Origin of the sequence: Drancourtella sp. An57 (assembly GCF_002161525.1) — a bacterium.
GTDB classification, from domain to species: domain Bacteria; phylum Bacillota; class Clostridia; order Lachnospirales; family Lachnospiraceae; genus Sellimonas; species Sellimonas catena.
On sequence record NZ_NFHY01000002.1, the window covers coordinates 1 to 57,671 of the forward strand.

At 47.0% G+C, this 57,671-nt stretch carries 59 protein-coding genes and 1 pseudogene; 11 read left to right on the forward strand and 49 right to left on the reverse strand.

Annotation, left to right across the window (positions count from 1 at the left end; translation table 11 throughout):
- Positions 1 to 556: 556 nt before the first annotated feature.
- The 7 genes from B5G11_RS01480 to B5G11_RS01510 all read right to left on the reverse strand — a co-directional run bounded on the left by B5G11_RS01480 (position 557) and on the right by B5G11_RS01510 (position 8,307).
- Positions 557 to 2,008 carry a sugar transferase gene (locus tag B5G11_RS01480; protein ID WP_087252084.1) on the reverse strand — a complete coding sequence of 484 codons (1,452 nt, stop codon included), beginning with the start codon at positions 2,006 to 2,008 and terminating at the stop codon, positions 557 to 559.
- A 59-nt stretch (positions 2,009 to 2,067) separates the two neighbouring features.
- Positions 2,068 to 2,799 (reverse strand): CpsB/CapC family capsule biosynthesis tyrosine phosphatase, encoded by a 732-nt coding sequence (locus B5G11_RS01485; protein ID WP_087251923.1) that lies wholly within the window; start codon positions 2,797 to 2,799, stop codon positions 2,068 to 2,070.
- The gene (locus B5G11_RS01490; protein ID WP_087251924.1) at positions 2,792 to 4,333 is read right to left on the reverse strand and encodes a polysaccharide biosynthesis tyrosine autokinase; all 1,542 of its coding nucleotides are present in this window, start codon (positions 4,331 to 4,333) and stop codon (positions 2,792 to 2,794) included. The genes B5G11_RS01485 and B5G11_RS01490 overlap by 8 nt, the downstream gene beginning before the upstream one ends.
- Before the next feature lie 2 nt (positions 4,334 to 4,335).
- Complete coding sequence (locus tag B5G11_RS01495; RefSeq protein WP_087251925.1) at positions 4,336 to 5,751, reverse strand: polysaccharide biosynthesis tyrosine autokinase; 1,416 nt, start codon at positions 5,749 to 5,751, stop codon at positions 4,336 to 4,338.
- A gap of 16 nt (positions 5,752 to 5,767) precedes the next feature.
- A complete protein-coding gene (locus B5G11_RS01500; RefSeq protein WP_087251926.1) occupies positions 5,768 to 6,586 on the reverse strand; it encodes a hypothetical protein in 819 nt (272 codons plus the stop codon).
- Between the two features lie 137 nt (positions 6,587 to 6,723).
- On the reverse strand, positions 6,724 to 7,170 hold the full coding sequence (locus B5G11_RS01505; RefSeq protein ID WP_087251927.1) for a hypothetical protein: 447 nt from the start codon (positions 7,168 to 7,170) through the stop codon (positions 6,724 to 6,726).
- A gap of 294 nt (positions 7,171 to 7,464) precedes the next feature.
- Positions 7,465 to 8,307: a tyrosine-type recombinase/integrase gene (locus B5G11_RS01510; protein ID WP_087252085.1), complete on the reverse strand. Its 843-nt coding sequence runs from the start codon at positions 8,305 to 8,307 to the stop codon at positions 7,465 to 7,467.
- A gap of 201 nt (positions 8,308 to 8,508) precedes the next feature.
- On the opposite strand from B5G11_RS01510, the gene B5G11_RS01515 reads away from it, so the two are divergent.
- Positions 8,509 to 9,792, forward strand: coding sequence for a DUF1576 domain-containing protein (locus B5G11_RS01515; RefSeq protein WP_087251928.1), 1,284 nt, complete (start codon positions 8,509 to 8,511; stop codon positions 9,790 to 9,792).
- Positions 9,793 to 9,804: 12 nt separating this feature from the next.
- Here B5G11_RS01515 and B5G11_RS01520 read toward each other — a convergent pair whose 3' ends face one another.
- Positions 9,805 to 10,365, reverse strand: coding sequence for a CDP-alcohol phosphatidyltransferase family protein (locus B5G11_RS01520; RefSeq protein WP_087169368.1), 561 nt, complete (start codon positions 10,363 to 10,365; stop codon positions 9,805 to 9,807).
- A gap of 84 nt (positions 10,366 to 10,449) precedes the next feature.
- On the opposite strand from B5G11_RS01520, the gene B5G11_RS01525 reads away from it, so the two are divergent.
- Positions 10,450 to 11,115: a YkgJ family cysteine cluster protein gene (locus B5G11_RS01525; protein ID WP_087251929.1), complete on the forward strand. Its 666-nt coding sequence runs from the start codon at positions 10,450 to 10,452 to the stop codon at positions 11,113 to 11,115.
- 24 nt (positions 11,116 to 11,139) lie between these two features.
- Here the strand turns inward: B5G11_RS01525 and dtd are convergent, their stop codons facing one another.
- Positions 11,140 to 11,586, reverse strand: a complete 447-nt coding sequence (gene dtd, locus B5G11_RS01530; protein ID WP_087169377.1) for a D-aminoacyl-tRNA deacylase — start codon at positions 11,584 to 11,586, stop codon at positions 11,140 to 11,142.
- A gap of 131 nt (positions 11,587 to 11,717) precedes the next feature.
- Here dtd and B5G11_RS01535 point away from each other — a divergent pair, with 131 nt between their 5' ends.
- On the forward strand, positions 11,718 to 12,467 hold the full coding sequence (locus tag B5G11_RS01535) for an ATP-binding protein (protein WP_087251930.1): 750 nt from the start codon (positions 11,718 to 11,720) through the stop codon (positions 12,465 to 12,467).
- Here the strand turns inward: B5G11_RS01535 and B5G11_RS01540 are convergent.
- From B5G11_RS01540 to B5G11_RS01575, 8 genes are all read right to left on the reverse strand, one after another.
- On the reverse strand, positions 12,464 to 13,108 hold the full coding sequence (locus B5G11_RS01540) for a cytidylate kinase-like family protein (RefSeq protein WP_087251931.1): 645 nt from the start codon (positions 13,106 to 13,108) through the stop codon (positions 12,464 to 12,466). The two genes, B5G11_RS01535 and B5G11_RS01540, sit on opposite strands and share 4 nt — an antisense overlap.
- Positions 13,109 to 13,202: 94 nt before the next feature.
- A complete protein-coding gene (locus tag B5G11_RS01545; RefSeq protein WP_087252086.1) occupies positions 13,203 to 14,126 on the reverse strand; it encodes an RluA family pseudouridine synthase in 924 nt (307 codons plus the stop codon).
- Complete coding sequence (gene lspA, locus B5G11_RS01550; RefSeq protein WP_087169364.1) at positions 14,116 to 14,646, reverse strand: signal peptidase II; 531 nt, start codon at positions 14,644 to 14,646, stop codon at positions 14,116 to 14,118. The genes B5G11_RS01545 and lspA overlap by 11 nt, the downstream gene beginning before the upstream one ends.
- Before the next feature lie 22 nt (positions 14,647 to 14,668).
- Complete coding sequence (locus tag B5G11_RS01555) at positions 14,669 to 15,424, reverse strand: YlmH/Sll1252 family protein (RefSeq protein WP_087169363.1); 756 nt, start codon at positions 15,422 to 15,424, stop codon at positions 14,669 to 14,671.
- A 17-nt stretch (positions 15,425 to 15,441) separates the two neighbouring features.
- On the reverse strand, positions 15,442 to 15,996 hold the full coding sequence (locus B5G11_RS01560) for a cell division protein SepF (protein WP_087251932.1): 555 nt from the start codon (positions 15,994 to 15,996) through the stop codon (positions 15,442 to 15,444).
- 14 nt (positions 15,997 to 16,010) lie between these two features.
- Positions 16,011 to 16,742, reverse strand: coding sequence for a YggS family pyridoxal phosphate-dependent enzyme (locus B5G11_RS01565; RefSeq protein WP_087252087.1), 732 nt, complete (start codon positions 16,740 to 16,742; stop codon positions 16,011 to 16,013).
- Between the two features lie 25 nt (positions 16,743 to 16,767).
- A complete protein-coding gene (locus tag B5G11_RS01570; RefSeq protein ID WP_087251933.1) occupies positions 16,768 to 18,153 on the reverse strand; it encodes an HlyD family efflux transporter periplasmic adaptor subunit in 1,386 nt (461 codons plus the stop codon).
- 12 nt (positions 18,154 to 18,165) lie between these two features.
- Positions 18,166 to 19,110, reverse strand: a complete 945-nt coding sequence (locus tag B5G11_RS01575; protein WP_087252088.1) for a TIGR01212 family radical SAM protein — start codon at positions 19,108 to 19,110, stop codon at positions 18,166 to 18,168.
- A gap of 84 nt (positions 19,111 to 19,194) precedes the next feature.
- On the opposite strand from B5G11_RS01575, the gene B5G11_RS01580 reads away from it, so the two are divergent.
- Entirely contained in the window at positions 19,195 to 19,401 is a 207-nt protein-coding gene (locus tag B5G11_RS01580) for a DUF378 domain-containing protein (protein ID WP_087169360.1), read from the forward strand.
- Here B5G11_RS01580 and B5G11_RS01585 read toward each other — a convergent pair.
- The 18 genes from B5G11_RS01585 to B5G11_RS01680 form a co-directional block, all read right to left on the reverse strand.
- Positions 19,398 to 20,489, reverse strand: coding sequence for a serine hydrolase (locus B5G11_RS01585; RefSeq protein WP_087251934.1), 1,092 nt, complete (start codon positions 20,487 to 20,489; stop codon positions 19,398 to 19,400). The genes B5G11_RS01580 and B5G11_RS01585 overlap by 4 nt on opposite strands.
- 39 nt (positions 20,490 to 20,528) lie before the next feature.
- A complete protein-coding gene (locus tag B5G11_RS01590) occupies positions 20,529 to 20,924 on the reverse strand; it encodes a methylglyoxal synthase (protein ID WP_087169359.1) in 396 nt (131 codons plus the stop codon).
- Between the two features lie 12 nt (positions 20,925 to 20,936).
- Entirely contained in the window at positions 20,937 to 22,061 is a 1,125-nt protein-coding gene (locus tag B5G11_RS01595) for an FtsW/RodA/SpoVE family cell cycle protein (RefSeq protein WP_087251935.1), read from the reverse strand.
- The gene (locus B5G11_RS01600; RefSeq protein ID WP_087169357.1) at positions 22,058 to 22,288 is read right to left on the reverse strand and encodes a cell division topological specificity factor MinE; all 231 of its coding nucleotides are present in this window, start codon (positions 22,286 to 22,288) and stop codon (positions 22,058 to 22,060) included. Before B5G11_RS01600 ends, B5G11_RS01595 begins: the two co-directional genes overlap by 4 nt.
- A gap of 14 nt (positions 22,289 to 22,302) precedes the next feature.
- The gene (gene minD / locus B5G11_RS01605) at positions 22,303 to 23,094 is read right to left on the reverse strand and encodes a septum site-determining protein MinD (RefSeq protein ID WP_087251936.1); all 792 of its coding nucleotides are present in this window, start codon (positions 23,092 to 23,094) and stop codon (positions 22,303 to 22,305) included.
- A gap of 100 nt (positions 23,095 to 23,194) precedes the next feature.
- Positions 23,195 to 26,059, reverse strand: coding sequence for a penicillin-binding transpeptidase domain-containing protein (locus tag B5G11_RS01610; protein ID WP_343215454.1), 2,865 nt, complete (start codon positions 26,057 to 26,059; stop codon positions 23,195 to 23,197).
- Positions 26,060 to 26,063: 4 nt separating this feature from the next.
- The gene (gene mreD / locus B5G11_RS01615; protein ID WP_087169355.1) at positions 26,064 to 26,591 is read right to left on the reverse strand and encodes a rod shape-determining protein MreD; all 528 of its coding nucleotides are present in this window, start codon (positions 26,589 to 26,591) and stop codon (positions 26,064 to 26,066) included.
- 14 nt (positions 26,592 to 26,605) lie between these two features.
- Complete coding sequence (gene mreC / locus B5G11_RS01620) at positions 26,606 to 27,493, reverse strand: rod shape-determining protein MreC (protein WP_087169354.1); 888 nt, start codon at positions 27,491 to 27,493, stop codon at positions 26,606 to 26,608.
- 1 nt (position 27,494) lies between these two features.
- Positions 27,495 to 28,520 carry a rod shape-determining protein gene (locus B5G11_RS01625; protein ID WP_087251937.1) on the reverse strand — a complete coding sequence of 342 codons (1,026 nt, stop codon included), beginning with the start codon at positions 28,518 to 28,520 and terminating at the stop codon, positions 27,495 to 27,497.
- A 24-nt stretch (positions 28,521 to 28,544) separates the two neighbouring features.
- Positions 28,545 to 29,222 carry a DNA repair protein RadC gene (gene radC / locus B5G11_RS01630; protein WP_330616933.1) on the reverse strand — a complete coding sequence of 226 codons (678 nt, stop codon included), beginning with the start codon at positions 29,220 to 29,222 and terminating at the stop codon, positions 28,545 to 28,547.
- A gap of 47 nt (positions 29,223 to 29,269) precedes the next feature.
- Positions 29,270 to 29,530, reverse strand: a complete 261-nt coding sequence (locus tag B5G11_RS01635; RefSeq protein WP_087251938.1) for a DUF4321 domain-containing protein — start codon at positions 29,528 to 29,530, stop codon at positions 29,270 to 29,272.
- A gap of 301 nt (positions 29,531 to 29,831) precedes the next feature.
- A complete protein-coding gene (locus tag B5G11_RS01640) occupies positions 29,832 to 30,260 on the reverse strand; it encodes a hypothetical protein (RefSeq protein ID WP_087251939.1) in 429 nt (142 codons plus the stop codon).
- Positions 30,260 to 30,661 carry a helix-turn-helix transcriptional regulator gene (locus tag B5G11_RS01645; RefSeq protein WP_087251940.1) on the reverse strand — a complete coding sequence of 134 codons (402 nt, stop codon included), beginning with the start codon at positions 30,659 to 30,661 and terminating at the stop codon, positions 30,260 to 30,262. Before B5G11_RS01645 ends, B5G11_RS01640 begins: the two co-directional genes overlap by 1 nt.
- Before the next feature lie 28 nt (positions 30,662 to 30,689).
- Positions 30,690 to 31,073: a type II toxin-antitoxin system RelE/ParE family toxin gene (locus B5G11_RS01650; RefSeq protein ID WP_158099179.1), complete on the reverse strand. Its 384-nt coding sequence runs from the start codon at positions 31,071 to 31,073 to the stop codon at positions 30,690 to 30,692.
- Between the two features lie 427 nt (positions 31,074 to 31,500).
- Positions 31,501 to 32,013 (reverse strand): hypothetical protein, encoded by a 513-nt coding sequence (locus B5G11_RS01655; protein ID WP_144289657.1) that lies wholly within the window; start codon positions 32,011 to 32,013, stop codon positions 31,501 to 31,503.
- 306 nt (positions 32,014 to 32,319) lie between these two features.
- A complete protein-coding gene (locus tag B5G11_RS01665; protein WP_087251944.1) occupies positions 32,320 to 32,550 on the reverse strand; it encodes a hypothetical protein in 231 nt (76 codons plus the stop codon).
- Between the two features lie 185 nt (positions 32,551 to 32,735).
- The gene (locus B5G11_RS16855; protein WP_087251946.1) at positions 32,736 to 32,900 is read right to left on the reverse strand and encodes a DUF3990 domain-containing protein; all 165 of its coding nucleotides are present in this window, start codon (positions 32,898 to 32,900) and stop codon (positions 32,736 to 32,738) included.
- Positions 32,897 to 33,115 (reverse strand): DUF3791 domain-containing protein, encoded by a 219-nt coding sequence (locus tag B5G11_RS01680; protein WP_087251947.1) that lies wholly within the window; start codon positions 33,113 to 33,115, stop codon positions 32,897 to 32,899. Before B5G11_RS01680 ends, B5G11_RS16855 begins: the two co-directional genes overlap by 4 nt.
- A gap of 308 nt (positions 33,116 to 33,423) precedes the next feature.
- Between B5G11_RS01680 and B5G11_RS01685 the strand changes: the two genes are divergently transcribed.
- From B5G11_RS01685 to B5G11_RS01705, 5 genes are all read left to right on the forward strand, one after another.
- Entirely contained in the window at positions 33,424 to 34,377 is a 954-nt protein-coding gene (locus B5G11_RS01685) for a MoxR family ATPase (RefSeq protein ID WP_087251948.1), read from the forward strand.
- Between the two features lies 1 nt (position 34,378).
- Positions 34,379 to 35,509: a DUF58 domain-containing protein gene (locus B5G11_RS01690; RefSeq protein ID WP_087251949.1), complete on the forward strand. Its 1,131-nt coding sequence runs from the start codon at positions 34,379 to 34,381 to the stop codon at positions 35,507 to 35,509.
- Complete coding sequence (locus tag B5G11_RS01695; protein ID WP_087251950.1) at positions 35,502 to 36,431, forward strand: DUF4129 domain-containing protein; 930 nt, start codon at positions 35,502 to 35,504, stop codon at positions 36,429 to 36,431. Before B5G11_RS01690 ends, B5G11_RS01695 begins: the two co-directional genes overlap by 8 nt.
- A gap of 132 nt (positions 36,432 to 36,563) precedes the next feature.
- Positions 36,564 to 36,779: a helix-turn-helix transcriptional regulator gene (locus B5G11_RS01700; protein ID WP_087251951.1), complete on the forward strand. Its 216-nt coding sequence runs from the start codon at positions 36,564 to 36,566 to the stop codon at positions 36,777 to 36,779.
- Positions 36,766 to 37,212, forward strand: a complete 447-nt coding sequence (locus tag B5G11_RS01705; RefSeq protein WP_087251952.1) for a hypothetical protein — start codon at positions 36,766 to 36,768, stop codon at positions 37,210 to 37,212. The genes B5G11_RS01700 and B5G11_RS01705 overlap by 14 nt, the downstream gene beginning before the upstream one ends.
- 70 nt (positions 37,213 to 37,282) lie before the next feature.
- Here B5G11_RS01705 and B5G11_RS01710 read toward each other — a convergent pair whose 3' ends face one another.
- The 8 genes from B5G11_RS01710 to miaB form a co-directional block, all read right to left on the reverse strand.
- On the reverse strand, positions 37,283 to 38,911 hold the full coding sequence (locus B5G11_RS01710) for an FAD-dependent protein (RefSeq protein ID WP_087251953.1): 1,629 nt from the start codon (positions 38,909 to 38,911) through the stop codon (positions 37,283 to 37,285).
- The gene (locus B5G11_RS01715) at positions 38,905 to 40,206 is read right to left on the reverse strand and encodes an NAD(P)/FAD-dependent oxidoreductase (RefSeq protein WP_087251954.1); all 1,302 of its coding nucleotides are present in this window, start codon (positions 40,204 to 40,206) and stop codon (positions 38,905 to 38,907) included. Before B5G11_RS01715 ends, B5G11_RS01710 begins: the two co-directional genes overlap by 7 nt.
- A 10-nt stretch (positions 40,207 to 40,216) precedes the next feature.
- On the reverse strand, positions 40,217 to 41,530 hold the full coding sequence (locus tag B5G11_RS01720; protein ID WP_343215455.1) for a methionine gamma-lyase family protein: 1,314 nt from the start codon (positions 41,528 to 41,530) through the stop codon (positions 40,217 to 40,219).
- A complete protein-coding gene (gene miaA, locus B5G11_RS01725) occupies positions 41,508 to 42,476 on the reverse strand; it encodes a tRNA (adenosine(37)-N6)-dimethylallyltransferase MiaA (protein WP_087251955.1) in 969 nt (322 codons plus the stop codon). The genes B5G11_RS01720 and miaA overlap by 23 nt, the downstream gene beginning before the upstream one ends.
- A 15-nt stretch (positions 42,477 to 42,491) precedes the next feature.
- Entirely contained in the window at positions 42,492 to 44,453 is a 1,962-nt protein-coding gene (gene mutL, locus B5G11_RS01730; protein WP_087251956.1) for a DNA mismatch repair endonuclease MutL, read from the reverse strand.
- 9 nt (positions 44,454 to 44,462) lie between these two features.
- Positions 44,463 to 47,114: a DNA mismatch repair protein MutS gene (gene mutS, locus B5G11_RS01735; RefSeq protein WP_330616825.1), complete on the reverse strand. Its 2,652-nt coding sequence runs from the start codon at positions 47,112 to 47,114 to the stop codon at positions 44,463 to 44,465.
- Between the two features lie 134 nt (positions 47,115 to 47,248).
- Positions 47,249 to 47,665 carry a hypothetical protein gene (locus B5G11_RS01740; protein ID WP_087251957.1) on the reverse strand — a complete coding sequence of 139 codons (417 nt, stop codon included), beginning with the start codon at positions 47,663 to 47,665 and terminating at the stop codon, positions 47,249 to 47,251.
- 81 nt (positions 47,666 to 47,746) lie between these two features.
- A complete protein-coding gene (miaB, locus tag B5G11_RS01745; protein WP_087251958.1) occupies positions 47,747 to 49,189 on the reverse strand; it encodes a tRNA (N6-isopentenyl adenosine(37)-C2)-methylthiotransferase MiaB in 1,443 nt (480 codons plus the stop codon).
- A gap of 54 nt (positions 49,190 to 49,243) precedes the next feature.
- On the opposite strand from miaB, the gene B5G11_RS01750 reads away from it, so the two are divergent.
- Positions 49,244 to 49,645, forward strand: a complete 402-nt coding sequence (locus B5G11_RS01750) for an AraC family transcriptional regulator (RefSeq protein WP_158099180.1) — start codon at positions 49,244 to 49,246, stop codon at positions 49,643 to 49,645.
- Between the two features lie 40 nt (positions 49,646 to 49,685).
- On the opposite strand, the gene B5G11_RS01755 is transcribed toward B5G11_RS01750, so the two are convergent.
- From B5G11_RS01755 to B5G11_RS01780, 6 genes are all read right to left on the reverse strand, one after another.
- A complete protein-coding gene (locus B5G11_RS01755) occupies positions 49,686 to 51,029 on the reverse strand; it encodes an MATE family efflux transporter (protein ID WP_087251960.1) in 1,344 nt (447 codons plus the stop codon).
- A complete protein-coding gene (locus tag B5G11_RS01760) occupies positions 51,022 to 51,459 on the reverse strand; it encodes a MarR family transcriptional regulator (RefSeq protein WP_087251961.1) in 438 nt (145 codons plus the stop codon). The genes B5G11_RS01755 and B5G11_RS01760 overlap by 8 nt, the downstream gene beginning before the upstream one ends.
- Positions 51,460 to 51,607: 148 nt before the next feature.
- A complete protein-coding gene (locus tag B5G11_RS01765; protein WP_087251962.1) occupies positions 51,608 to 53,503 on the reverse strand; it encodes an extracellular solute-binding protein in 1,896 nt (631 codons plus the stop codon).
- A complete protein-coding gene (locus B5G11_RS01770) occupies positions 53,500 to 54,342 on the reverse strand; it encodes an ABC transporter permease (RefSeq protein ID WP_087168912.1) in 843 nt (280 codons plus the stop codon). The genes B5G11_RS01765 and B5G11_RS01770 overlap by 4 nt, the downstream gene beginning before the upstream one ends.
- On the reverse strand, positions 54,343 to 55,920 hold the full coding sequence (locus tag B5G11_RS01775) for an ABC transporter ATP-binding protein (protein WP_087251963.1): 1,578 nt from the start codon (positions 55,918 to 55,920) through the stop codon (positions 54,343 to 54,345). It abuts the gene before it with no gap.
- Positions 55,921 to 55,934: 14 nt separating this feature from the next.
- A complete protein-coding gene (locus B5G11_RS01780; RefSeq protein ID WP_087251964.1) occupies positions 55,935 to 56,468 on the reverse strand; it encodes an XRE family transcriptional regulator in 534 nt (177 codons plus the stop codon).
- A 183-nt stretch (positions 56,469 to 56,651) separates the two neighbouring features.
- Here B5G11_RS01780 and B5G11_RS16605 point away from each other — a divergent pair.
- A pseudogene (locus B5G11_RS16605) lies at positions 56,652 to 57,500 on the forward strand (AAA family ATPase); the annotation flags it as partial.
- Between the last annotated feature and the right edge of the window lie 171 nt (positions 57,501 to 57,671).

Consider the following 57,671-nt stretch of genomic DNA (forward strand, 5'->3'; position numbering starts at 1 on the left):
GTCACCAAATGACTTTGAAAAACTATATGAGCAGACACAGACAAACGAACTGCTCTTAGTAAGTTAAGATGAGGATAAATTTCTCATTTTAACTTGCGCTAAATCTTGACATAGGACCATCTTTTGCCTTATATAACTCCTCTCGTGGTTCCCCTTTGTTTCTTTATCAGCCTTCATACATAGTAAACAAAAATGCCGATTGCCATGCAATTAATATCATTCGCTCGAACCTTCCATTATATAACGAACATATTCTAAAAATCCTAGTAAAATCAAGCTTTTTACCGTGCGGGCATCATCCTTTATGCCATGGCTTTCGCTTTATAATGAAAAAATCACTATCTTCTACACAAAAATACTCTTTTCAAGCTCATTTTCATTAGTTTTTCTGTCCTTATACCTTTTTCCTAACCAACTAAAAATTTAGGCTATCCATTATCACATAACACTTTTAACTCCCTAAAAACTCCGAGCTGAAAAGAATATTCTTATCCCATTCCGGCAACAGCAATGGTATACTTCTCATTTTTATCCCTCTGCATCTCCATCTCTCCTATCACATCGCTCCTTCTTTTTTCACCACCGCAAGTACCGTCTTCAGCAGAATCCGGAAGTCCATCCCCACACTCCAGTCGGTGATGTATTCCGTATCCAGCCGGACCACTTCCTCAAAGTCCGTGATCTCGCTCCGGCCGCTCACCTGCCACATGCCCGTAATCCCCGGTTTGATGGCAAGCCTTGCCCGGTGGTGCAGTTCATATTTTTCCCACTCATCCAGCGTCGGGGGCCTGGTCCCCACCAGGGACATATCGCCCTTCAGCACGTTGAAAAACTGCGGGAATTCATCAATCGATGTCACCCGGATCAGGTGTCCGATCCCGGTCTTCTTCCTGCCGTCCGGCAGGATCTTGTTTCCAATCACGCGGGTGTCAAAGTCCAGCTTGAACATCATGCCGTCTTTCACTCGGTTTTCTTTCATCAGTTCCTGTTTCCGTTCCTCCGCATCCAGGTACATGCTCCGGAACTTATACATTTTAAATTTCTTGCCGTTTTTTCCCACCCTTACCTGTGAGAAAAAGATCGGTCCCGGCGACTGGATGTAAATGGCCGGAGCGATAAAGACAAATAAAATTCCTGTCAGTATGCAGCCCACCAGTCCGCCTGCGATGTCCAGGCACCGTTTCAGGAATGCCTGTTTGTCGGTTGTGTAATTAATGCTGGTAGTCAGCACCAGATAGTTTCCAATCTTCTCCACCAGCGGTTTCTTCCCCATCTGATTGGAGGTCTGGGAAATGTTGAAGTGTACTGTCACTCCGGTTTCCACCAGCTTGTCCACCATGCTCTGGGGAAGGTTTTCCCCATCTCCCGGAATCAGAAGCACTTCATCAATCCAGGCCCGACACACATACTCCGGCGCCGTGTCCACATTGGCCACCACCGGCAGTCCGCCTACGTCCTCCCCCACGATATCCCGGTCCACAATCACCAGCCCCGCCAGGTTGTACATTTCATAGTTGTGATGCTTAATACTTAAAACCACATCCAGTGCAGCCCGGTCGGTGGTGACGATCAGGAGGGACCTGTCGCCTCCGATCCGCATTTTCTTCCGGAGCATCCGCTTCCAGAGGAGCCGTACTGCATAGGTAAGAAACAGATCGATTACACCGGTCAGATATAATACGATTCTAGAGTAATTCTCTGCTTCCTGAATGGTAAACAGGTACAAAGTTGCAAACAGCAGTACCAGCACCACATGTTTCAGGGTTACGGCAAACTCCAGGTAATACCCCCGTTTCAGGACATTTTTAAAGGTTTCAAAGAAGAACATCACCACCACGTCGGCCAGTTCCAGAAAGATTGCCATATTCAGATATAACTGCGATTCATACGGGCTGCCTGTCCTGTGCCGGATCAGGTAGGCAAGGATAAATGCCGCCTGCAGGCAGATCAGGTCCAGCAGGATAAAATCGCTATGTTTGAACCAGCCTTTTGCACTTTTCTTATACATGTCTTCCTCTTTCTCCTGTGTGATGTTCCTCGTTTTTTCTCTCATCCATGTGCGGTCCGTCAAAACCGGAGAATGGGTTCTCCGGAAAGCACCCGTCCCGGATTTTCCCGCAGAAGGAGTTCCGGGCATTCGTTGCCGTATCGTGCTGCCAGCAGGTCTCGAAGCGGTGTCAGCCGCATGGTACGCATGTCCGCACGATGGGCGTCGGAAGCGGCCAGATGGGCGAGACCCCGGCCCAGCATATAGCCTGCTGCGTCCATGGCGGCCGCCCCGAATCGTCCGAAGACACTTCCTTTATCGATCTGCAGCGCCGCTCCCATGTCGGTCCACTCTCTTGTGTGGGCCGGAATCCGCTGTACACAGCGGTACCGTTCCGGGTGTGCCAGAATCGGTAGATACTCCCCTTCCAGCAGGTGGTCCAGCATGCGGTAAATCTGCCATGCCGGCGCATCCAGCCGGGTTTCCACCAGCACATACCGGCTGCGGTTGATGGTAAGGAGTTCCTCCCGTTTCAGTTTCCGGATAAGATCCGGACCATCCATGATCTCCATTCCCTCTATCAGTTCCAGCGGGATCCGGTATTCTTTCAGCAGCGTGTTCATCTTCTCCAGCCGTTTTCGGTATTCTCTTGCAAGTCCGGCCGTCACTCTACCCGGCAGATTGGCGTGGCAGGTGGCTGCCGCCGTCTCGATGCCGGATTCTGCCGCTGTCTGTGCCATTTCCACGGCTTCCTCCCAGGAACGGGCTCCATCGTCCAGTCCCGGAAGCAGATGGGCATGCAGATCAATCATCCTTCGCCCTCCTGTTCCGGCCGCGGTCTTCTTCCGCAGAAATGCGTTCCCGGTTCTTCCGTTCTCCATACCCGTAGGATCCATAGCCATAGTAGCCGTACCCGTAGCGTCCATAACCATAGTAGCCATAGCCGCCCCGGTGAACCGGAACACCGTTGAACACGTATCCCAGCAGCGGTGCGCTGCTGTCTTCCAGCCCGGAAATACTGTCCAGAATCCGGCGTTTCTGTACCTGATCGTAACGGATCACATACAGGATGCCGTCCGCCTGCTCCGCCAGAATGCTGGCGTCTTCAAACATTTCTGTTGGCGGCGCATCCAAAAGGATCAGATCCCACTGAGCTTTCATCTCTTTTATGACCTCATGGAAACTGCTGTGATTGAGGATCTGCTGCACTCCTTTGACCGGTTTGCTTCCGCCCAGGAAATCGACTCCGGTCTCTTCTTCCCGGTAGACGGCTTCCTGAAGGCTGCATTTTCCGGTTACTACCGAGGCAAGGCCCCGGCCTTTCTCTTCGGTCAGATGCTTCCGGTCTGCCTTCTTGCGCAGGTCTGCGTCAACAAACAGGACTTTCACCCCATGGGATGCTGCTGCAATGGCCAGATTATAGGCCAGGGTGGATTTTCCTTCCCCCGGCAAGGTGCTGGTCAGTACCAGTACCTTGCCTCCCTTTTCTTCCAGTTCCCGGGAGATCCGGATCTGCAGGCTCTGGATATTCTCCCGGAATGCCTGAGGCGTCCGGCTGTCCTGCATCTGGATCCAGCGGGTATCCTGTTTCTTCCGGAGTTTTTTCGAGACTTCCGGAATGTTGGCAATACAGGACAGGCTCATAACACTGTTCAGCTCTTCCGGCTTCTGTACGGTTTTCTTGAAAAGGGCGCACAGGCAGATGAGTAGAAATCCTGATCCCGCTCCGAACAGGGCGCCTTTTAGGATCTGATCCAGATAGCTTGGCCGGTTGTACGGCTCCGTTGGAGTCGTTGGCTCATCGATCATGCTGAATCTCGTATCTCCGATGACAAACCGTACCACATCTGGGTACACCTTGATGGTGGATTCCAGAATCGCCCGGGCGTCTTCCGGACTGTTGCTGGTCACAGTCATGGTAATCATGTTGGAATCGGAGACCGCCTGGGCGGAAATTCTTCCGTTGACTGCGTCCACCCCCAGATCTTCCTCAATGGCCTCTGTCAGAAGGCTGCTGCTTAAAATATAAGGAAAGGTCTTGGCCAGCTGTCCGACTGTGTTGGTATCATAATAAAAGTTATAAGTACTGTTCTCGGTGTCCATCGTGCCTCCCGTCAGCACCGTAAAGGTGGCGGAGGACTGGTACATGGGCGTGTAAAACAGGCGGGTGGCCCTCAGATAGAAGGCGCCTGCTCCCACTGCCGCCAGCAGGAGAATCAGCCACCAGAACTTCAAAATCCCCTGGATCACGTTCCAGAACAGGGTCCTCAGGTCGATCGCATCGTCTTCCTCGATCTTCCGGGACAGGTTCTGGCTGTTTCCGCCGTAACGATCTTGCTCTGCCATCCTTACACCTCCCCGCTGTCAAAATTTCTGCCGTATCCGTAGTAGGAATGTTCCCGGAGGGAAGTCCACGGATGTTCTTTCAAAAAGGCATTTAAAATGAAACCGGTAAAGTCCACGCCTGCCTGGCGGATCGTATCCGAGGCGTCATTGGCCGCCCGGACATCGGTCCAGTCCTGGCGGACGATCAGCACTGCATTGTCCGCCATCTTCAGCATAAGTTCTGCATCACTGGATACGGACATGGGCGGCGTATCCAAGATGACGTAGTCCATCTTTTTGCGTCCGGCATCCACCAGCGCCCTCATCTCCGGCGAATCCAGATAGCGGGCCGCATTATGGATGCTCTTTTCCTGAAAGACGGTACAGATCTTTTCCTTTTTCTCATAGATCAGCACGTCTTTAATCTCTGCCTTTTTGTCCAGATAATCCGATAAATATTTCCGGTTTTCTTCCTTTTTTTCAAACACTTTGTAAAGGGCCGGCTTCTTCAGGTCCACGTCAATGAGGAGGACTTTCCGGCCTTTTTCCGCAAGGGCCAGGGCCAGGTTGGCCGCCACGGAGGACTTGCCTTCGTTTTCTGCCACGCTGGTCACCATCAGCACCTTCTGGTCTCTCCTGCGCATGTGGTGGTCAATCCGGGTCGCGGTCTTTCGGACCGCTTCCCCGAAGGACATACTGACCAGGCTGGAAGAGATCAGGATGGACTTGTTCAGCTTTTTCAGCGCTCCCCGGATGGTTTTATTTTTCCGCTCGTAGGGAATCAACTCCAGAATCCGTCCGTCCAGGTTCCGTTTGGCTCCTTCTCTTGTTTTCACGGTAAAGCGCAGGATGGAAAGGAGGACAATGAGTCCGCCGGATCCTGCTGCCCCTGCCAGAGCCGCAAGCTTCTGGATGCGGGAGCTGTTCCTGACATTGGACGGTGCATAAGGAACCGATGGTTCCTGCACAATCCGGAGCATGGCGTTGGAAAAGAGGTAGTCCGACACTTCATCGTAATTCTGAATGGCGGACTGGATCACCTGATACGCTCTTCTTGGATTTTCGCTGGTGACCTGCAGGGTGATCAGGTTTGTCTCCTCAATCACGCTTGCCTGAATGGTCTCATCAATGGAATCTTCACCGAGCTCTTCTGCAATCTTTTCTTTTAACACGTTGCTGTCGAAGACTTCGCTGAAGACTCCAGCCATCTGGTTGGTCAGGGACAGGGACGAGTAGGCGCTGCTGTCGCCCTTGGCGCTGACTGCCAGGGTGGCCTGGGCGGTGAACTCCGGTACATACAGAAGGCTCATGACGCCGGCCGCCGCCAGCCACCCTGCCGCTGCCGCCAGAAGGATCACCCATATATTTTTCAGCAGGTCCCGGATGATGCACAGGATGTTGATTTCATCTAGTTTTATTTCTCTTACTTCGTTCTTCATCTGGTCTCTCTCCTTCTTACTCCCGTACGACGACGGTCAGCCAGGTTTCTCCTCTGCCGGTGTCACCGTCTGTCTGGTAGCGGACCTGATAGATCCCCGCCTCCCCGGTGTTGACCTGGGAACTGATGGACAGGCTGTCTGCATCCAGCTGGTTGCCGTCCATGTCTTCCACATAGTCGATGTAGTCTTCCGGATGGAACTCTGTTCCCTGTTTCACATAGATCAGGTACTGGGTCAGGTGAATGTCCGTGCTGAGCCGGGACGCCTCCACGATATGGACCGGAAGTTCCGCCTGTGTGGTGTCGCCCAGGCTGTTGGAGACTTCCACCTGAATCGTATAGTCCCCGGCGGTCCGGTAGTCCACGTTGCTCTCCAGCAGCTTGATCATGGAGGAAATATCTCCGTCGATCTGGTCTGTTGCATGGACATAGCTCCGGGCATTATTTTCCGCTCCCACCGCAAAGACCAGGGGCTGGGTCAGGGTAAATTTCGGTGCCTCGTAGTCGATGAAGCGGACTCTCCGGGTCAGGGTCTCCGCCTGGTTGGAGGAGTCAAAGACCACATAGGTCAGGTTGCACACCCCCGGTTCAATGAACTGGGAAAAGTTGCCTGCCATTATCTGGTCTGTCAGATCTCCGTCCCGTTCATCCTCGGCGGTCAGCCCTGCCAGCAGGTCGCTTTCCTCATAGAAGGTGGAAATCTCCAGCTCCTCCCGGTCGCTTGTGATGACCGGCCTGGTCGGATCTTCGGATGCCCGTTCCCGGATCCGGGCCGCCCCGTAGATTCCAAGGCTTGCGATAAAAAGGATGACAACCAGTATTCGTATATATCTCATCTTGTTTTCTCCTGTCTCTTAATTTCCCCTGCTGCCTTCCCCAGATGTCGTTCCTTTCCTGTTTGTTCTTGTTTTGTCATATGTTTTGATGCTGTCGCATATACATGCTATAGAAAACATTGCGCAGATTTTATGAATTATGAATTCAGTTCCTTATTAAGGGCAATCATCTTCAGCATCTGTCTGAAATCCTGATCATTCTGAATCTGTATCCACGGGGTATAACCCAGGAATGCGAAAGGAATGTGTCTGGCAAGCCGGATAAATACGGTCCCTGCACTTTCCTTCTGATCAGACAGGTCGATTCGGAACATCTTCCGTTCCAGATCCCAGATGATCAGGCTGCCCTTCATATCCTTTGTGATATCCTGGATTTCCGGCGTGATGATCTCTCCGGTTTTCTCGTCATGGACTTCCGGATAGACAAGGACCATGGTGTTATAGGGAATCGTCCGGCAGATCAGTCCCTTCTCCGGGTCTCTTTCCCAGACCAGCAATTCTTTCTGGCCAAGCCTTACTTTTTCCGGTTTAAACACCAGATTTCTGCTTCTTTTCTCCATCTCGCCATCCCGCCTGCTTTTCATTTCTGTGCATCCGTTACCACAGAATGGTTATTCCGTGGTAACTGCCATGAAAAACGGCAAAAAATAAGGGACTGTGCCATTTTGTCACAGCCCCGGAATGTCGATCTGCCCTCCTTTTTCAAAAAAATAGCGCAACATGCCTACGCCCGCTTTCCTGGAAAAAGCAAACGGGCTTCTTTGCATGCAAAAAAACTATTGACTTCTCTTCCCTACAATATTAAAATGAAACATGCTAGAGAAAAAATGTTTTGTTATGTATTTTTTTACCACGGAATAACCATTCTGTGGTATTTTTTATACGATTAATCTCATTTTTTTGATAATGCGTTCCTGTTTACGGATTCCTTCCGCCACATAAATCCTGGTTGTCTCAATGGAGGAGTGTCCGAGGATGTCTGCAAGGAGAGCGAGATTTTTTTCTACCGCGTAAAAGCAGCGGGCGAACAGATGCCTCAGGTTGTGTGGAAAGACCTTCGTTTTGTCTACGCCGGCCTCTTCACAGATGGCTTTCATTTCATGGCAGATATTGCTCCGGTCCAGTGGTTTGCCGGTTCTTGTCTGAAAGATCGGTCCACTCTGAATGCCCTGATTGTTTACGTAGGTCCGCAGTTTCTTTTTTAGCTTCTTTGGCAGCAAAATGGTTCGATCCTTCCCTTTCAGGTGAATCTGTACCCTGCCGCATTTCAGCGCCTCTACCGTGATGAATTTCAGTTCTCCGACCCGGATCCCGGTGCCGCAGATCGTCAGAATCACATAGTAAAGCCGAAGATTCGGGCGGTTCCTTGCTGCCATCAGCAGACGTCTGTACTCCTGCTCGGAGAGTTCTCTCTCTTCATCGATAAATGCCTGTCTCTGAATCTTCAGGAGCTTTACCGTGCAGGTTTGACAGCCTGTAAATTCCAGATAGGAATTGACCGCAGAGAGCTTTGCGTTTACGGTCTTTGGCTGGTAGGATCGAATCAGCCTCTCCCGGTATTCGAGGATTTTCTGTTTTGAGACTTTTGCGCCGCCAAGAAAAGCGGATAAAATCTGAAGCTCTCTCATATACTTCTCAATCGTAGCCCGGCTTTTTTCTTCCTGGATCAGGAAGATTTCATACTCTTTCAATGACTTTTGTGTAATACGTTTCCCTTCCATAAGTATTCCTTCCTTTTGTGTTTTCTCTTTAGTATCTTCAGCTCTGCCTTCCACTAATCCTGCCTTTGTAAATTTTGCTGTATATAAAAAAAGACTGAATCTATCTCTGTTTTGGTTCAGTCTTTTTGCATTTTTTTTATTTTTCTTTACCATATGGCTGATTTTCGATATAATAAAGTTAATAATTACATCTAAGAAAGGATGCTCTACATGAAAAAAACGCTTTCCCGCCGCCAGAGTTATCTTCTGCTGGCAGTTTTTCCCGCCTATTTTATCATTGTGGGACTATTTATGCAGCCACCTTCGCAGATTCTCTCCGGTCTTTATTCGATTATCCGCGAGCCTGATTTTCTGATTACAGATTATTTCGTAATCGGCGGAATCGGAGCCGCTTTTCTGAATGCCGGTCTCATTACGCTGCTTTTACTACTGGTTCTTTATCTTCTGCATATGGAAATCGACGGTCATACCATCACCTCCTGCTGCCTGATCTTTGGCTTTTCTTTGTTTGGAAAAAATGTTGTCAACATCTGGACAATTCTTCTGGGCGTCTACCTGTATGCCCACTATCACAAAACTTCGATCCGGAATTACCTGTATGTAGGGCTATATGGAACCAGTCTTTCACCGATCATTACTCAGGTAATGCAGTTCGAAGGATTATCATTGCCCGTCCGGGTCTTTTTAAGCTTTGCTATCGGTATCAGCATTGGTTTTGTTCTGCCTCCATTGTCTACCCATGTTCACTATGCTCATCAAGGTTACTCTTTGTATAACGTCGGTTTTTCTTCCGGTATCATTGCGACAGTCATCATCTCTTTATTCAAATCCTTTGGAATTGAAGCAGAATCCCGGCTGATCTGGCATACAGGAAGTAATCTGGAGTTTTCCATCATTTTGGGGGCACTGTTCCTGATCATGATTTTATCTGCCTTTCTTCTGGACCGAAAGCAGCTGTTTGCTTCCTATAAAAAAATCCTTAAATGCAGCGGAATCTCAGGAACTGATTATCTGAAACAGGAAGGGAAAGCGCCTGTTCTTCTCAATATGGGAATCAACGGATTTTTCGCCATGTTTCTTGTGCTGATTTTGGGCGGAGATCTCAATGGTCCGACCATCGGCGGTATTTTCACGATCGTCGGATTTTCCGCCACCGGGAAGCACCTCTTTAATATTGCCCCGATCATGATCGGCGTTATTTTGGCCAGCGTAACAAAAGAGTGGAATATCAACGATCCGTCACCGATGCTTGCTCTTCTGTTTTCTACGACTCTTGCCCCGATCGCCGGGGAATTCGGGATTGTAGCCGGTCTCCTCGCCGGATTTCTTCAGTCTTCTGTAGCATTAAATGTTGGAATTCTTTATGATAGTATGAATTTGTATAATAATGGATTTGCCGGAGGAATTGTTGCCATCTTCATGGTTCCGGTGATCCGTTCCATCCGCTCCAGAAGAGCGCGCGCAAAAGGCGACCTCTCTCTTTAGAGGCCGCCTTGCTTACCATTCCTTATGCATTTTTTGAAATTCCGGTATGTAGAGAATAAGTGTCAGAAACATGATCACCATTTCAGCGAGAATAAAGAAATCTGCTGTCTGTCTGGGGATCCAGGGAAATACCACCAGCGCCAGAAGCAGTAGAAACAAGGTGGCAGTACATACTTTTCCAAACCATTTTGCCCCGTTTAGCTTCTGCCCGTGTTTCAGATTCCATGCTCCCATCACAGCCATAAATCCCTCCTTTATGATCATCAGAAGGATCAGGTAACGCATCAGGGGGTAACGGAATGCGAGACAGACAGCCACTGCCGCATGGGTCAGTTTGTCCGCCACAGGATCCAGAAATTTCCCGAATTCGGTAATCATATTGAAATGTCTTGCAACTTTCCCGTCCAGGAAATCGGTGATGGTGGAGATCAGGAGAATCGCCGCCGCCTGATATTCCTCCTGAATGGAATCCGCACGTAAGTATACAATACAAAATACCGGGATCAGAAGAATCCTAAAATATCCCATGCAGTTCGGTATCGATAACAGTTCTTTTTTTGAAAAATGCTTCATATTCCCTCCGTTCTGGTTTGACAGGCCCCCTCTTCTTTGTTTAAAATAGTGATAATACAATGACAGGCAACAAGGAGGCATTTTATGCTGCGAAATATTGATCTAAATGAAATCTCTGACGGAAACCTCTATACTTCCAATGATCTGGTACGTGCCGACTGCGGCGGATGCCGCGGATGCTCGGACTGCTGTCAGGGAATGGGAGATTCCATCATCCTTGACCCTTATGACATGGACCAGCTGTACCGTGGTACCGGCCTGAAGCCGGAGGAGCTTCTCCTTCGCGCTGTTGATCTTTCCGTTGTGGACGGCATCATTCTCCCGCATCTGAAGATGACCGGAAAACGGGACTGCTGCCCGTTTCTGTCCGGGGAGGGCCGATGCCGGATTCACGCATTCCGTCCCGGCTTCTGCCGGCTCTTTCCTCTTGGAAGACTGTATGAGGATGGTTCTTTTTCCTACTTTCTTCAGACGAAAGAGTGTGAAAAGAACCACCGTTCCAAAATCCGGATAAAAAAGTGGCTTGACATCCCGGATCTGCCTCGCTATGAAGACTATGTGTGCAGCTGGCACTACCTTCTGATGGATCTGCAGACCCATATCGAGCGGGCAGGAGATGAATCCTATCAGAAACAGGTATCCATGTATGTGCTCCAGAACTTCTACCTGACCCCGTACCCGGAAGAAGGCTTTTATGAAGCGTTCCAGGAGCGGTACGAGACGTGTAAGAAGCTCTTTCACCTGGCATAAGACCAGCTTATGCCTTCAGGTCTTTTACAGTTCTCTGGAATCCAGAACGATCGTAAACGGTCCGTCATTGATGAGGGAGACTTTCATATCTGCACCGAATCTCCCTCTTTCTACGACCGGTACCTGAGCCTTGCAGGACTCAATGATATATTCGTACAGCTCCTCTGCCGCTTTTGGATCGCCGGACTCGATAAAGCTTGGCCGGTTTCCTTTCTTGCAGTTGGCATACAGGGTGAACTGGGAAATCAAAAGCAGACTTCCTCCCACATCCGCCAGGGACAGGTTCGTCTTGCCATTTTCATCTTCAAAGATCCGCATTCCGGTCAGCTTTTTTACCATCTTGTCCGCGGTCTCTTTTGTGTCTTCCTTTCCGACACCGATCAGGACCATAAATCCCTTTCCAATACTTCCGATGGTTTCTCCATCAACGGTTACCGAGCTCTCAAGAACTCTTTGAATTACAAATTTCATCTTTTTCACTCCTTTTTTTCTCCTATCTATCTTACCGTTTTTTTGTCTGTTCTGCAAGAAATACCTTGTATTTCCGCAATAAATAAGATATATTGATACAGTATGATGAAATTTGGAAATGAGGATGAGACATGAAATTACAGCAGCTGCTCAGCTTTACACGGAAAGCTGTGGACGAATACCAGATGATCGAAGCAGGAGACAAGATTGCCGTCGGAATTTCCGGAGGCAAGGACAGTCTGACACTTCTCTACGCGCTCGCCGGTCTGCGGCGTTTTTATCCGAGGCCGTTTGACCTGATTGCCATCACGGTGGACCTTGGCTATGAGAAGTTTCATACAGAGAAGATTGAGGCACTCTGCCAAGAGCTGGATGTGCCATACCATGTAGTAAAAACGGATATTGCAAGGATTCTGTTTGAGGAACGCAAGGAAAGCAATCCATGTTCGCTCTGCGCCAAGATGCGCAAAGGCGCGCTCAATGAAGCAGTGAAGAAACTGGGCTGCAACAAGGTTGCCTATGCCCATCATAAGGATGATATTGTCGAGACGATGATTCTTTCTCTGATTTTTGAGGGACGGTTCCACTCTTTCTCTCCGAAATCCTATCTGGACCGTATGGATCTGACTGTTATCCGTCCAATGATGTATGTCAATGAAGCGGATGTCATCGGATTTCAGAGAAAATATGAGCTTCCTGTCGAAAAGAGCCGCTGTCCGGTGGACGGGCTGACAAAACGGCAGTATGCCAAAGATCTGATTCACCAGCTGGAGCTTGACCATCCGGGTGCAAAGCAGCGCATGTTTACCGCAATTATAAATGGAAATATTGAAGGCTGGCCGGTACGGCTGACAAGAGAGGAAGTAAAAAGCAGTTCTTAAAGAACTGCTTTTTTCGTTGCTTCTTTGATTTTTACGATCTCTATGATCGCATCAACACATCCGTCGATGCCAAGCTTTCCGCTGTCAAGGCAGACATCATAGCTCTGAACCGCCGACCATTTCTTGTTAGTGTAATAGTTATAGTAGCTGCCGCGCTTTTTGTCCGTCTTGATAATCATTTCCTTCGCTTTCGCCTCTGTCATGTCATACATCCGGCTGATTCGTTTGGCCCGCTTTGCTGTGTCCGCATGGATAAAGACAGACAGGACATTCCGGTAATCCTCCAGCGCATAGTCCGCGCATCTTCCGATCAAAATGCAAGGTCCTTCTTCGGCAAGCTTTTTAATCGCGTCAAACTGTGCGAGGAAGATCTTATGGTTGATCGGCATGTCAGAGTAGCTCCCTGATTTATATCCGAGTGAATAGGTATCCATTACCAGAGAATAGAGAAAACTGCTTGTCGGCTTCTCATCGTGTGCCTTTAAAAGTTCCTCTGCAATTCCACTGTCTTTGGATGCACGATCCAGCATTTCTTTATCATAAAATGGGATCTCCAGCTTCTCGGAAAGACGCTCGCCGATCTCGTGTCCACCGCTGCCAAACTCTCTCCCGATTGTAATAATTGTATTTGTTTTTGACATATACATCACGCTCCTTTAACCAGTCAGCTGTCAAGCTATCGATAGGACTATTATATATCAAATTGAGCAAAATGTATATAACTTTACCAAAAATTTAACTTTTTCTTCTTAGTTTTTGCAATAAATCAACAAAATATTGCGGAAGAGGGGCATCGAATTCCATGTATTCTCCCGTTGCCGGATGATAAATTCCCAGAATCTTCGCATGCAGCACCTGCCCTTTCAGCCCTGGAAAAGGAGGTCTGGAGGACGGTCCGTACACTTCATCCCCGAGAAGCGGATGATGAAGCGATGCCATATGGACACGAATCTGGTGGGTACGCCCCGTCTCGAGACGGCAGCGGATGTAGGTGAAATTTCCAAAACGCTCCAACACCTCATAATGGGTCACAGCCTGTTTTCCATTTTTATGGTTGATGCTCATCTTTTTCCGGTCTGTCGGGTGACGCCCGATCGGCGCGTCCACGGTTCCGGTGTCTTCTTTGATATTCCCGTATACAATCGCATGGTATTCCCTGCGGATCGTATGCTCTTTCAGCTGCTCCGCAAGAATCCGGTGGGCCTCATCATTTTTGCATACCAGAAGGGAGCCTGTCGTATCCATATCGATCCGGTGTACAATTCCCGGACGCATCACGCCATTGATCCCCGAAAGGCTGTCTTTGCAATGATACATCAGTGCATTGACAAGCGTCCCGCTGTAATGCCCCGCCGCCGGGTGGACAACCATCCCTTTCGGTTTGTTGACGACCAGAATATCCTGATCCTCATAAAGAATATCAAGCGGGATGTCTTCCGGAAGGATATCCGGCTCCTTCGCTTCCGGGATCTCCACCGAGATTTCATCGCCTGCCCCCAGTTTATAGTTTGCCTTTACAGGCTTTCCGTTTACACTCACATGGCCCTCTTTGATCAGCTTCTGAATATAAGAGCGTGATACTTCCTCCAATCTGCACGAAAGGAATTTGTCGATCCGTTCTCCGACAAATTCCTCCGCCTGCAACACTTTATTTTCCATCTGTGCCTGTTCCTTTCTTTCTTCCAAGAAACTCCAGCTCCTCCTCCTTGTACCGGAAAAAGATCAGGATAAGCAGTACCGCAAATGATACCGTCACATAAATATCTGCCACGTTAAATACCGGAAAGTCAATCAGACGGAAATAGAAGAAATCTACCACATATCCAAGACGAATCCGGTCAATCAGATTCCCGGCCGCGCCTGCCACAATGAAAATTCCGCAAAGTCTCAGCGGCAGATACCGGCCGGTCTTCGGAATCCGCACGTAACAGTAAAGAATAAAAGCAAAAATCAGAATGGCAACGCACACGAAAAAGATCTGCCGGTTCTGCAGAAGACCAAACGCGGCACCTCTGTTTTCCAGATAGTTCAGTTCAAACACGTTGTCAATCAGGACAAAGGCAGGACCGTCCTTCAGATGCGTGACTGCCAGATATTTGGTATACTGGTCAATCAGTACCGCCACGATGACAAGAATCACTGCCATGACATAATTTTTCAGTCCATTTTTCTTATTCATATCTCTCTCCTGTGATCATCAATCAAGTATATTTTCGGACTTCAACATAGGATCTTCCCTTCCGCGTCTCGGAAAGCACGCCCTCGTAACGGAATTTCCCCATTCCCCGCACCGAGATAATGTCTCCTTCCTTCAGGCGGTACCCGTTGCTCACAATCAGCCTGCCGTTTACAAACACCTTTTTCCCTTCAATCAGTCCGGAAAGTCTGCTTCTCGAGGAAGAAAATGCAAGTGCCAGAAGACTGTCCAGTCTTACAGACGCAACTGTCCCCCGTATTTCTTCAAAGGACGGCTCGTACTGAAACTCCTGCTGTGCCTCAATCTGTGCCATTACAGATGTGTGACGGATTCTGGTCAGATTTTCCGCAAGAAAGTCCGCCATGTTTTCCGATACAAATACAACCGCCTCCCGGTCTTCCACGAGAATGTCACCGATCTTGCATCTTTCAATTCCAAGATTCAGAATTGCTCCAAGATAGTCCCGGTGAGACAGTTCCTCCGAAAACTTCGGATTCAGCGGGCGGATACGAAGGATGGAAAACGGATAAAAAAACTCATAACAAAGAGCATCAGGTAGAAAAGCAACCATCTGACGCTCCGCTGCCGCATAGCCGCCAAAAGTCTCGTATCCGGAGTACAGCTCCTCCTTTGACAGCGTATGCAGAATATTCAGTTCATTCAGATTCAGAAAGTCACTGAACATCACAATCCCGCGCTGGTAGGCAGTGCGGGATAGGTCAATCAGTCTTTTCTGAAATATTAATTCTTCTCTTTCCATTCTCTGAAACCGGTTTCTTAGTATCTTTTGCTGATAGAAGACACATCAAAAGATGTGTTCAGAAGATCCTGAAGATCTCCGGAAATACCTACGTTTGTAGGAGTCAGCAGGAAGATGAAACTGGAAATCTTCTGAAGGTTTCCGTCAATGGCAAATGTCGCGCCTGATGTAAAATCAATGATACGCTGCGCAATCTCAAGATCAAGGCCTTCCAGATTCAGAATTACAGTACGTCCGCTCAAAAGTGTCTCTGTAATCTCTCTTGCGTCATCCACAGAGCTCGGCTTGATCACACATACTTCCATGCCTGTAGCCTGCGGTCTGCGGCCTGAACGTCTCATAGGTGTCACTTTGCTGTTCTGAGAAGATGTCTGTCTGGATTCGTAGTCTTCCTCTTCTTCTGCAGAGAAATTTTCTGTCTCTTCATTCGTCTTATCTCTTCCAAACAGTTTTCTTTTCGGTTTCTCTTCGTAGTCCTCTAAGTCATCTTCATCAAAGAAATCATCGTTCTCATAATCGTCGTCGTCATCACTTAATTTCATGATATTCAAAAACTTGTCTAATACACCCATTTTTTACACTCCTATCATCTTGTGTTCTTATCTAAAGCATAATTTCTTTTACCAAAGATTCCTGTACCGACACGGACCATTGTGGCACCTTCTTCAATCGCTACTTCATAATCATTGGTCATACCCATAGAAAGTACGCCCATATGGATATTATCAATGTTTTTGTCTGCAATGTCAACAGATAATTTCCGAAGCGCAGAAAAAAATTGTCGATTTTTCTCCGGGTCATCTGTATTCGGCGCAATCGTCATCAGGCCCTCTACAGTAACATTTTTGAACTCCGGAACTTTATCGATAAACCCCATGACATCTTCCGGCATGAGACCGAATTTTGTGTCCTCTTTTGCCATATTGACCTCCAGAAGGACCTTCGCTGTGACCTGCTTTTTCGCCGCTTCCCGGTCAATGGTCTCCAGCAGTCTGAGGGAATCCACCGAATGAATCAACTCGGCTTTGTCAACGATATATTTGACTTTATTTCTCTGCAGATGTCCGATCATGTGCCACCGGATATCGGACGGAAGTTCTTCGTATTTTTCCGTCAGTTCCTGTACTTTGTTTTCCCCGAACACACGGATTCCCGCATCGTATGCCTCCCGGATCATGGCAGCCGGTTTCGTTTTGCTGACCGCGATCAGTGTAACATCTTCTCTTTTACGTCCGCTTCTTTTGCAGGCATTTTGTATTTTTTCCTCTACAATCCCGAGATTTTCTGTAACAACTCCAGGCTCATAACATGTTTCCATCTCTTCTACTTCCTTTCTGCTTTTGCTATACAAGAATCTCATCATCCTGTACCGATTCCGCGTTCAGGACAATTCTGTCATAGTTGGACAGCTGATTGCTGCTTCCGTTTCCGGTAATATAGTAGTCCTCATTTTCAGCCGCGATATCAATGGAGGTAAAGACAGCATAACCGCTTCCGGCTTCATAGACCCCTGCCTGGCTGACTGTCTCAGACAGCGTTCTTGTATTATTGGAATCCTGCATCTGGATCACTGTGCCCTTTGGCAGATTTTCCGCTTCGATGCATGCCATATTTTTTTCTGTATCTGTATAGTAGACATCCGCCGCCCGGAAACTTGTTTCCCCGTCATTATAGACAAGCACGCCCTGCTCATCTGTCTCGCCGTTGCTCACAATATATTCTGTCGGAACCTCATAGCAGTCCTTTTCCACAACCGCGGATTTTGGAATTTTGAGTCCCTGTGCGTTTTCAATGAGAATCTCAATGTCCAGATAACGGTCGGATGCGTAGCGGATCATCGAACTGTCCAGTGTCAGGTATGCGTAATAGGTGTCCTTGTCCTTTTTTTCCATCTGAAGGCCCGCAATCATTTCTTCATCATCTTTTAGAAAACGGATGTTGACACTGCTGCGGTCCAGCAGAGACTCTGCCGTATCCGCATCCATTCTTACAACCAGATACCATTCTTCTCCTGTCACAATCTTGTACATGCTGTCTCCTTCACTGACTTTCCGGTTCTCATGCACCTCCGTCCTGGTATAGCTGCTTTTATCAAAATTCTTGTCTGTGACCTGGTCGGTTGTCATGCTCTCATAACCGTCTACCTCATAGACAAGAATTCCATCCCTCTCACTTGTACAGTTCTGATAGCTTCCTTCTTCCTGCTCTTCAAGAGCCGCCGTCATTCTGGAAGTTCTGGTCTGGTCTGTTTTCCGGTCAAGCAGATTCTGTATCGTACTTTTCAAGGAGTACGTCTCGGAAAAAGATGCCTCCCTGTAGTTGTTCGCAAATGTGCGGACCGAAGACAGAAGCTGTCTCTGCTCATCCTCTGTAAGCTGTGTTTCTCCTGTCTCTTCCTCCCTGTTGCTTAAATCCAGTTTCTTATCGGAAACAGCACAGACACTCTGACCTGCTGAAATCTTGGATTCCTCGGGCTGATAGAAATTCAGATAGCCGCTTTTCGACGCCTCCACGGTTTGCTCTGTCCGGACTGCAAATCCGGTATAGGATACATTCTTAATAATCGATCCCTGCCCTACTTCATAGTATGTCGTCGGCCGGTTGGTAACCGAAACCACCAACTCTACAATCACATAGATCAGGATAACGGCAAACAGAATGACTCCGATATTGATATTCCATTTTCTGCGGTATGACCTGATATCCGTAGTTTTCTTTCTGACTGCCAAATCATCTTCCTCCTAATTCCATTTCTTAAGCCTTGGTCCATTCCGGTAACAATAGAGATCCCCCTGCCGTACATTCCGCTTCTTCATCTCATCCAGCAGCATGTCTTTCAGCTTCCACCAGCTTGTATTCCAGTTGCAGAACACGGCATCCTTCTCCGGAATTCTGCTGAAAAACCGTTCGATCACCATATCCGGATCCAGCAGCCGGATAAACAGAATCAGGCGCTCCAGATACTCTTCCAGGGTGCAGATCTGAAACTCCCCGTTTTCATACTGCCCTGCAAGCTCTGTCCCTTTTGCCAGATAGAGAGAATGAATCTTGACGATATCATTACCAAGCACCGACAGAATTTTCGCTGTTTCCGCCGCATCCTCCCCGGTATCCCACGGAAGATTTAAAATCACATGGGTACAGATATCAAACGGATACTGTCTGATCCGCTGTACCGCATCGATATATTCCGCAAGGCCGTGTCCCCGTCTGACTTTTGCAAGGGAATGGTAGTTGACTGTCTGAAGTCCCAGTTCGATCGTGACCGCAATTCCCGTCTCCTGCATCCACTCATGCAAAAAAGCCAGGTAACGGCTGCTGATACAGTCCGGCCTGGTGGAAATCGATACTTCAACGATATCTTTCACCTTTTCCGCTTCCCTGATATAGGAGCAGAACGTCTCAAACGGAAAGTATGTATTTGTATAATTCTGAAAATATGCAATAAACTTCTCTGCGTGATATCGTCTTTGAATATATTCTTTTGTCTTTTCGAGCTGCACAGCAACCGGCACAGCCCCTTCCATGGCCTCAAACCCGGTGCCTTTTTCCGAACAGAACGTGCAACCGCTGCCGCCCTCTCTGTTCGGGCATGTCCCGGGAAGATTGACCGGAAGTTTATATACTTTTGCGTGATACTTGTCTTTCAGATACTGACTGTATGATCTGTATAACTGCTCTTCCATCGTCACTGTCCTTTTCTTCTCCTGTATATTCTTCTGTTTTCCGGTAATAATAAGGAAAGAATTCATAAAGGAGGATTATCATATATGAAATGGTTTGATAACATTGCACTGACACTGGTAATCGTAGGCGCCCTGAACTGGCTGCTGATCGGCGTATTCCGCTTTGATCTGGTCGCCTGGCTCTTCGGAAACCTGTCCATGCTGTCCCGTATCATCTATGCGCTGGTAGGTCTCTGCGGCCTATATCTGATCAGCCTGTTTGGACGGATACGTGGCTTTTCCGAAGATTAATTCTGCGTGCCTTCCAGAAGCGCATTCATATTCTGATAAAGGATATCTCTCGATCCGGCACCCATCACGATGGAGATGTATGGATGATCTGCCGAATTCCGGTCCAGAAGGATCAGGCAGTATCCTGCTTCTCCGGTCGTGCCGGTCTTGCCGCCCACTACAGTAACTCCGTCCGGAGCATTTACAATGCCTCTCGCATAATAGTTGGTCGGCTTCCACTCTTCTGTGCGGACACTTCCGTCCGCTTCTTTGATGGAAGCAGTATAGCTTTCCGCCTCGATGACTTTCATGAATTCCTCATTTTGAATACAGGTATTGAAAATCAGATACAGATCGTATGCTGTTGTATAATGATTATCATCATGCAGTCCGTGCGGATTGGTGAAATGCGTGTTAACCGCCATCAGCTCCTTCGCGCGGGCGTTCATTTCTTCCACAAAAGCTTCTTCCGACCCGGAAATATGTTCTGCGATCGCTGTCGCAGCATCGTTTCCTGAAGAAAGCAGCAGGCCGTAAAGCAGATCTTCCAGCGTCAACTGGTCTCCTTCCTGAAGTCCGCACAAAGACGCATCTGCAGGAAAACTGGATGCTGCCGCATTCTCTCCGACTGTCACGACATCAGAAAGATTCCCTTTTTCCAGCGCAAGAAGTGCTGTGAGAATCTTCGTCGTGCTGGCCGGATACAGCCGGTCGTGGATCTGATTGGAATAGAGCACATTTGCTCCGTTTAAGTCAAACAGTCCGGCAGCATGTACGTCTGTTGTGCCGCTGTACTGAATTTCATCCGTATTTTCGGAAGCCACACACAGACTGGTTGCCGCAAGCCCGTCTGCGGAAAATACCGAACCGCTGTAGTTCGCTTTTTCGTAGGATATCATCTCCGCATTCTTCTGCGCATGCTGCATGGAGACCGCATACACTCCGCCGCCTGCCGCCGCAATCAGAACCAGACAGATCCCTGCTGCGATCTGTCTCCTATGGTTCTTTTTCTGATTCTTCTTATCCCCGTGTCTGCGGCTGCGTTTCTGTCTGTTTTTCTCAATCCGTTCTCTTCTTTTTTGTGCTTCCTCTTCCCTGTAACTACTCATACATGAACCCCTTCATAGCATTTATACTGCTGTGTTATACTACTTATACATTTCTCTCCAGTCGAGATCTCCTCTGTCGATGGCCAGAATAATCAGTTCCGCCGTTGCAAGATTGGTCGCGACCGGAATGTTGTATGTGTCGCACAGACGGATCACATCATTGACATCCGGCTCATGCGGCTTCGGATTCGACGGATCCCGCAGGAAAATCAGGGCGTCGATCCCGTTCTGCGCGATCTGGGATCCCAGCTGCTGCTTCCCGCCAAGAGGTCCTGCCAGATATTTGTGTACATTCAGATTTGTAACTTCCTCGATCAGACGTCCTGTCGTTCCGGTTGCATACAGTTCATTTCTGCTTAGAATCCCTCTATAAGCAATACAGAAATTCTGCATCAGTGTCTTTTTTGAGTCGTGTGCAATGAGCCCAATATTCATGTTCCTCACTCCTTATTTATATTTTTTCTGCTGTAATCCAACATTTAATACCAGACCTATACCGATAAACATGCTGACAAGGGATGACATTCCGTAGCTGACAAACGGCAGCGGAATACCGGTATTCGGGAAGAGCCCTGTCGCCACACTGATATTAATGAAGCTCTGTATCCCGATCTGCGCGGCTACCCCGCAGCATATGATCCGGCCTCCTGTATCCGGTGCACGCATCCCTATTCTCATACATTGTATTACAATTAATAATAGCAGACCAATCACGATACAGCAACCCACAAAACCTAATTCTTCTCCTACAATTGCAAAGATAAAGTCGGTCTGCGGCTCCAGAATAAAGTTACCGTTCTTTACGGATGTTGTCGTATTATTGTTCAGGCCCTTTCCGGTCAGCCGGCCGGAACCGATGGCCATAATAGAGTTGTTCTGCTGATACGCCTCATCACTGCTGTATTTTTCGGGCTGCAGCCACGCAAGAATACGTGTCTCCTGATACCCCTGCAGAATATCGATATCCGAGTGGACAATGAGGCTCAAAAGGATCACTGCCGTCGGAACTGTAATCAGAAGAAATATTCCGATAAATTTGTAGCCCAGGCCTCCCACATACATCATAACGCAGAATACCAGAACAATCGAAATCGTCGTTGAAAGGTCCGGCTGCTTGTAGATCAGAAAGCATGGTGCCGCCATCAGAAGTACTGCCTTTATGATCGTAACCGGCTTTGTAATCTCATCTTCATGATTCATAATATATTTCGCAAAGAACAGAACAAGCAGGATCTTTGCAAGTTCGGACGGCTGAAACGTCGTAAATCCAAAGTCAATCCATCTTGTCGCGCCGTTTACGTCTCTTCCGAAGAAACGTACAGCCAGAAGCATCGCGATCGTCAGACCGTAAAGGATCCACTGCAGATTCAAAATCCATACATAATCAATCATGGATACAACGGCCAGTGCGATCAATCCGATGACCAGTCCGATGATCTGTCTTCCCTGAACAGACTGCTTAGCACTTCCGATTACCATGATGCCCAGACATGTCAGGGCAAGCACGGAAATCAGCAGCGAAAATTTAAAATCTTTTAAACGGTATGGTTTCGTAAATTTCAGTATCTTCAAAGCTTTTCTCCTGTCAGTGTAATGGTAATCCGGGAACGGGTGACTGAAACATCAAAGGTTTCCGGAGTTGTATCAATGTATTTTGATACCGTCAGAAACAGTTCTTTCTGGAACAGTTCACATACATTTGGGTTACAATCCATTCTGTCGGATACGAGAACCGTTCTGAGGCGGTCTTTTGCGATCCCGACAGACGCTTTTTTTTCCATTCCTTCAAATAATCCCATTTTCTGCCTCCTGCTTAATTCTTTTTGAACAGATGTGTGAGCCGGGAGAACAGTCCTCCCTTCTCATCCATATCCATGAGAGGAACTTCCTCCCCCGTAAGTCTTCGGCAGATATTCATATAGGCTTTCCCGGACGGGGAATCATCACCCGCAACAGGTTCACCCTGATTTGTCGCGATCACGACCTGTTCATCATCCGGGATGGCTCCAAGAAGATGGATCGGAAGAATCTCTGTCACATCTTCCACAGACATCATGTCTCCGCGCTTTACCATGTCAATCCGGATCCGGTTGATAATCAGTTCAAGATTCCGGATCTGTTTTGCTTCCAGAAGACCGATAATCCGGTCGGCATCGCGGATCGCGGATACTTCCGGCGTCGTTACGACAACAGCACGGTCGGCTCCTGCCACGGCATTTTCAAATCCCTGCTCAATCCCGGCCGGACAGTCCAGAAGTACATAATCATACTCTTCTCTCAGATCCGCGGTCAGCTTTTTCATCTGCTCCGGAGAGATGGCGGATTTATCCTTTGTCTGGGCAGACGGGAGCAGATAAAGCCCCTCATATCTTTTGTCGTGAATGGCAGCCTGCTTCAGTCTGCATTTCCCTTCGATCACGTCAACCAGATTGTAGACAATCCGGTTTTCCAGCCCCATTACAACATCCAGATTCCTAAGTCCCAGATCCGTGTCGATGACCAGCACTTTTTTCCCAAGCTTTGCAAGGCCGGCCCCTATATTCGCGGTCGTCGTCGTCTTCCCGACACCGCCTTTTCCTGATGTAATAACAATAACTTCACCCATGTTCCTTCCTCCTAAGACCAAACTTGATGGAAAGACAACAGACAGGAGAAATCCGCCCCTGCCATGCCGCCTTCTTTCTTTCGTAATTTCCGGTACATCATCAGTCTCCTGAAACAACCGTTCCAAGGGATGCTGCGTGTCCCGTCACGATTTCATCTTCTTCATCCAGCCCGTAATAGTAGCGGATAATATCACGCCCTATTTCAGAAGGATACGTAGAATTATAACCATTTGCGATACGGATCGCAAACGCAACGTTGGTGTCCTGTCCTGATGTAAATCCAACGAACAGGCCGTGGTTCGGATGTGTCGTACTCTGCTGTGCTGTACCTGTCTTTCCGTACAGCTCAAAGTCTCCGAGACTATTGAATGTGGAAGTGTTGGTAACCATTCTGCGCATTCCATTGTGAACTGCTGTCCATGTGGAATTCGCAATTCCTTCCACCTCATTTCTGACACTTGGCTCATAATCTTTCACAAGATTTCCGTTGACATCCGTTGTTTTATCAAATAATGACAGATTATAGACGGTCCCCTCATTGGCAACTGCGCTGATATAACGTGCAAGCCCTGATGTTGTATAGTTGTTGGTTCCCTGTCCAATAGAAGAACGTACTACGTCACTGTCGGAAATCTGCGGCTGCGACTCCGTGATTTCCAGCCCGGTTGTGTCTCCAAGGCCGAATTCCTCCGCATATTTCTGCAGACGCTCAATTCCGTATGCATCATTGTATTCTCCGCCTGTTGTTCCAAGACGGTAGCCTACTTCGTAGAAGAAATCGTTACAGGAGTGCTGAATTGCGCTTACTACACTTAAGCTTCCATGAGAGCCCGGATAGATCCAGCACCGTGCGATCGGAGAAATCTTATCAAAAATTCCGGTACAGGAAATCGTAGTTCCTGTGCTGATTACTTCCTCGGTCAGACCTGCAATGGAAACAAGCGGTTTATATGTGGAACCAGGCGCCGTCCGTTCCTGTGTTGCTTTGTTGTAAAGCGGACTCGACGTCATGGAGTTCAGCTGTGCATAATAGTCGGAATCCATCGTATTTGCCAGACGATTGTTGTCATAACCCGGATAGGAAACCATGGCAAGCACCTGTCCGTTGCTCGGATCCGTAATCACGATGGATCCGGTACACGGCTCCAGTCCCAGTTCGCCGGGCGTAATCTCCAGACTTTCAATCTTGCTCCGGATAAAATTGTAAGCTGCTGTTGAACCGGAGCTTCTCAGCCGGTTGTACTGGGTTTCATCATATTTCAGAATATTCTGCTCATACAGGATACAGCAGACCTGGTTTCCTGAAATATCCCCGGATTTGATCATATACTCATAAATGATCTTTTCGAAATCGCCGTCATCTCCAAGCACCTCTCCTACATACTGTACGATCGCCTGGTAAATTTCGGAAGCGCTTGAATAGCTTGCGTCCCCTTCCAGATAATCGGTCAGCTTTGAGGTGTCGATCCAGTTCTGTGAAATCGCATAGTTCAGATACTCATTGACACCGATGGTCTCCTCTTCTTTCCATGCAAGATAGGTCTCGTCGCTTGTGTCAATTCTGTCCTCAACAAGGATTCCGGAATCATCTGTCAAAAGTGTGTCCACCACATAGTCCATGTAGGCTTTCATCCGGTCAGACAGATCCTGGTAGGCCGTCCCGTTTGCATTCTGCATTTCGGAAAGTACGGAACTGATCGCGTCTTCCTCTCTCCTGGAATAGGTCTCCAGAACCTCTTTTTCTGCAGTGCCCGCATCACTTTGGGTAAACTGGCTTGTATCAATGATCTCGTTCTTGAAAAATGCATTATAAACATCTCCCACCGGAATGACGATGGAGTCTGCATCGGTTACATTGCTTGTATCATAGTCAAGACGGTTGACCATCTTGGAAAGCAGAATCGCCGCAAGCTTCTCTTCGAGAATATTGTAGGCGGCAATCTGAAGATCCGCGTCAATTGACAGGTATACATCATTTCCTGCCTTTGCCTCTGTCACCTTCTCGGAATCGATGACCTTTCCGACATTGTTGACGTAGATTTTCGTCTCTCCTTTTTCTCCCTGAAGGGTGCTGTCCATTGCTTTTTCAATCCCGGCCTTTCCGACAATATCTGTCAGAGAGTAGGATTCCTGCTCTTCCTCGGAAAATGCATTGTACTCATCCTGGGAAATCTGTCCGGTATAGCCGATAATCGATGCAAAATATTTACTGTTGTTATACTGGCGGATGGAGCTCTCTTCGATGCTGACTCCTGTCAGCTCCTCCTGATTTTCCATTATTTCCGCCACTGTTGTATCACTGACATTTGTTGCAATTGTCGTTGCAATATATTTCCGGTATTTGTTCAGGCTGATCGCATACCGGATATTGACAAGCTTCAGAATATCCGATTTCTCGTAATCGTCCTCATTGATTCCGTATCCGTACGTCTCATCGGTGCACAGATAGTGGATAATATCTGCCGCTGTATAGTTTTTCTGTTTCTCGGACAGCTTGTCTATCGTAGCATACCCAAAAATGTCGGCAATAAACCGAAGACGCGCCGTGCCTTCCGTAGAAAACTCATACTCACCGCTGTCATTGAGGACAATACCGAAGCTGTTGATGATGGAGTCCCCGTTTTTCTCGATAATATCGATTACTCTGCGGACTGTCGCGTTCAGCTCCTTGTTTTTCTGCTTAGTCGTATCGTAATCCCCGTTATCTTCGATCGTTACCGAATAGGCAAGAACATTGTCCGCCAGAACTGTTCCGTTCCGGTCGAGAATCCGTCCTCTTGTGCCCTGTACTTCTCTTGTTTTCTGAATCTGGAGTTTGTAGTCGTTCAGATAGCTCTCGCCTCTTACAATCTGAAGATAGAACACTCTCTGCACCAGAATCGCGGACATCACGCAGAAGACAATACTCGCGATAAACATTCTGGACTTTACAAGCTTGATGACTGTTTCCTTTATGCGTTCCAAAATATTAAACAAACCTGCTTGCACTCCTTTTTTCTTCTTCTACAAGTTTACGGTTAATTCTTAAAATAAGCTGATATACAATCAAGGTGATAATGACTGTATAGAGCATCTCCGGAATGATAACATGCCCAAGATAGTAAAGAAAATGGAAATCACTCTGGAGCATGAACTGGAAAAAGTAGACCAGTATTCCATATACCAGCTCACTTCCCCCGATCAGAAGAAGCGGCAGTTTGATATTTTCATCATAGTAGAGCTTCTGGAAAAATCCATTGGCATATCCGATCACTGTGTATAATAAAATATAAAATCCAATATACTGTCCGAAGCTGATATCAAGCAGAAATCCGCTCAGCACTCCAACGAACATCCCCTCTTTCTTCCCCTGCATGAATCCAAAGGCTGCCGTCAGAATGATCAGAAGATTCGGCTTGATCGAAGCAAGCTCAAGATAGCTGAATATCGTTGTCTCCAGGAGGAAAAACACGATCACAAGAGCTGCCTCAATGACTTTGCGTTTTACAGCCAGCATGAGTTGTCTCCTTTCTATTCACCCGATGAATCGCTTTCCGTCTGATTTCCATTGTCGATCAGATCCTGTTTTGTCGTCGTAATGACAAGAACTTCCTGCAGCTTTTTGAAATCTACCGCAGGGATGATATATCCGGAACGGGTCAGATTGTTTGAATCCACGTTGACCTCGCTGACATATCCTATCAGAAGCCCCTGCAGATATTTACTGCTGATATTGGACGTTACAATCTGTTCTCCAACTGCAACTTCATTTTCATTATTTGCCAGCTGCTCAAACTGTACAACACCGTTGTTGATCAGCTTCAAATCTCCGCTGACAATACACTGGTCAAAGGTTGTCATGACCATGGCCGATATATTGACCTCATCGATAATCGAACGCACAGTAGAAGAATGCGCATTTACCTCTGTCACAATTCCGACAAGTCCGTTTCCGCTCAGGACATTCATATCTTCACGGATTCCGTCCTCGCTTCCTTTGTCGATCGTAAAGGAAGTAAACCAGTTGCTTCCGTCATTCGCGATCACTCTCGCTCCTACTTTCGGGTAGTCGGATGTATTCTGATCCATCTTGTATAAATCATAAAACCGCTCCAGCTCCACTGCTTTTTGCTGCAGCTGGTTATTTTCCGCTTTCAGATTTTCATTCTGTTCTTTCAGTGTTTCATTTTCTTTCTGTACACTTTTCAGTGTGGCAAAATTATCCGCCACATCGTTGACCCATGTCCCGATCACATTGATCCCTTTCTGCATCGGAACCACCGTATAATCTGCGATCGCCCGGAGCGGGCCGCTTTTGACATCTGCAAAAAAGGTCGCCGCCATGCACACAACGCAGGCAGCCACGATGATCAACAGCCAGTATTTACTTTCCAAACCTTTTTGATTTCTTGTCTTCATCTTATCTCATCCACCTATAATTTTCGTCTTTCATGGAATATGCCAGATCCTTCAGATCGTCCGACAATAGAATATCACGCACTCCCCGGATTGCGCTTAAATGGGGCTCTTTAACCGTATAAAACGGAATCCCCGTTTTTTCCTCCATATATCTGTCCAGACCTTTTGTACAGGCAATGCCTCCCGTCAGACAGATTCCCCGCTTTCTGATCGCCGCAAGCACATCCGGCGGAGCCTGTTCCAGCATCAGCGACACTGCTTCCCCGCAAGGCTTAAGGAACTCTTTCACAGCGGTTCTGACAATATAGTCCGGGATCTCCTTGATTCCGGGTCTTGACCGAACCAGGTCTCTCCCTGCAGCCATTACCGCGTGTCCCTGTTCTTCTCCAAACACGCTGCTCTGAATCCGCACAGCCTCTGCTGTCAGCCTGCCAATCACAAAATCCAGATGCCTCCTGACGAGAGTAATGATGGCTCTGTCTATGGAAGCCCCTCCGGTCTTTAACAGACGGTTCAGGACAATCCCGCCTCTGGACAGAACAGAAATATCCGTTGTCTCGCCTCCGATATTGACGATGGCCGCTCCGGTCTCCTGTTTGATATCAATCCCGGCTCCAATCGCATCTGCGACGCCCCGCTCCACGATGCGGACCTCTTTTGCCCTGGCCGAAGAATAGATCAGCAGATCAAAAAACGCTTTCTTTTCCATCTCTGTCACATCTGTCGGAACCGCAATCACATATTCTGTCCCTCTGGAGAAGAATCCCTCCTCTGTCTTCAATTCACTTTCCAACAGGTACTGCATCTCTCCGATTCTGGAAATCACACCTTCCTTCATCGGAAACTCGATTGTAATTTCCCCCGGCGCCTTTTCATACATTTCATAGGCACGGTCGCCTGTTGCAAAAATCTCTGTCTCATTCCGGACGGCTACCGCATTTTTTACGGTCCGGATCCGGTTTTCCTTTTTATCATAAATCTTTAACTGATACGTACCAAGATCCAGGCCATAAATACTCCTAGCCATCTTCGTCCCAGTCCCTTCTATTATTTATATCCACCCTTTTTCAGCAAGGCTCACATACGACCGGTCACCGATAATGATGTGGTCGATCAGCGTGATTCCGATCAGTTCTCCCGCTTTCGCGATCTTTTTCGTCACAAGGATATCTTCCCTGCTCGGCTCCGGATCACCGCTCGGATGATTATGCAAAAGTATAATCATCACCGCATCTTTCTGTAATGCTTCTATAAACAACTCTCTGGGAGAAATCACAGACATATTGACTGTCCCCTTGGAAATTCTTGTCTCACCCAGAAGCTTTGACTTTGTATTTAACATCAGCAGTTTCAGTTCTTCCTGTTTGAGGTGACGCATATCTTCCATATAATAGGAAGCGATCGTCTCCGGCCTGTCAAAACAGAGCGGCTCTTTTGCTTTCTCTTTCGCAATTCTTCTTGCAATCTCACAGAGGCAGAGAATCTGTACCGCCTTAACCTCCCCGATTCCCGGAATTTTCATCAATGCCTCTTTCGAGTAGGAAGGAAGCCTCGTAAGCCCGCCCTCTTTTCCGTCCGGGTAAAGCACTGCTTTTGCTGTCTCCAGCACATTGCCTCCTTTCGTACCGCTTCTTAAAAGTACGGCCAGAAGCTCAATATCGGTCAGGCTTTTTGCACCAAAACGTCCACATTTTTCATATGGACGTTCCTCTTTCAGTAACTCTTTCATTTTTTGATTCATACTCTTTTGTAAACTCTGATGATCGATTCAGTAGATTATAAGAAGCGATAAATAATGATAGAAAGAATCATGCCAACAATGCTGGCGATAGAAATATTCACACTCAGTCCCAAAGTGAGAACCAGAATCCCAAGTTCCAGTACAACCGGCTGCTGCAGGCCAAATGTCTGACCGTACGAAAGCCATCCAAGTCCGGGAATATCCTGTGCGAGCATCCCTATAAATCCGCCCAACACAATGCCTGCCAGAAGCATCAGGAAAAGTCCCCATCCATTTTTGCTTCCTGCTCCTTTCATCTGTAACCCTCCAAACTCTAGTGTTTTACAAACCGCTTTTATTCTAACACACTTCAAAAAAAGTGTATAGACTTTTTGTGCATTAAATTTTCCTTAAGAATCGACAACGTATTTTTTATGGGTAATCCTTTTTCCCTTCCATAAAATAAACCTCCAAACTGATAAGTCTATCTTACATCAGTTTGAAGGTTTACACAAACTTTGGGATACTCCCTAAACAAAGCGAAGATGCCGCTTGATCATCTAATCTGATGATTTTGCGACACCTTCATCAGCATTTTTTCTGAACTAGCTGTGCTCATTATTCCATACTTTTATAATAATCAATTACATTTACAAAAGGGATTACAATTTTTCCGTTATTAAAAATATTAGCCGTAAGTGTTTCTATTTTCCCTCTTGCAATCCCAATAATGGCCGCCGCTCCATTCACTGCTACAAGTTGCTTAAATTTCTTTTCACTAATGCTTCCCTCTGAAAGAAATGCTCCCTCCAGTGACAGTTCCATTATGAATTTATGCTTTTCTGATTGTTCAACTTCAATTTCAAAATCAATATTCATTATAGAAAAGATACCGTTATCATCCGTTTCAAAATATGGTTCATTTATTGTAAGTCCAAAACTTCTTTTTGCATCCTTTTCGATATCAACTATATCATTCTTAACAGTAAGATTTTTGATTGTTGCTCCAACCAGTTCTATACCTGGCGCAACTATGTTAAATTTCATTACGCAATCGCCTCCTTGTCAAAAGAATATGATGGTATCCATTCTCTTTTCACTTTTTTCTTCTCCGCTCTCTCAGAATCCCATTTGACAATCGAATAATCTGATTTCTCAAGTGGTTTTTCTAGTGCAATAGATAATTCTAAATGAAGCTTTTGACAAATATCATTTAATGCTTTCACTGTAAAATTATACTCTCTGCCTTCCCATTTAGAAACCATTCCTTGAGTCACGCCCATGTATTCTGCAAATTCCTTTTGGGTCATGTCCATTTCAAGTCTACATCTCTCGATCTGTGCAGAAATCTTTGCTAACTCAACAATCGTTTTCACTTCAGATTCTGACAATCCTTCCGAAATCCAATTTGTTTTTTTTGCATTTGCAAGTTTTTCCGCAATTCCCATTATTCTATCCTCCGATTCTATTCTCTCTCTAGCTATCAAGCCATTTTATCCTTTGCAAAGCGGTCTTAATCGCTCTTTGATAGTCTCCCGTGTTTTTTTCCAAAAATGCTGTTAATAGTATTACAGCTCCCTCTTCAATTATGTAAATTATTCTTACATTTTTCTTTGATTCGGGATGCCTGATACTGTATAATCTATCAACACCAGTTAGTTTTTCAAATTGTGGCAGATCAATCGCCCGTTCCTTTTCTTGTTCCAGCACTGCCAAATCTTGAATAAGCTTTTTTTGATATCTTTCCCATGGCGGAATATCTTTCCAAGGTTCATCAACTGCTTTTTTAAATTCCTTCTTTACGCTTGAAATAGCAAAGGTATTTTCAATTCCTTTTACGCATATTTTTTCTAACTCCACATTCAATTTCCCTCCTTTATCTATTTATAATATTACTTATAGGTAATAATTGCAATAGAAAATACTCTATTTCATCATATTCATTTCTATTCATCTCTAAGTATTATGCATTTAACCTTTTCTACACAGTACCGCTCGTTTTCGGACAATGTTGTATTGAGACAAATGATTGTACTATGAATCTACGGAGGAATCTTTATGATTACATACGATCCTTTTTTGAATATATACCCCCTCGATGACTAGAAGCCACCGCTTTGTGCGATGGCTTCTTCTCCTTTGTTCTTTTATGCAGGATTCCCCATTCTTATAATTATAAGGTGTTATGGCTGTTCATCATCAAAAACGACTCTTCCTGGAATTTCCGTTCTTCTTCCATTCTGAAATTCATCTTTCCACTCGGAAGTTCCAAAAGGTACATTCCAGGTCACTCGCTCCTCTTCTGCGCGCAGCTTACATGGAGGATCGAGTTTGTCTCCTCATCAACTACCAAAGCTTCAATCTCAGCAGAATGATCCAGCGGATACAAGAGAGGCTGGATATCCAGTTCCTCCGGTATCAGATTCTGACTGAAAACTTCTACCTCATCTTCCTTTTCGTAATGCAGCGTATACACGCCGCCGGAAACCGGACCGTTGGCACTGGATACAGGATAACTATCCAGCACCTCTATGGAATCCACCTTGTAATCTGCAAGCCTTTTCTCTGTATCAATGCCATATTCTCTGAGGAGATCACATGTCAGCTCAAAGAACGGATAGACAAACATGTTCGTAATACTTCCGTCTGAGGAAGATCTGATCCTTGTATATCCGCACGGCAGCTCTTCTCCAAGCTGTTCCATCTTAAGTTCTGAGACATCCTGCCGGTACGCGTCAAGGAGAGCTTCTTTCTGATCCCCGTGATCTGAAGGGCGGTTCCTCTTACGCTGTCTTCCCATGTAAAGCGGTCTTCTGATGCATCCTCAAGCTTTACTGCCGGATAGGCAATCTGCTTATATTCATCCGTCTCATATACTGATGCGAACATCTCCACCTGTTCTCTTGTCAGCGGATAAGAACGGGAACGGGTGCCGCCGTCCGGCATATAGTAGCAGACTTTTGCACGAGTGCAGGAACTGTCCGTCTCACAAAATTTAAAAAGTGCAAGTTTACGCGCTTTTTAGGGTTTTCCCAGTAATTTAGCTGTTTTTGACTCTTAGATTTTCCTTAAGAATCGACAACGTATTTACGGGGCCTGTGGTAGTTCAAATCTCTGCCTGAATAATATGACCAAAATTCATCTCGTCCTTAAAAAGATCGTATACATATTCTGAGCTTTCCAAATATAGCCCTGTTTCTTGATCCTGGAGTTTTTCAAAAACCTCAGAATTGTAAAATTTATTCATAGCCTCATCATACTCGATATTCTGATCTGTTGAAATCATATCGACGATATCTTGTATGATATATTCGATCAGCTGACTTTGCTCATTCATCTTAATCATCCACCTTTCGCAAAAGCCTGATGCTTTTTTCTGTATGAAAAGAGTATTGAGAAGATGTTTTCTTATAAATCATCCCTCGTATCAATGTGGAAAAATCAATGACTTCATTTTCATATTGTCGAAATAATAATGCCATATTATCATCTGCGACGGGACCAATGACAATATCATACTTATTATACAGGTGTGCCACCATAAATTCTGGATACTCTTATAGCCATTTTCTCTGCCTGTTCTTTTAGATCGGTCAAATAGAATCCCTTTCCGAAATCTTTATATGGTCTGCACATTGCCAGGTTGATACTGTCTATTTCAACATTGCTTCCATGATATAATTTCATAAGAGGCCTCCATTCCTTCGACAAAAAACTCCCAGATCTTCTAATATTGTTTCGAAATCCAGAGTATGCTCCACCTCATAATTTTCTTTAATAAAAGCAATCCCTTTAAAACGAAAAAGATAGCGGAATGCTTCTTGAACACTGAGATTATGGTGCCTGGCAAATTCATTTACACACGCCACTGTGAAACCGATCCTTTTTTTCTGTTCACTCATTTTGAACCTCCTGCTATATATAATATAGTCTTGAAACAGGTATTTGCGTTTGTTTTTAATTTCCACTTCCCTTAGTGTTAGTATACCACAGGCCTCCGCTTTATTCTAGCGTGAACTGCTCGGTCTAAAGTACTGAATTTAATCCTTACATTCTCCTTTCCATGTTTAAAAACTTCTCCCGCAAATAACAGTCATAAAACGAAATCTTATATAATGCAAACAGAAAAAATCAATTCATAACAGTACCTTTCCCTCCATTACATGTTATAATAATCCTTAGCTATAATCTGAACAAAGGAGTTATTGACATGAACACAGAAACCCGAAACGAAAAAATCAATACAATCCGGGAAAACATCGGAAAAGTCCTGGTTGGAAAGGAAAAGCTGACAGACCTGATTCTTACTGCCATTATCGCAGAAGGTCACATCCTTCTGGAAGACGTTCCTGGTTCCGGGAAAACGGTCATGGCGAAGTCTCTGGCCCGTTCTATCGACGCGGAATTCAGCAGAATTCAGTTCACACCGGATCTTCTTCCATCTGATGTAACCGGACTGAATTACTATAACCAGAAGGAGGGCGAATTTACATTCCGGAAAGGTCCTGTATTCTGCAACATTCTTCTGGCAGACGAAATCAACCGTGCGACACCAAGAACTCAGTCCGCACTTCTGGAATGTATGGAAGAGCGCCAGGTGACCGTGGACGGTGTCACTTATCCTCTTGACCACCCGTTTTTTGTTATTGCGACCCAGAATCCGGTCGAGACTTCCGGTACTTTTCCTCTTCCGGAAGCACAGCTGGACCGTTTCCTGATGCAGCTCTCCATGGGGCTTCCAAGTGTTCAGGAGGAATGTGCTATTATGGAGCGTTTCCTGACGTCCAGTCCTCTGACAGAACTTGGCTCCGTCTGTACGGCCGAAGAACTCATCGAGCTTCAGAAAGACTATCTGGATATCCGTATTCATCCGATGCTGATTGATTATATTGCCCGCATTGTCCATGCTACCCGGACTTCCGGCGACTGTCTGGCGGGAGTAAGTCCGCGTGGTACTCTGGCTCTTCTCCGTGCCGTCCGCGCCTATGCCATGGTGCAGGGCCGTTCCTACGTCGTTCCGGAAGATATCAAGACACTGACTGTTCCGGTTCTCGCACACCGCCTTGTCTTCCCGTCAGGCCATATTCTGGACCGGACAGCAGAACGGTTCCTGGAGGGCATTCTGGATCAGACCGAATTACCAACGGAAGAGTGGGGGAAATAATATGATCATCCTGCCAACTCTGTTTGCAGTCCTTTTACTTTATATTCTGCAGGCAGTCTATTACAAAAAATACTGGATGAGAGGTCTGGAATGCCAGATCCGGTTTCAGGATCATGCGGTCAATGAAGGAGACGCTTCCTGTCTTCTGGAGACAATCACAAACCGCAAGTTGCTCCCTCTCACCACACTTCAGGTAAAATTTTCGGTCAGTCGGAAACTGAAATTTTCGGAAGCGGAAAATACTGCAACGACGGACAATAATTATCGGAACGACATTTTCTCCGTCATGTCCTATGAGAAAATTTCACGGAGTCTGCCGTTTACAGCGTCAAAACGGGGATGCTATCAGGTCTGGAATCTGGATCTGATTTCCTTTGATTTGTTCCTCATGAACAAATCCGTGATTTCAAGAGCGGTGGATACTTCCCTGTATGTATACCCGAAACCGGTTCCATTCGCGGAATTAAAAGCGCCTTTCCGCAAAATGATGGGAACAATTCTCACCCGGAATTCCGCGTTTGAAGATCCTTTTGAATTCCGCGGCATCCGGCCGTACCAGCAGTATGATCCCATGAAAGCGGTAAACTGGAAGGCATCTGCCAAGACCGGAGAACTGATGGTGAATGTACACGATTACACGGCCAGCCGTCAGGTTACCATTTTTCTGAATCTTGCCGACGATTCCAGCTGGCACTCGGAGCGCCTGTTCGAAAACGCCATTCGTCTGGCCGCCTCTTATGCGGAACTTCTTCTGGCAGAAGGGATTCCGGTACAGCTGATCACCAACGGGATCGATGCAATGACGAAGCAGACGCTGGTTCTTCCCGCCGGAGCCGGAACACACCATATCCGCACACTCAAGGAAGGGCTTGCAAGACTCAGCGACCGTTCGCAGGATCTGCCGGAGCTGGAGCCTTTGATTGCCGAAAAACTGTCTGTTACACACGGGGCGGATTTTTATCTTCTGATTTCCTATTCTCAGAACAGCCGCCTTCTCCGGACTTTTGACCAGCTTTGCCTTCAGTCCGAAGGTTCCCAGTGGATTGCTCCGCTTCACAATGATATGGAATTTCTCCAGGACCGCTGCCCTCATGCGGTCTCCATGAAATGGGAGGTGTCACGCATTGAATAAGTTATATCAGTTTTACTGCCGTCACTCTCTTGCGGTCTTTCATGTGATTCTCCTGGCCGCAGCAGGGGTTTTATGTCTGGTCAACTACTATACAAAAGATCCCTTTTTTGCCGACTGTGCATATGCCGTATTTGTCGTGGATATCTTCTCCGTGCTGATTCACACAAACCAGCAGGGAATATATGATTATATGAGAATGAACAAAGATGTTTCTCATGTACCGAAGCGACAGATCTATCTGATTAACACTCTGCTGTTAACCGGATTTCTGATATTGACAGGCGGATGCATGTTCCTTTTTGTTCATCTTCCTTACCGTAATGTCATTGATGCGGTTAAAACAGTTTTTGTGGCTGTCATCCGATGGATTCTTCAGCTGCTGCTTCGTAAAGGGTCTGCACCGGAAGAAGAGATCATAACTCAGGAAACAGAGCCGTTTTTCCAGAATCTGCCCCGTTCCCAAAATGTTTCCTGGTTCGCCCGGATACTCGAGTATCTGTTTTTGATTATCGCTGTCGTTTCCATCGCGGCAATTCTGGTTCTGCTGCTTGTTGCGATTTACCGGAAGCTGACATCCAGGCGCGAAGGGACAGAACTGGACAAAAGGGAATTTGTCTCTCCGAAAATGGAACGAAAAAAAGTGAAACGGACTTCCTCCGGAGAAAAACTCCGTTTTTTTGACCGCAGTACGGAAGGGCGGATACGGAAACTGTATTATCGGTCCATACGCCGCCGGCTTCGTTCCGGAAAGACGCCGTCAAGATCCATGACCCCGTCTCAGATCGAAGCACTTGCCAGCCTCTCTCAGAATCCTGGCGCAGACCAGCTGCACGAGGCCTACGAAAAAGCCAGATATGATACGGAAGGCTGTACAAAAGAGGATCTTGAAAAAGCAAAAGAAGGCGTGTCACGTCTTACGTAACAGGCATATTTGATTATACTGTAAAAACGGACTCTTCGGGGTCCGTTTTTTGTAAAGGAATCTTGACATTTTCTCGCAAGGCAGGTATAATCAAATTGTAAAGGTACCTTGTCAAAAGGAGGGATTCACTGCTTGAAAAATCGAGTCGAAGAGTTAAGGAAAAAATTAGGTATGAATCAAGAAGATTTTGCAAAAGCGATAAAAGTTTCTCGACAAACGGTTAGTTCGATAGAAACAGGCAAATATAATCCATCTTTGGAATTAGCCTTTGTCATATCTGATTTTTTTGGCGAAAGTATTGAGAACATATTCATCCATGAAAGGAGTGGAGACAATGAAAAAGAGTAATTTGATAACCGGCTTTATATATCTCATTGCCGGTGTGATTCTTCTTTTAATTGCAATATTCACAAATACAAAATTGGATAGTTTGCTTTGTGGCTTTGCCGGTGTAGGAATCGGTCCCGGTCTTATGATAATTTTTAAATATTTCTACTGGAATAAACCGGAAAACAAAAAGAGATATCAAGAAAAATCAGAGAAAGAAGCGATTGAACTGCATGACGAATTAAATATAAAGCTGAGAGATAAATCAGGGCATTATGCGTATGTATATGGCATTATCGTTATCTGTTTTTCAATCGTTGTATTTTCCATATTAGGTCAGTTGGAAATCATTACTCATTCAGGCATAATATTGTTATATTTAGGTGCATATCTCATATTTCAACTTGTTATATGTAGAATTATTTACAATCATCTGCTCAAACGCTATCGGTAACAAAAACCGGGGCAGTCAATCGTGTACAGAAACACAATTGACTGCCCTGACTATTTTTATATCAGGAAAATCACTCGCAAAATGCTTGATACTTTTTCGCCACTGCTTCCGCTGTCTTCATGCCGTCCATGGCAGCCGAAGTAATTCCGCCTGCGTATCCGGCGCCTTCTCCGCATGGATACAGCCCCTGAACATTCACACTCTGCATCGTTTCATCTCTTGTAATTCTAACCGGCGAGGACGTCCTTGCCTCTACGCCGGAAAGAACCGTATCATCTCTGGAAAATCCATGGATTTTCTGTTCAAATACTTCGATCCCTTCCTGAATGGAAGATGCGATCTCCTCCGGGAAGATTCCACGTACATTGCCAAAGCAGTACGCCCCCTTCATCTGCGGAAGTACCTCTCCAAAGGAATCGGAAATTCGTCCGTTTTTAAAATCTCCGAAGCATTGTACCGGGATCTTCCCGTTTCCTGCTTCATATGCCCGCTCTTCCAGATGCCTTTGAAATTCCACTCCTGCAAGCGGTCCCTGATTTCCAGCTGCTGCATAGTCTTCCGGTGTCACGGTCACGATCACGGCGCTGTTGGCATTTTTTCCGGCTCTTCCATGATAACTCATTCCATTGACACAGAGACGGCCCTCTTCAGAGGACGCATTGACTACATAGCCTCCCGGACACATGCAGAACGTGTAGACTCCCCGCCCGTTTTCCGCTTTTGCCGTCAACTTGTATGCAGCCGCCGGAAGATCCGGATGTTGTTCCGTACCATACTGGGACAGATTGATCCGTTTCTGAAGGTGTTCGACACGGACGCCCACCGCAAAGGATTTTGCTTCCAGAAATACTCCTGTCTCTTTCAGCATCGCAAAGGTATCTCTTGCGCTGTGTCCCAAAGCCAGTACAACCACTTCCGCAGGAATCAGGGATTCTTTCCCCTGCTCTTCGATCCGGATTTCCTTCACTCTGCCGTCCCCGGTGCTGATTCCGGTCAGCTTTGTGTAAAACCGGCATTCTCCGCCGGAATCCTCTATGGATTCCCGCATCCGGCGTACCACATCAATCAGGATGTCCGTTCCGATATGTGGTTTATTCTCATACAGGATCTCCTCCGGTGCACCATGCGCCACAAAGATCTTCAGCACTTCCCGGTTTCTTCCTGCCGGATCTTTCACCAGAGTGTTCAGTTTCCCGTCGGAAAAAGTCCCTGCACCGCCCTCGCCAAACTGAACATTTGTCCTTGTATCCAGCACTCCGGTCTCCCAGAACGCCTCCACTGCTTTTTTTCGTTCTTCCACCGGCGCCCCGCGCTCAATCAGAATCGGACGGTATCCGTGTTTTGCAAGCAGATACGCACAGAACAGTCCGGCAGGGCCACTTCCTACTACTACCGGCCGGTGTTTCATCTCAGACGCTTCCCTGCACGCCGGAAACTCATACGATGTTTCTTTTGCTTCGGATACATCCTTAAGTTTTCTGCGGGACAGAATCGCTTTTTCCTTCTTCACTTTTGTCAGCTTCACATCAACCGTGTATACATAATAAATTTCCGGTTTTTTTCTGGCATCAATCGAACGCTTCCGGATTTCAATGGACTGGATCTCTTCTCTGGACACGCCAAGAGCACGTTCGACCTTTCTTTCCAGCTCCTCTTTTGTATGTCCGGTTTTAATTTTCAGTTGTCCAATCCTTAACATTGCCTCTCCTTTCCGGCAGCACTGATGCCGGCCACATGACCGCTGGACCAGGCCCACTGCAGATTATAGCCGCCGCACATGCCGTCCACATCTACGATCTCCCCGGCAAAATACAGTCCCGGGATCAGACGTGATTCCATCGTATCCGGACAGATTTCTTCGGTGGAAATTCCGCCCGCACTTACCTGTGCCTGTTCAAAGCCGTTCGTACCGGTAATTTCCGTCTGAAATCCTTTGATGATCTTTGCAAGACGGTAACGGTTCTGATCTCCCAGCCTGTCCACTTTCAGTTCTGGAGGGATTCCTGCCCTCTTCAGGAACACCGCCGCAAGTTTCTCATGAAAGATTCCGGTAAAAAACTGATTCATCGTCTTTTCCGGCCGCATCTGAATTCTGCTCATGAAAAAGCTTTCCAGCTGCGTCTCTGTAAATTCCGGCATGAAATCAAGGTCCGCCACAATGTCAGTTTTCTTGTCTTCCAGAGCCCGCGCCGCGAAACGGCTTACCTGAAAGACCGGGATTCCGGAAATCCCGTATTCTGTAAACTGGATTTCTCCGATATCCAATGCCTCCACAACTCCATCACAGAGAAGTTCGATCTTTGCTCCCGCACGGACTCCTGCAAGAGACGGATAAAAATTTTCCCGGCATTTCAGCTGAACCAGTGCCGGTACACACGGAACGACCCGGTGTCCGAAGCTCTCTGCCAGCCTCATTCCGGTACCGTCCGCCTTTTGTACTCTTCCCGCAAGTCCGCCTGCTGTCAAAATAAGTTTTCCTGTCTGATAAACTTTCTCCTCTTCTCCGGTTTTTACAAGAACCGTACGCTTTTTACTTTTTTTCTCCTGCTTCAAAATGCTTTTTACTGCCTTTACCCGGAAACTGTTTCCTTCTTTTTGAATCTCCTCCACGCAGACCGATGTCTCAATCCGGACATGCAGACGTCGAAGCTCCATGAGAAGGACATCCCGCACAGCGGATGCCTGTTCCGAGTGCGGATAAAGATACCCGTCTTTGTTTTTGGAGTAAAGTCCCAGTTCCATAAACAAACGGATCGTATCCGGCACCGGAAAACGGGAAATCACATCCTGGGCAAATTCCGGATGTTCTCCACGATAGGCTCCCGGTATCTGGTTAATATTTGTAAAATTGCATTTTCCGTTTCCAGTGGACAGAATCTTTTTTCCGAGCTGCTCATTCTGTTCCAGAATGGTCACTTCTGCACCCTGCCCCGCCGCCGCAATGGCGGCCATCATGCCGGAGGCGCCCCCTCCGATCACCAATACTTTCTCCATGCCTGCTCCTTTACTGAATCGTTACCACACCAGCTTCCACTAATTTCTGAAGGCTCATCAGAATTCCGAATTTGGCGTGTTCCCAGGTCAGTCCCCCCTGGAAATACACCGCATACGGCGGTTTGATCGGCGCATCTGCTGAGAGTTCGATGGAAGATCCCTGAACAAATGCTCCTGCTGCCATAATGACATCGCTGTCATAGCCCGGCATTGCCCATGGTTCCGGCGTCACATAGCTGTCCACCGGAGCAGCCGCCTGAATTCCCTGGCAGAAACGGATCACACCTTCCGCAGTTCCGAATTCTACCGCCTGAATGATGTCGTGCCGTTCTTCATCTTTGGACGGGATGACGTGGAAACCAAGTTCCTCATAGATTCCAGCCGCAAAGATTGCTCCTTTCACTGCTCCTTTGACCACAGTCGGCGCCAGAAACAGCCCTTGATAAAAGTCCTTCATAACTCCAAGGGACGCACCTACTTCTTTTCCAAGTCCCGGCGAAGTCAGACGGTATGCACAGTTCTCGATCAGATCTTTTCTTCCTGCGATATAGCCTCCGATCGGCGCAAGTCCGCCTCCCGGATTTTTGATCAGAGAGCCGACTACCATGTCTGCCCCCGCATCGCTTGGCTCCTGCAGCTCCACAAACTCGCCGTAACAGTTGTCCACCATACAGATCACATCCGGGAACCGCTCTTTGATGAAACGGATCGCCTCTCCGATCTGGTCAACCGAGAAGCTCGGTCTCGTCTGATATCCCTTGGAACGCTGGATCGTGACAAGCTTGGTATCCGGACGCACCGTTTTTGCAATCTTTTCAAAATCAAAGCTTCCATCCGGAAGAAGATCTACCTGGCGGTAGCTGATGCCGTATTCTTTCAAAGATCCTTTGGACTCCCGGATTCCGATGACTTCTTCCAGCGTATCATACGGCTTCCCTGCCACGGAAATCATCTCATCTCCCGGTCTAAGATTGGCAGCCAGCGCAAGGGCAAGGGCATGGGTGCCGCAGGTAATCTGCGGGCGTACGAGAGCATCTTCCGTGTGAAAAATGTTCGCATACACCTGCTCCAGCGTATCTCTTCCAAAGTCATTGTAGCCATAGCCGGATACATACTGAAAGCACTCGGAATTCACTCTGGCTTTCTGCATCGCATGGACAACTTTCAACTGATTGTATTCTGCGATCCGGTCAATGGCTGCAAAACGCTCCTTTAAGGAGTCCTCAATCTTTGCCCCAAACTCATAGACCTTCCGCGAGATGCCTGCCTCCTCGTACTTTGCCTTTATGAACTCATCCATCTTATGACCTGTCATCTGATCCATTTTGTATTATTCCTCTTTTCCTTAGATTTTCCAGTAAAAATTCCAGTATTTTCGTTTCATCGTAATCAAATTCCTGCTTCGGGACCCAGATCACATCTCTTTCCCGCTTAAACCAGGTAATCTGACGCTTCGCAAAGTGTCTCGTATCCCGCTTCAAAATCCGGACAGCCTCCTCAAAAGGGATCTCTCCTTCCAGATAAGCAAGAATCTCTTTATATCCAAGCCCTTTCATGGACACCATGTCCCTTGTACAGCCCATATCCTTCAGTTTCCGGACTTCGTCGACCAGGCCCTCCTCCAGCATCTGGTCCACTCTCCGGTCAATCCGCCCGTAAAGCCTCTCCCGCTCATCGTTCAGGACGAAATACGCAAACTGATACGGTGACTCCTTCTGCCGCTCCGTCTCATTGTGTTCGGAGATTTTCTGTCCGGTCAGATGATAGAACTCCAGCGCACGAATTACCCGTTTCCGGTTATTCGGATGGATCTCTTCAGCCGCCCGTTCGTCCACTTCCCGCAGCTTTGCATGGAGCGCTTCCTCGCCGTACCGGTCTGCAAAATCTGCCAGCTCTTTCCGGTAACCGGTGTCCTCGCTGCTTTTCGTAAAATTAATATCATACAGAAGTGCCTGGATATAAAATCCGGTTCCCCCTGTCACAATCGGAATCATGCCCTTCTCATAGATTTCCTCCATCGCCTGTCTGGCAAGCTCCTGAAATTTCACAACATGAAATTCATCTGTCGGTTCCAGCACATCAATGAGATAATGCGGCACACCGTCCATTTCTTCCGCGCGGATCTTGGCCGAACCGATGTCCATATACCGGTATACCTGCATGGAATCCGCCGAGATGACCGCTCCGCCGATTTTCTTTGCAAGCCCGATGGAAAGAGCTGTCTTCCCTACCGCCGTCGGACCTGTCAGTATGACCAGTGGTCGTTTCATTTTTATTCACCCTATCTATATGATTCGTTTAAATTTCTTTTCCAGTTCCCTCTTTGTCATGGCAATAATCGTCGGACGCCCGTGCGGGCAGTGATATGGATTGTCAAGCTTCAAAAGCTCCTTTAGAAGTTCCTCCACTTCCGCTCTTGACAGTCTGGAATTTCCTTTTACTGCCGCCTTACAGGACATGGATGCAATCTTTTCATCCAGAATCTCCGGCGTCATGTTCGTACTGACCTCATCGGAAAGACTGTCGATCATCTCCATAAGCAGTTCCTTTTTTGCCACACTGAACAGATTGTCCGGCACTGCGCGCACTGCAAAGGAATCTCCCCCAAAAGGCTCGATCTCAAACCCGATTCTGGTAAACCGGTCCATGTACCTGCGAAAGAGCTCCGCCTCCTGCATGGACAGATCCAGAATAATCGGAGGACTGATGTACTGAGACGTATATTCCCTCGTCTTCATTCCCTTTAATGTCCGCTCGTACAGCACCCGCTCATGAGCCGCATGCTGGTCGATAATGTACATGCTGTCATGAAGCTGGACAATCCAGTAAGTATCAAAGACCTGTCCGATGATCTGATAGTCCGGTACAGATGCCTCATCCAGCAGCTTTTCATCAAAAAGCGTAAGCTGCTCCGCCGTCTGTTCCGGCTTCTGGTTCTTGATTTCGTCTTTTTTCCCTTCTGTTCTGGCTCGGTAAGATACCGCCTCCCGGATGCGTCCGCTGTCTACGGCCGGTTTGTGAATATCGCTCCGGTCTTTTACCTCTGCCGATGCATACTGATTATGATAGGAGGTCACCCGCTCCTTCATCCGTTCCATAAAGTAGTTTAAATCCCTCTTTTCCGGCTCCGGAACCGGTTTCTTTGCTTCCGGTTTTTCCTCCGGTCTGACAGGCGGTTCTGCGGCTGCCGGTATTTCTTTCTTTTGTTCCGGCACAGGAGCCTTCGGCGCTTCCGGCGCCTCGACTCTTGGAATCAGATCTCTTCCGTGCAGCGCCTTTGATACTGCCTCATACAGGAAGCGGTACACTTCCTGCTGATGCCCGAACCGCAGCTCCATCTTGGTCGGGTGAACATTGACGTCTATCTCCTCTCCCAGAATTTCAAGATGCAGTACCACAAACGGATATTTATGCTGCATCGTAAAATCTTTATACGCATCTTCCACTGCTTTTGAAAGAATCCCGCTCTTGATATATCGTCCGTTCACAAAAAATGTCTCAAAATTCCGGTTTCCCCGTGTCACGGTCGGATTTCCGATAAATCCGGAAAGCCGGATCTCTTCATTTTCCACAGAAATCTCGATCAGACTGGCCGTGATTTCCCGTCCATAAATATGGTATATCACATCCTTTAAGCGGCCATTCCCCGACGTATGCATCCGCTCCTGCCCGTTGTTGACAAACTGAAAGGAAATATCCGGCCGGGACAGGGCAAGCCGGGTCATCAGATCGCTGACATGACTGGCTTCCGTCATCGGGGTTTTCAGGAACTTTCTTCTGGCAGGCACGTTGTAAAACAGCTGGCGCACAAGAAAGGTTGTTCCGTCCTTCGCTCCGGTCTCTTCCATGGAAATCTCTTTTCCACCGGAAATCTGATACGAGGTTCCAAGGACGTTATCCCGTCCCTTTGTAATCATCTCGATCTGGGAAACTGCCGCAATACTGGAAAGCGCCTCACCGCGGAATCCCAGAGAGGAGATATGCATCAGATCATCTACCTGGCGGATCTTACTTGTAGAATGGCGCAAAAAGGCATTCCGCACATCGTCCGGCTCCATCCCGGTCCCGTTGTCCGCAATCCGGATCAGCGAAATTCCGCCGTCCTCGATTTCCACCTCCACAGCGGTTGCCCTGGCATCGATCGCATTCTCCACCAGCTCCTTGACTACGGAGGCCGGGCGTTCTACCACCTCTCCGGCGGCGATCTTATCGATTGTAACCTGATCTAAAACCTGAATCTTTCCCATCGTTCCTCCTTACCACCGGTTGTTCAGCTTGTTCTGAAGCTGATACAGAGTATTCATCGCATCCATCGGTGTCATACGGCTGATATCCATTCCCTTGATCTCTTCAATCACATCATTGTCCGATACCGTGTCAAACAGAGACATCTGAGCCATGTCCACGACATCCATTTTCTTCGGCTTTTCTTTTGCCTTCGTCTCCTGTCCCTGCACGCTCATTTCGCGTACCCGCGTCGTAATATCCGCATCGGAAAGCTCCTCGGAAATCTCCTTTGCACGGGTGATGACAGTCTCCGGCACGCCTGCAAGCTTTGCCACCTGAATTCCATAGCTTCTGTCCGCCCCGCCTTTTACAATTTTACGCAGAAATACGATGTCATCGCCTTTTTCCTTGACTGCAATACAGTAATTGTTGACGCTGTCGATCTTTCCTTCCAGCTCGGTAAGCTCATGATAATGAGTCGCAAAGAGCGTCTTTGCCCCCAGCAGTCTGGCATTGCTGATATGCTCCACCACCGCCCAGGCAATCGAGAGACCGTCAAAGGTACTCGTTCCCCTTCCGATCTCGTCAAGAATCAGAAGACTTTTGCTCGTGGCATTACGAAGAATATTCGCAACCTCAGTCATCTCCACCATAAAGGTACTCTGGCCGGATGCCAGGTCATCGGATGCCCCGACCCTCGTAAAGATCCGGTCCACCAGCCCGATATTGGCCTGGGAAGCCGGAACAAAGGAGCCGATCTGCGCCATCAGTACAATCAGTGCGGTCTGTCTCATATACGTGGACTTCCCGGCCATATTCGGCCCTGTAATGATGGCCACCCGGTTCTTCTTGTCATCCAGGTATGTATCATTTGCGATAAACATATGATTCGGGATCATCTTCTCCACGACCGGATGTCTGCCATCCTTGATATCAATGGTTCCCTTTTCATTGATTTTCGGACGCACGTAATGATTCCGCTCTGCTACAAGTGCCAGGGAGGCAAAAGCATCCACCGCTGCGACCGCCCTCGCCGTCGTCTGAATCCGGACAATCTCATCCGCAATCCGGTTTCGTACGTCACAGTAAAGCTCATATTCCAGCGCATACAGCTTATCCTCAGCTCCAAGGATCAGATCCTCCAGCTCCTTGAGCTCCGGAATAATGTAACGCTCCGCATTGGTCAGTGTCTGCTTTCTTGTATAGTAATCCGGCACCATATTTTTGAAAGAATTTGTTACTTCCAGATAGTATCCGAACACCTTGTTATACTTGATTCTTAAATTTTTGATACCGGTCTTTTCCCGTTCTTTCTGCTCCAGCTCGGCAAGCCAGGTCTTTCCGTCCGTCTTTGCTTTTCTAAGGCGGTCTACCTCTTCATGGTAACCGTCCCGTATGATTCCGCCTTCCTTCATTGCCATCGGCGGATCGTCAATGATTGCATTTTCCACCAGACTGCACAGATCCTCCAGCGGATCAATATCGTCATACAGTTTCTGAAGCAGCGGACTCTTCATGTCTCCCAGAATCGTCCGGATATGCGGCAGCATGGATAGGGACGCCTTGAAGGCTGTCAGATCTCTTGGATTGGCTGACTGATAGGAAATCCGTCCTACCAGACGCTCCAGGTCGTAGACCGAGGACAGATATTCCCGGATCTCTTCCCTGGAAATTGCCTCCTTTAAAAGCTCCTCCACCGCATCCAGACGCTTCGTAATCTCCTCTTTATCAATCAGCGGCTGCTCCACATATTTCCGCAGGAGTCTGGCTCCCATGGCTGTTTTTGTCTTATCCAGCACCCAGAGAAGGGAGCCCCGTTTCTGCTTCTCCCGCAGAGTCTCGCAGAGTTCCAGATTTCTCCTTGTGGAACTGTCCAGCACCATATATTTTCCTGTGGAATACGTGGTCAGCTTCGTCAGGTGGGCAAGGGACGTCTTCTGTGTCTCGATCAAATACTGAAGAAGCGCTCCGGAAGCGGTCACGCCGCAGTCATAATCGGCGATTCCAAGACTCTCCAGAGATGCCACCTGAAAATGTTCTTTCAATGCTTTTTTACAAAGTTCCTCGTCAAAATACCATGCATCCAGAGAGGAAATGGCAACATGCATCCGGTTTTTCAGATCTTCCAGCTGAATTCCGCTTACATAAAGCGCCTCGTTGCAGATAATCTCGGATGGTGAAAATTTATAAATCTCATCAAACAGCTTGCTCTCGCTGTCTGTTTCTGTCACAAAATAATCTCCGGTGGAAACGTCCGCAATAGAGATTCCGTATCTTCCCGCGTCATAGACAATGGACATGATATAATTATTCTTCGTCTCATCCCTTGTCATGGAATCGATGTTGGTTCCCGGAGTGACGATCCGGATGACCTCTCTTTTCACGATCCCTTTCGCCTGCTTCGGATCCTCCACCTGCTCACAGATGGCAACCTTATATCCCTTCTCCACCAGCCGGGACAGGTAACTGTCTACTGCATGATACGGCACCCCGCACATCGGCGCGCGCTCTTCCAGGCCGCAGTTCTTCCCGGTCAGAGTAATTTCCAGCTCTTTGGACGCCGTCAGTGCGTCGTCAAAAAACATTTCATAAAAATCCCCAAGACGATAAAATAAAATGCAGTCCTTATATTCTTTTTTCGTTTCCATATATTGCTGCATCATTGGTGTTAATTCTGCCACTTTTGTTCTCCTTTTCTTTTGCTGCTTGTTCTATTTTATCTTTTTTACTTCCTGTTTTCGTGTTCAGGGAACTTTGCCCTGATATTACATTATATCACCATTTTCCGGGCAGCAAAAGTAAAATTTCGTTTTTGTTACCAAATGGGGATTTTCGGCTTTTCTTCCCCGTAAAGCACATGCAGCAGATAGCCGCCCAGATAGATTCCGATTGTACATAGAAACCCAAACAGCGCCATAAAGGGCAGGCAGATCTGGCCAAATAGCTGAAACGGTACGTTGCTGTAGTCCCAGATGCCGAGATTCAGCCATTTGTTGACAATGATTCCTGTAATAAATTCGCAGGAAGTCACAAAGATCATGCACCGTAAAATCTGGATTCCCAGCGGATCCCTCCATCTTCCCGCCCGCCCCTGGGCCGTGCAGAATACAAGACACAGGCCGCCAAGTACGAACATGGTCCAGTGGGAAAATCCCCGGAAAACAATTTCAAATGTATAATAAAGGCAGCCTCCGACTGCCCACAGAAATAAGTATTCACTTAATTTTTTCATAAAAAACGCCCTCACTTTTGTACATTTCCATACATAGTGTGGGCGTTATTTCCGGCATTATACATCTGTCAGGCTGACGGATTATTTTTCCACTGCTTCTCCAATGTAATAAAATCCTTTACACTCCAGAAGCTTCACATCGATGAGTTTTCCGATCTGCTCTTTTGTTCCCGGAAAATGAACAAGCAGGTTGTTGCCAAGTCTTCCTGTCACAAGAGATGGATCGTGTTCGTTGACCTGCTCTACCAGTGCGGTCTGAATGGTTCCTTCATGCTTTGCACACTCTTCGGAAGCGATCGTCTGAACTTCTTTTAACAGGCGGTCAAAGCGGTCTTTCACCACATCCTCCGGCACCTGCCCTTCCATAACTGCTGCCGGTGTTCCGGTCCGTTTGGAATAGATAAAGGTAAACGCACTGTCGTAGCGTACCTTTCTCACCACATCCAGCGTCTCCTCAAAATCTTCTTCTGTCTCCTGCGGAAATCCTACAATAATGTCGGTTGTAAGGGAGATGTCCGGCACTGCTTCCCGGATTTTGTGTACAAGCTCCAGATACTGTTCCTTTGTATATCTGCGGTTCATCTTTTTTAAAATCTCCGTGCTTCCGGACTGTACCGGAAGATGCAGATGATGGCAGATCTTTTTGGAAGTCCGCATGACTTCAATGAGTTCATCGGACAGATCCTTCGGATGGGACGTCATAAAGCGGATTCGTTCCAGGCCGTCGATCTTTTCCACTTCCCGTAAAAGCTCCGCAAACGTCATCGGTTCCTCCAGCGTCTTTCCATAAGAATTGACATTCTGTCCCAGAAGCATGACTTCTTTCACGCCATCCGCTGCCAGATTTTCGATTTCCCGGATGATATCCCGCGGATTCCGGCTCCGTTCCCGTCCTCTGACATACGGTACAATACAGTAGCTGCAGAAGTTATTGCAGCCAAACATGATATTGACTCCTGATTTAAACGAATATTTCCGCTCGCTCGGAAGATCCTCCACGATCCGGTCTGTATCCTTCCAGATATCAATGACCATCCGTTCGGATTCAAACCGGGTGGCAAGCACTTCCGCAAATTTATAAATATTGTGGGTTCCGAAAATCAGATCTACAAACCGGTAGCTCTTTTTCAGCTTTTCCACCACATGCGGCTCCTGCATCATACAGCCGCAGAGTCCGATCAGCATGTGTGGATTTTTCCTTTTGACACGGTTCAGCTGACCAAGTCTTCCATAGACTCTCTGATTCGCATTTTCTCTGACCGTACAGGTATTGTAGATAACGAAATCCGCCTTTTCCTCCTGATCAATCATCGTGTAACCGATCTTCTCAAGAATTCCGGTCAGCTTTTCGGAGTCTCTGGCATTCATCTGACAGCCAAATGTGATGACCGCCGCTGTCAGCGGACGTCCCAGCTCCTCTGAAATCTTCCTGACATAGTCTTTGCACTTTTCAATAAAGTAATACTGCCGTTCCGGTTCTGTTACCGGTATATGTTCAATTGCATTTTCATTTGTCTGCATCATATAGCGCTCTCTTTCCTCAATAGTATTATAAGGAAAAGACTAACGAAATTATCCATGAATGTCAAGTACAATATGCTCCGAGATCCGTTTCCCGTGATCGTAAAAAATCTCATCTTCCTCTGTGATTTCCCGGTGCACTTCAGACTGTTGAAAATGATTGATTTCCTGCAGAAAAATTATCAGAAAAAATTTGTTCTTGATGAGCTTTGTGATTCTGTAAATCTTTGCCGAAGTGCATGCTGCAGATATTTTAAGAAGATGATGAATATGTCCATCTCTGATTATCTGAATGAATACCGGCTTTCTCAGGCACTGTTTCTGCTGGATAACACAGACAACAGCGTCACGGAAATCGCTGTCCAGTCCGGATTTACTTCCGCAAGCTATTTTATCAGCAAATTTAAAGAAAAGACAGGGCTTACGCCCCTGGAATATAAGATGAGAAAAAAGAGCTGACTTCCTGAGGGCGGGATGAGAACCGGAGAGACAGACGGCCTTAACGTGCCGCCTGTTTTTCCAGTAATTTCCGGATTTTCCTCCACAGGAAGAAGGACAAAATGACCGCGAGATAGTCTGTCACGGACTGTCCGAGAATCACGCCGTTTAGCCCAAACAGCGCACGAAGCAGATATAATAACGGAATCAGGAGAATTCCCTGTCGAAGCACTGAAAGAATCGTGGCCGGGAGCGCCCTTCCTACGGACTGCATACAGTTCATATTCACGAAAAGAAATCCGATCACGGGTCCGGAGAGCATATAGGCAACAAGCATATCCACACCGTAGGAAACGACCTCATTGTCGCTGATAAAGAGACGGATGATCTGTTCCCGGAACAGGAAATACAATGCCGTTGCCGCAATTCCTGCCACAAGACAGCATTTCTTTGTGTAGGATTCCACACCGCGGAACCGCTTCATATTTCCGGCGCCGTAATTGTAACCAAGCAGCGGCTGCACTCCATTTGCAATTCCCATCTGCAAAAAGGTGATAAACATATTGGCCTTGAATACAATTCCGATGGCCGCCACCGGGTCATTGCCATAGACCACCAGAAGCTGGTTGAGCACAATGGTGGAAACACTCATGAGAGCAGAGAAAATTGCCGTCGGGAGACCGGAACCGCAGACCTTCGTCAGGATTGACTCCCGGACGGTAAAGTCACTCCATTTCAGCGAAAGCACTTTGCTTTTCTTCAGGAAATACCAGAGATAATAACCACTTGCCAGGATATTTCCAATGGTCGTCGCGATTGCCGCGCCGGCTGTTCCCTGATTGAGTACGGAAATAAAGATCGGATCCAGAATAATATTAGCGACCGTTCCGATCATGCTTCCGATCATCGCCTCCTTACTGGATCCTTCCGCCCGGACAATAAAGCTGGCAGCCGCTGACCAGATGATGAACGGCGCGCCATAAGAAATGTGGAAGGTATACCCTTTTGCAAACTCATATGTCTCTGCATTGGCGCCAAACACTGCCATAATCGGATCCATAAAGACGATCAGGATTACTGCAAACAGTATTCCGACAATCAGAGAGGCATAGGTGACAAAGGATGAAGTCTGCCTTGCCCGTTTCTCATTTTTCGCACCGAGGGCCATGGAAAGGACTGCGCTTCCTCCCATCCCGAACATGTTGGCAAACGCCATCATCAGAATAAAAATCGGATTGGTCAGGCTAACAGCCGCCACCTGAAGCGGATCCCCGGTCTGTCCCACGAAAAAGGTATCCGCCATGTTGTAGACGACTGTCACAAGACTGCTGATGACACTGGGAACAGCCATCTTTGCCACGGCCTTTGAGATTTTCATCTGTCCCATCAGTTCATTCTCATTCATTTCTCTTCTCCTCCTCTTCCAGATTTTCCAGCATTTTAGCTGTAATCTTCATAAATACAGCCTGCTCTTCTCTGGAAATGCCACGCAGCAGAACTTCTTCCGACTGCTCGATTTCCGACCGGAGGGCACTTCGGATCGCCTTTGCTTTTTCCGTAAAGACAATCTTTTTCAGCCGTCCGTCCTCTTCGTCCGGTACACGGACAATCAGGTCTTCCTCCTCCAGATGCTTTAATACTTCTGTCGCTGTAGAAGGACGAAGGTCAAATTCCTTTTCAATCTCTTTCTGATACACGTTGTGTTTTTCACTTTCCACCAGAATATAATCCAGCACATTCCCTTTTGCTCCGGTAATACCCAGGGTCTCCTGCACCTTTCTGGAACGTCTCCGGAGCCGGTTGGAAATCCGGTTTATCATTTTTCCTGTTTCCATGCAGGTTCACACTCCTCTGTAATTGTTTCGGTTCCTAAATATTTTAGTTCGTTTCCTAAGAAATGTCAATTTTTATTTTCTGCACACAAAAAAGAAGACCTGCTCCCGCTTTTCTGCAGAAGAAAGTCTTCCCTTTTTTTATTCTCTTTTAACCTGCGTTACTTGCCGCAATCTTGACGCGGCTCCAGAGATCACTGATAATCTTTTTCGTATCCGCATTGTACTCAAAAACTTCATCGTTTTCATTGTCCGTCCGCGGGATGTAGGCATTGATTCCTTCATAGTCTCCGCCTTCCCCGGAAAGGTCATCCATAACCTCCTGGTTGGCCGAGGTATATCCTACATAGCTGGAGTTATCATATGCGCCGTCATAATCGCTTGCATAATTGATAAATGCATGAGCAAGATCCGGATTCTTGGCGTTTTTCGGAATCACCATGGCATCAGACCAGAGGTTGGTTCCGGTCTCCGGCATGAAGTAGCCCATGTCTTCATTTTCGGCCATGACATAACTTGCGTCACCGGAATAGATCAGTCCGAGCGCTTTTCTTCCCTGAGCCATGTTGTCAATGATCTCATCTGTTACGATTTCCGTATCCATCGTTTCCACACATTGTACGAGCCATTCGTATGCTTCATTTAACTCTGCCTCGTTCTCGGTATTCATGGAATATCCAAGTGCTTTTAACGCCATCATAAAGGAATCTCGCTCGGAATCGTACAGATAAACATCTCCTTTGTACTTCTGATCGAGGAAAATATTGTATCCTTCTCTCTCCAGATCTTCGATGTCTACCTTCGTCTTGTCATACACGATTCCCACGGTACCCCAGAAGTACGGAACGGAATAGTCATTGTTCGGATCGTACGGAAGGCCAAGTACCGCATCGGACAGCTTGTCAAAGCAGTCCAGCTTTGATTTATCCAGCTTCTGCAGATAATCTTCCTCAATCAGACGCTGAATCATATAATCACTTGGGACGAGAATGTCGTAGGCTTCTCCGTTTGCCACCTTAATGTACATCTGCTCATTGGAATCGAAGTTTTCCATCACAACTGTAGCGCCGGTCTCTTCTTCGAAATCACCGATAATATTTTCCCCGGTGTACTCACCCCAGTTGTAAATATGGAGTGTCTGTCCTTCGAAAGGACGATCCTTGCCTGTGATGCCTCCTCTTTGCAGCGCGGCAACGGCAACCACAAGAACACAGCATACCGCAACAGCCGGTACCCATCTTTTCCGTTTCACGGCGCCGCCCTTTTTCACTCTCTTCGCCGCTATAACCGGAGCCAGATTGATCACAAGGAGCACGATGGTGATGATGACTACCACAAGGGTAGATACTGCATTGATACTCGGGTTGACACGCTTACTCATTGTGTATACCACAATACTTAAGTTCTTCACGCCGCTTCCTGTGACAAAGTAGGAAATAATAAAGTCATCCACTGACATGGTAAATGCAATCAGCGCACCGGAGACAATTCCCGGTGTAATCTGCGGCACAATGACTTTGGTCAGTGCCTTGAACGGTGTTGCCCCCAGATCCATCGCCGCATCCGCCAGGTTCGGATCCAGAGAGCGGATCTTCGGCATAACGGAAAGCATAACATAAGGAATACAGAAGGCAATATGTGCCAGAAGCATGGTAACATACCCTTTTTCCACCTTGAAGGTGATGAACAGAAGCATGAAACCGATGGCTGTCACGATCTCCGGATTCATCATCGGAAGGTTGTTTACCTGTTCCATGATATTGCGGATTACCTTTCTGGAACTGGACAATCCGATTGCCGCCACCGTACCTATGACAGTTGCCACAATCGTCGCAAGAATCGCGATACTAAAGGTGGTATAGAGCGCGGTCATCATGTCCTGGGACTCCAGCATGTGCTGATACCAGCGAAGGGAAAATCCGGTAAAGCTGGTCAGCGATTTTCCGTCATTGAAGGAAAAGATGATCATATAGAGGATCGGCAAATAGAAAAATGCGATCATCAGAATCATCAAAGCCTTCCCTAAAGTACGTTTCTTCTTTTTCATGCTTTTGCCCCCTTTCCGCCCTGATTTCTTGTTTCAATTTTACGCACGAGCATCATCAGAAGCATCATGATCACTGCCATAATCATGGAGATGGCACTTCCGAAGTTCCACTCTCCAACTGTAATAAACTGGTTTTCAATCATATTTCCGATGAGGAAATACTGTCCGCCTCCCAAAAGTTTCGGGATAAAGAAGGAACTGACTGCCGGAAGGAATACCAGCGTAATTCCGTTGATGACTCCCGGAAGGGAAAGCGGAAGCGTTACCCTCCGGAAAGTCTGCGCCGGACTTGCTCCAAGATCCGCGCTTGCCTCCAAAAGGGAATGATCCATCTTGCTTAAAGACGTCTGAATCTGCAGAATCATAAATGGAAGGAAATTGTACACCATACCAAGGAGTACTGATCCTTCTGTATACAAAAGCTCGACATCTCCCAGCCCGAAAATTCCAAGGATCCGCTGAATGATTCCGCCCTCGCTGAGAAGGCCGATCCATGCGTAGGTTCTTACCAGCATGTTGATCCACATCGGAATCGTAATGCAGAGAATCAGAATATTCTGTACTTTTTCACTGCTCCTGGCAATAAAGTACGCTGCCGGGTAACCAAGGATCAGACAGATAATTGTTGTCTTAATTGCAATCAACAAAGATCTCCACAAAATCAGAAGGAAATCCGGGTCTGTAAAGAACTTGATGTAATGATCCAGTGTCAGGGAGAAGGAAATAATACTATTTCCCGGCTCCATAACCGAATACATGGCAATCAGCGCCATAGGAAGTACCAGCATCAACGCAGCCCAGATAATATACGGGACTGCCAGCTTTGAAAATCGTTTCATTTAGAATACCTCCTTGGACATAACGTGGATATCCTCCGGGAAAAAGGTAAGCCCTACCTCCTGTCCCTCTTCGGTATAATCCGTTGTATGGATTTTGAATTCCCGGCCTGTCGTGGAGAAGGTGATCTGGTATACGCCCTCTTTGACATCCTCCGGCTCAAAATCGTAGTCAACGCTGAGATCTACGGATTCATCTTCATTACTGAGCTTCCAGCCCTGTGCTCCGGCCCAGGTCTTCAGATCTGTATCAAGAGCCTGTGACTCTGTGATCTCGTCCACTGTTTTAAAGAAGTTGAATGCCATGACACCTTCATTTGCCTTTTCATTCTTAACAAACGGCTGATCCACTACATAGATATTTCTCTCAATACTTGTTCCGTTGGATGTGGAGAAAGTAACCGGATATTTTCCTTCTTCTTTTTCCAGACTGTACTCTACCTTGGCGATAGAAATCAGTTCATCTGCCGCCGGATCCCACGCCTGGGCATTGGAAAGGGCGATGATCTCCTTGTCGTCCAGTTCTTCCACGTCGTCGATATCCACGTAGAAATCATTGGCGCTGATCATCTCTTTGCCGTCCTCACTCTTTACATCCTGATTCCGGATCACACGCATATTGACGGTGACACTTGTTCCCGGAACCGTCTCCACCATGATCTCATAATGGACACCTTTAAACAGGACACTTAATACTTCTCCTGTCATCTTACCGTCTTTGACATCCACGATGTCAATATCCTCCGGGCGGATGACCACATCGACCGGTTCATTCTCCTTAAATCCAAAGTCCACACAGTCAAAGGTAATGTCATCGAAACGCACCTTGTAATCTTCTACCATGGTTCCCGGAATAATATTACTCTCCCCGATAAAATTCGCTACAAAACGGTTTGCCGGTTCATTGTAGATGTCCTCCGGAGATCCTACCTGCTGGATTTCCCCGTTTTTCATGACCACGATTTTATCAGACATGGTCAGCGCTTCTTCCTGGTCATGGGTAACAAAGATGAAGGTAATTCCGACCTCCTGCTGAATCCGTTTCAGCTCGTACTGCATCTCCTTGCGGAGTTTCAAATCCAGCGCCGCCAGAGGCTCGTCCAGCAGAAGGACCTTCGGCTCATTTACCAGCGCTCTTGCGATGGCAACACGCTGCTGCTGCCCGCCGGAAAGAAGTGTCGTATTTTTATCTTCGTATCCCTCAAGTCCAATCAGCTTCAGCATCTTCATGACCTTCTGGTCGATGACGTCCTTACTCATCTTCTTGATTTTCAGTCCAAAAGCGATATTTTCATATACACTCAGATGCGGAAACAAGGCATATTTCTGAAAAACCGTATTTAACTCTCTCTCATAAGGAGGCTTTTTACTGATTTCCTCCCCGTCAAAGATCACAGAACCTTCGTCCGCATCCAGAAAGCCCCCAAGAATACGCAAAAGTGTTGTCTTACCACAGCCGCTTGGACCTAAAAGAGTGACAAATTCATTCTCATAAATATCCAGATTGATTCCTTTTAAGACAATCTGGCCGTCAAAATTTTTCACAATATTGCGAAACTCGATCAGTTTTTTCTCTTCCATCTCATTTCTCCTTCCTAGAACATCGGCGGCGTTGTGATCCAGAGGATCTTCGCATCGCCGGTACCGTGATTGTACAGATAATGACTCTTGGACCCGTCCATATAGAACGTCTCATGAGCCTTTACCTTATACTTTTTCCCCTCTTGTACGATGGTTACGCTTCCTTTCAGCACATAACCGAACTCCTGGCCCTGATAAGCAGAGAGCACATGACTCTTTTTTCTCGGATGCAGTGTCAGAATGATCGGCTCCATCTCATTTTTCTGCGCGTTTGGGACAATCCATTCGATCGTATAATCTTCCTGCTCATCCACAAAGAAATCCTGTACAGGAAACACGATCTGTTTCTCTTCCTCTTCATGAAAGAAATCGGACAGATTACTTCCCAGCGCCTCCAGGATATCCTCCAGCGTCGCAATACTCGGCGTCGTCAGCCCACGCTCCACCTGTGAGAGAAATCCCTTTGTCAGCTCGCTGCGGGACGCAAGATCTCCAAGCGTCAGATCATTTTGGAGCCTCAGTTCTTTCAGTTTCTTTCCAATGTCCACTTACCGCACCTCCGGTTTTCTAATACTATACTTTTTGTTCAAAATATGCGAACCGAATCTAATTATACATCCTCGACGACAAAATGCAACAGGTTTTGATGATTTTTTCACATTTCCTTTGCTTGCACCATTTTCTACTAAGTAGTAAAATAAAATCATATCAAAAAATAGGAGGAATATTTCATGAGCTGGATCCCGCTGCCTGTCGGCATTGAAAATTATGCAGAACTCATTGAAAAAGGATATTACTATATAGATAAGACATTACTGATCAAAGATCTGATCGATCTGAAAGGGAAAGTCAATCTGTTCACACGCCCGCGCCGTTTTGGTAAAACTTTAAATCTCAGTATGCTGCGGTATTTTTTTGAAAAGTCTGATGTGAATCCAGCCCCTCTCTTTGAAGGTACTAAAATTTGGGATGCCGGCCATCCTTATACGGATCAGATGGGACAGTATCCGGTTATCACACTTTCTTTGAAATCATTAAAACAGACTGATTTTAAATCAGCTTTTTACTGTCTGCGTGAGGAAATTGCAAGGGAATTTGACCGTCACGCTTCGCTTGTCTCTTCTCTGGAGTCCAGAGACAAGCAGGAAAAATACAATCGATTTGTGGAGCAAAAAGCAGCGCCAGAGGAATACCTGACATCGCTAAGATTTCTGTCAGACTGTCTCTATGCCTCCTCTCAGACCCGCTGCATTATCCTGATTGATGAATACGACGTCCCTCTGGAGAATGCATATTTTCACGGATTTTATCCGGAAATGCTCTCGTTGATCCGATCTGTCTTTGAATCTGCACTCAAAACGAACGACACTCTAGAATTCGCTGTCGTCACCGGCTGCTTAAGGATCAGTAAAGAATCTATCTTTACCGGCTTAAACAATTTGTCAATGATTTCCATCATGGATCAGTCCTATGCGGAACACTTTGGATTTACTCAAGAAGAGGTGGACCAGATGCTTCGGGATTATCAGCTGGAAGACCGCCGGGAAGATATCAGGAAGTGGTACGATGGCTACTGCTTCGGGAACACAATCGAATCCTTGATTGCAGGAGGTACAATTATCAAACCAGTCCACGAAGACATCACTTATGCCGACATCGACACCTCCCAGGATTATTTGTGGAATTTTCTCTTTTTTACAGGTTATCTCAAGAAAAGAAAACAGTATCAGGAAAACGGCGAAATCTATATG

Coding starts and splice junctions, on each gene's coding strand:
- minD (WP_087251936.1), bottom strand. CDS start 23,094: ATGGGTGAAGTTATTGTTATTACATCAGGAAAAGGCGGTGTCGGGAAG.
- B5G11_RS01640 (WP_087251939.1), bottom strand. CDS start 30,260: ATGAAATTTAACATAGTTGCGCCAGGTATAGAACTGGTTGGAGCAACA.
- B5G11_RS01740 (WP_087251957.1), bottom strand. CDS start 47,665: ATGAAAAAATTAAGTGAATACTTATTTCTGTGGGCAGTCGGAGGCTGC.
- B5G11_RS01685 (WP_087251948.1), top strand. CDS start 33,424: ATGAACACAGAAACCCGAAACGAAAAAATCAATACAATCCGGGAAAAC.
- mreC (WP_087169354.1), bottom strand. CDS start 27,493: ATGAAGACAAGAAATCAAAAAGGTTTGGAAAGTAAATACTGGCTGTTG.
- B5G11_RS01510 (WP_087252085.1), bottom strand. CDS start 8,307: ATGGAAGGGAAACGTATTACACAAAAGTCATTGAAAGAGTATGAAATC.
- B5G11_RS01655 (WP_144289657.1), bottom strand. CDS start 32,013: ATGGGAAGACAGCGTAAGAGGAACCGCCCTTCAGATCACGGGGATCAG.
- B5G11_RS01710 (WP_087251953.1), bottom strand. CDS start 38,911: ATGTTAAGGATTGGACAACTGAAAATTAAAACCGGACATACAAAAGAG.
- B5G11_RS01490 (WP_087251924.1), bottom strand. CDS start 4,333: ATGGCAGAGCAAGATCGTTACGGCGGAAACAGCCAGAACCTGTCCCGG.
- B5G11_RS01485 (WP_087251923.1), bottom strand. CDS start 2,799: ATGATTGATCTGCATGCCCATCTGCTTCCGGGACTGGACGATGGAGCC.
- miaB (WP_087251958.1), bottom strand. CDS start 49,189: ATGATGCAGACAAATGAAAATGCAATTGAACATATACCGGTAACAGAA.
- B5G11_RS01770 (WP_087168912.1), bottom strand. CDS start 54,342: ATGAAACGATTTTCAAAGCTGGCAGTCCCGTATATTATCTGGGCTGCG.
- B5G11_RS01600 (WP_087169357.1), bottom strand. CDS start 22,288: ATGGGATTATTTGAAGGAATGGAAAAAAAAGCGTCTGTCGGGATCGCA.
- B5G11_RS01775 (WP_087251963.1), bottom strand. CDS start 55,920: ATGGAAGAGAAAAAACTGATCGAGTTTCGCAATATTGTGAAAAATTTT.
- B5G11_RS01480 (WP_087252084.1), bottom strand. CDS start 2,008: ATGTATAAGAAAAGTGCAAAAGGCTGGTTCAAACATAGCGATTTTATC.
- B5G11_RS01665 (WP_087251944.1), bottom strand. CDS start 32,550: ATGAATGAGCAAAGTCAGCTGATCGAATATATCATACAAGATATCGTC.
- mreD (WP_087169355.1), bottom strand. CDS start 26,591: ATGCTGGCTGTAAAACGCAAAGTCATTGAGGCAGCTCTTGTGATCGTG.
- B5G11_RS01540 (WP_087251931.1), bottom strand. CDS start 13,108: ATGTCAAAAACAAATACAATTATTACAATCGGGAGAGAGTTTGGCAGC.
- B5G11_RS01755 (WP_087251960.1), bottom strand. CDS start 51,029: ATGAATGAGAATGAACTGATGGGACAGATGAAAATCTCAAAGGCCGTG.
- B5G11_RS01545 (WP_087252086.1), bottom strand. CDS start 14,126: ATGGAAAATAAAGTGTTGCAGGCGGAGGAATTTGTCGGAGAACGGATC.
- B5G11_RS01750 (WP_158099180.1), top strand. CDS start 49,244: ATGAATGTCAAGTACAATATGCTCCGAGATCCGTTTCCCGTGATCGTA.
- B5G11_RS01645 (WP_087251940.1), bottom strand. CDS start 30,661: ATGGGAATTGCGGAAAAACTTGCAAATGCAAAAAAAACAAATTGGATT.
- B5G11_RS01635 (WP_087251938.1), bottom strand. CDS start 29,530: ATGAAAGGAGCAGGAAGCAAAAATGGATGGGGACTTTTCCTGATGCTT.
- B5G11_RS01560 (WP_087251932.1), bottom strand. CDS start 15,996: ATGGGTGTATTAGACAAGTTTTTGAATATCATGAAATTAAGTGATGAC.
- B5G11_RS01625 (WP_087251937.1), bottom strand. CDS start 28,520: ATGGCTAGGAGTATTTATGGCCTGGATCTTGGTACGTATCAGTTAAAG.
- B5G11_RS01580 (WP_087169360.1), top strand. CDS start 19,195: ATGAAATGGTTTGATAACATTGCACTGACACTGGTAATCGTAGGCGCC.
- dtd (WP_087169377.1), bottom strand. CDS start 11,586: ATGAAATTTGTAATTCAAAGAGTTCTTGAGAGCTCGGTAACCGTTGAT.
- B5G11_RS01505 (WP_087251927.1), bottom strand. CDS start 7,170: ATGAAAAGCAGGCGGGATGGCGAGATGGAGAAAAGAAGCAGAAATCTG.
- B5G11_RS01690 (WP_087251949.1), top strand. CDS start 34,379: ATGATCATCCTGCCAACTCTGTTTGCAGTCCTTTTACTTTATATTCTG.
- B5G11_RS01515 (WP_087251928.1), top strand. CDS start 8,509: ATGCTCTACATGAAAAAAACGCTTTCCCGCCGCCAGAGTTATCTTCTG.
- B5G11_RS01520 (WP_087169368.1), bottom strand. CDS start 10,365: ATGAAGCATTTTTCAAAAAAAGAACTGTTATCGATACCGAACTGCATG.
- B5G11_RS01590 (WP_087169359.1), bottom strand. CDS start 20,924: ATGAATATTGGGCTCATTGCACACGACTCAAAAAAGACACTGATGCAG.
- B5G11_RS01715 (WP_087251954.1), bottom strand. CDS start 40,206: ATGGAGAAAGTATTGGTGATCGGAGGGGGCGCCTCCGGCATGATGGCC.
- B5G11_RS16855 (WP_087251946.1), bottom strand. CDS start 32,900: ATGAAATTATATCATGGAAGCAATGTTGAAATAGACAGTATCAACCTG.
- B5G11_RS01760 (WP_087251961.1), bottom strand. CDS start 51,459: ATGGAAACAGGAAAAATGATAAACCGGATTTCCAACCGGCTCCGGAGA.
- B5G11_RS01705 (WP_087251952.1), top strand. CDS start 36,766: ATGAAAAAGAGTAATTTGATAACCGGCTTTATATATCTCATTGCCGGT.
- B5G11_RS01680 (WP_087251947.1), bottom strand. CDS start 33,115: ATGAGTGAACAGAAAAAAAGGATCGGTTTCACAGTGGCGTGTGTAAAT.
- B5G11_RS01525 (WP_087251929.1), top strand. CDS start 10,450: ATGCTGCGAAATATTGATCTAAATGAAATCTCTGACGGAAACCTCTAT.
- B5G11_RS01535 (WP_087251930.1), top strand. CDS start 11,718: ATGAAATTACAGCAGCTGCTCAGCTTTACACGGAAAGCTGTGGACGAA.
- miaA (WP_087251955.1), bottom strand. CDS start 42,476: ATGAAACGACCACTGGTCATACTGACAGGTCCGACGGCGGTAGGGAAG.
- B5G11_RS01720 (WP_343215455.1), bottom strand. CDS start 41,530: ATGGATCAGATGACAGGTCATAAGATGGATGAGTTCATAAAGGCAAAG.
- radC (WP_330616933.1), bottom strand. CDS start 29,222: ATGAAAGAGTTACTGAAAGAGGAACGTCCATATGAAAAATGTGGACGT.
- B5G11_RS01585 (WP_087251934.1), bottom strand. CDS start 20,489: ATGAGTAGTTACAGGGAAGAGGAAGCACAAAAAAGAAGAGAACGGATT.
- B5G11_RS01565 (WP_087252087.1), bottom strand. CDS start 16,742: ATGGAAACATGTTATGAGCCTGGAGTTGTTACAGAAAATCTCGGGATT.
- B5G11_RS01500 (WP_087251926.1), bottom strand. CDS start 6,586: ATGAGATATATACGAATACTGGTTGTCATCCTTTTTATCGCAAGCCTT.
- B5G11_RS01765 (WP_087251962.1), bottom strand. CDS start 53,503: ATGAAAAAGAAGAAACGTACTTTAGGGAAGGCTTTGATGATTCTGATG.
- lspA (WP_087169364.1), bottom strand. CDS start 14,646: ATGAATAAGAAAAATGGACTGAAAAATTATGTCATGGCAGTGATTCTT.
- B5G11_RS01575 (WP_087252088.1), bottom strand. CDS start 19,110: ATGGAAGAGCAGTTATACAGATCATACAGTCAGTATCTGAAAGACAAG.
- B5G11_RS01555 (WP_087169363.1), bottom strand. CDS start 15,424: ATGGAAAGAGAAGAATTAATATTTCAGAAAAGACTGATTGACCTATCC.
- B5G11_RS01495 (WP_087251925.1), bottom strand. CDS start 5,751: ATGAAGAACGAAGTAAGAGAAATAAAACTAGATGAAATCAACATCCTG.
- mutL (WP_087251956.1), bottom strand. CDS start 44,453: ATGGGAAAGATTCAGGTTTTAGATCAGGTTACAATCGATAAGATCGCC.